General features: G+C 68.0%; 48 protein-coding genes and 1 riboswitch (2 of these 49 only partly in view). Of the genes, 22 read left to right on the forward strand and 26 right to left on the reverse strand.

Features of this window, described 5'->3' with window-relative positions:
* On the forward strand, positions 1-282 hold the 3' portion of the coding sequence (locus AB0O71_RS05410; RefSeq protein ID WP_363742965.1) for a DUF1206 domain-containing protein. The gene continues 525 nt to the left of window position 1, outside the view; 282 of the gene's 807 nt are visible here — the last part of the coding sequence; its start codon lies off the left edge, out of view; its stop codon occupies positions 280-282.
* Here the strand turns inward: AB0O71_RS05410 and AB0O71_RS05415 are convergent.
* Both AB0O71_RS05415 and AB0O71_RS05420 read right to left on the reverse strand, forming a co-directional pair.
* The gene (locus AB0O71_RS05415; RefSeq protein WP_363742967.1) at positions 279-1,463 is read right to left on the reverse strand and encodes an alcohol dehydrogenase catalytic domain-containing protein; all 1,185 of its coding nucleotides are present in this window, start codon (positions 1,461-1,463) and stop codon (positions 279-281) included. The two genes, AB0O71_RS05410 and AB0O71_RS05415, sit on opposite strands and share 4 nt — an antisense overlap.
* A 72-nt stretch (positions 1,464-1,535) precedes the next feature.
* On the reverse strand, positions 1,536-2,027 hold the full coding sequence (locus AB0O71_RS05420; RefSeq protein WP_363742969.1) for a CinA family protein: 492 nt from the start codon (positions 2,025-2,027) through the stop codon (positions 1,536-1,538).
* A gap of 185 nt (positions 2,028-2,212) precedes the next feature.
* On the opposite strand from AB0O71_RS05420, the gene AB0O71_RS05425 reads away from it, so the two are divergent.
* Complete coding sequence (locus tag AB0O71_RS05425; RefSeq protein WP_363742973.1) at positions 2,213-4,201, forward strand: NAD-dependent epimerase/dehydratase family protein; 1,989 nt, start codon at positions 2,213-2,215, stop codon at positions 4,199-4,201.
* 199 nt (positions 4,202-4,400) lie between these two features.
* Here AB0O71_RS05425 and AB0O71_RS05430 read toward each other — a convergent pair whose 3' ends face one another.
* Complete coding sequence (locus tag AB0O71_RS05430; RefSeq protein ID WP_363742975.1) at positions 4,401-5,738, reverse strand: MFS transporter; 1,338 nt, start codon at positions 5,736-5,738, stop codon at positions 4,401-4,403.
* Positions 5,739-5,883: 145 nt separating this feature from the next.
* On the opposite strand from AB0O71_RS05430, the gene AB0O71_RS05435 reads away from it, so the two are divergent.
* From AB0O71_RS05435 to AB0O71_RS05445, 3 genes are read left to right on the forward strand one after another with little or no spacing between them, the layout of a single operon-like run.
* Positions 5,884-6,534: a response regulator transcription factor gene (locus AB0O71_RS05435; protein ID WP_363742977.1), complete on the forward strand. Its 651-nt coding sequence runs from the start codon at positions 5,884-5,886 to the stop codon at positions 6,532-6,534.
* Between the two features lie 11 nt (positions 6,535-6,545).
* The gene (locus AB0O71_RS05440) at positions 6,546-7,985 is read left to right on the forward strand and encodes a HAMP domain-containing sensor histidine kinase (protein WP_363742979.1); all 1,440 of its coding nucleotides are present in this window, start codon (positions 6,546-6,548) and stop codon (positions 7,983-7,985) included.
* Positions 7,982-8,932, forward strand: a complete 951-nt coding sequence (locus tag AB0O71_RS05445) for a TAXI family TRAP transporter solute-binding subunit (protein ID WP_363742981.1) — start codon at positions 7,982-7,984, stop codon at positions 8,930-8,932. The genes AB0O71_RS05440 and AB0O71_RS05445 overlap by 4 nt, the downstream gene beginning before the upstream one ends.
* A 7-nt stretch (positions 8,933-8,939) precedes the next feature.
* On the opposite strand, the gene AB0O71_RS05450 is transcribed toward AB0O71_RS05445, so the two are convergent.
* The 7 genes from AB0O71_RS05450 to AB0O71_RS05480 form a co-directional block, all read right to left on the reverse strand.
* A complete protein-coding gene (locus AB0O71_RS05450) occupies positions 8,940-10,310 on the reverse strand; it encodes an MFS transporter (protein WP_363742983.1) in 1,371 nt (456 codons plus the stop codon).
* Positions 10,307-11,662 (reverse strand): DUF222 domain-containing protein, encoded by a 1,356-nt coding sequence (locus tag AB0O71_RS05455; protein WP_363742985.1) that lies wholly within the window; start codon positions 11,660-11,662, stop codon positions 10,307-10,309. The genes AB0O71_RS05450 and AB0O71_RS05455 overlap by 4 nt, the downstream gene beginning before the upstream one ends.
* A gap of 160 nt (positions 11,663-11,822) precedes the next feature.
* Positions 11,823-13,274, reverse strand: coding sequence for an L-serine ammonia-lyase (locus AB0O71_RS05460; protein WP_363742987.1), 1,452 nt, complete (start codon positions 13,272-13,274; stop codon positions 11,823-11,825).
* Between the two features lie 20 nt (positions 13,275-13,294).
* A complete protein-coding gene (gcvH, locus tag AB0O71_RS05465) occupies positions 13,295-13,681 on the reverse strand; it encodes a glycine cleavage system protein GcvH (RefSeq protein ID WP_363742990.1) in 387 nt (128 codons plus the stop codon).
* 90 nt (positions 13,682-13,771) lie between these two features.
* Positions 13,772-14,884 carry a glycine cleavage system aminomethyltransferase GcvT gene (gcvT, locus tag AB0O71_RS05470; protein ID WP_363742992.1) on the reverse strand — a complete coding sequence of 371 codons (1,113 nt, stop codon included), beginning with the start codon at positions 14,882-14,884 and terminating at the stop codon, positions 13,772-13,774.
* 11 nt (positions 14,885-14,895) lie between these two features.
* Entirely contained in the window at positions 14,896-17,778 is a 2,883-nt protein-coding gene (gene gcvP, locus AB0O71_RS05475; RefSeq protein ID WP_363742994.1) for an aminomethyl-transferring glycine dehydrogenase, read from the reverse strand.
* A gap of 151 nt (positions 17,779-17,929) precedes the next feature.
* Positions 17,930-18,031, reverse strand: a riboswitch (glycine riboswitch).
* A 129-nt stretch (positions 18,032-18,160) separates the two neighbouring features.
* Positions 18,161-19,711, reverse strand: coding sequence for an amino acid permease (locus AB0O71_RS05480; protein WP_363742996.1), 1,551 nt, complete (start codon positions 19,709-19,711; stop codon positions 18,161-18,163).
* A 274-nt stretch (positions 19,712-19,985) separates the two neighbouring features.
* Here AB0O71_RS05480 and AB0O71_RS05485 point away from each other — a divergent pair, with 274 nt between their 5' ends.
* From AB0O71_RS05485 to AB0O71_RS05505, 5 genes are all read left to right on the forward strand, one after another.
* Positions 19,986-21,356, forward strand: a complete 1,371-nt coding sequence (locus tag AB0O71_RS05485) for a glutamine synthetase family protein (protein ID WP_363742998.1) — start codon at positions 19,986-19,988, stop codon at positions 21,354-21,356.
* Positions 21,337-22,146, forward strand: a complete 810-nt coding sequence (locus AB0O71_RS05490; RefSeq protein ID WP_363743000.1) for a gamma-glutamyl-gamma-aminobutyrate hydrolase family protein — start codon at positions 21,337-21,339, stop codon at positions 22,144-22,146. The genes AB0O71_RS05485 and AB0O71_RS05490 overlap by 20 nt, the downstream gene beginning before the upstream one ends.
* Entirely contained in the window at positions 22,143-23,498 is a 1,356-nt protein-coding gene (locus tag AB0O71_RS05495; RefSeq protein ID WP_363743002.1) for an aldehyde dehydrogenase family protein, read from the forward strand. Before AB0O71_RS05490 ends, AB0O71_RS05495 begins: the two co-directional genes overlap by 4 nt.
* A gap of 64 nt (positions 23,499-23,562) precedes the next feature.
* Positions 23,563-24,354, forward strand: coding sequence for a 3-oxoacyl-ACP reductase (locus tag AB0O71_RS05500; protein ID WP_363743004.1), 792 nt, complete (start codon positions 23,563-23,565; stop codon positions 24,352-24,354).
* 10 nt (positions 24,355-24,364) lie between these two features.
* Positions 24,365-25,093 (forward strand): FCD domain-containing protein, encoded by a 729-nt coding sequence (locus AB0O71_RS05505; RefSeq protein WP_363743006.1) that lies wholly within the window; start codon positions 24,365-24,367, stop codon positions 25,091-25,093.
* 25 nt (positions 25,094-25,118) lie between these two features.
* Here AB0O71_RS05505 and AB0O71_RS05510 read toward each other — a convergent pair whose 3' ends face one another.
* A complete protein-coding gene (locus AB0O71_RS05510; protein WP_363743008.1) occupies positions 25,119-26,078 on the reverse strand; it encodes a nitronate monooxygenase in 960 nt (319 codons plus the stop codon).
* 10 nt (positions 26,079-26,088) lie between these two features.
* Positions 26,089-26,841, reverse strand: coding sequence for a tRNA (guanosine(46)-N7)-methyltransferase TrmB (trmB, locus tag AB0O71_RS05515; RefSeq protein WP_363743010.1), 753 nt, complete (start codon positions 26,839-26,841; stop codon positions 26,089-26,091).
* A gap of 164 nt (positions 26,842-27,005) precedes the next feature.
* On the opposite strand from trmB, the gene aroQ reads away from it, so the two are divergent.
* Complete coding sequence (aroQ, locus tag AB0O71_RS05520) at positions 27,006-27,446, forward strand: type II 3-dehydroquinate dehydratase (RefSeq protein WP_090150624.1); 441 nt, start codon at positions 27,006-27,008, stop codon at positions 27,444-27,446.
* 22 nt (positions 27,447-27,468) lie between these two features.
* Here the strand turns inward: aroQ and AB0O71_RS05525 are convergent, their stop codons facing one another.
* Complete coding sequence (locus AB0O71_RS05525) at positions 27,469-28,359, reverse strand: CPBP family intramembrane glutamic endopeptidase (RefSeq protein ID WP_363743121.1); 891 nt, start codon at positions 28,357-28,359, stop codon at positions 27,469-27,471.
* A gap of 32 nt (positions 28,360-28,391) precedes the next feature.
* Positions 28,392-28,778 (reverse strand): hypothetical protein, encoded by a 387-nt coding sequence (locus tag AB0O71_RS05530; RefSeq protein ID WP_363743013.1) that lies wholly within the window; start codon positions 28,776-28,778, stop codon positions 28,392-28,394.
* Between the two features lie 67 nt (positions 28,779-28,845).
* Between AB0O71_RS05530 and AB0O71_RS05535 the strand changes: the two genes are divergently transcribed.
* Complete coding sequence (locus AB0O71_RS05535; protein WP_363743015.1) at positions 28,846-31,200, forward strand: excinuclease ABC subunit UvrA; 2,355 nt, start codon at positions 28,846-28,848, stop codon at positions 31,198-31,200.
* 26 nt (positions 31,201-31,226) lie between these two features.
* On the opposite strand, the gene AB0O71_RS05540 is transcribed toward AB0O71_RS05535, so the two are convergent.
* On the reverse strand, positions 31,227-32,237 hold the full coding sequence (locus AB0O71_RS05540) for a TIGR00730 family Rossman fold protein (protein WP_363743123.1): 1,011 nt from the start codon (positions 32,235-32,237) through the stop codon (positions 31,227-31,229).
* Between the two features lie 86 nt (positions 32,238-32,323).
* On the opposite strand from AB0O71_RS05540, the gene AB0O71_RS05545 reads away from it, so the two are divergent.
* Positions 32,324-33,781 (forward strand): RNB domain-containing ribonuclease, encoded by a 1,458-nt coding sequence (locus AB0O71_RS05545; protein ID WP_363743017.1) that lies wholly within the window; start codon positions 32,324-32,326, stop codon positions 33,779-33,781.
* A gap of 3 nt (positions 33,782-33,784) precedes the next feature.
* On the opposite strand, the gene ispG is transcribed toward AB0O71_RS05545, so the two are convergent.
* The 5 genes from ispG to rsmI form a co-directional block, all read right to left on the reverse strand.
* Positions 33,785-34,915, reverse strand: coding sequence for a flavodoxin-dependent (E)-4-hydroxy-3-methylbut-2-enyl-diphosphate synthase (gene ispG / locus AB0O71_RS05550; protein ID WP_363743125.1), 1,131 nt, complete (start codon positions 34,913-34,915; stop codon positions 33,785-33,787).
* A 98-nt stretch (positions 34,916-35,013) separates the two neighbouring features.
* Positions 35,014-36,408, reverse strand: a complete 1,395-nt coding sequence (locus tag AB0O71_RS05555; RefSeq protein WP_363743019.1) for a site-2 protease family protein — start codon at positions 36,406-36,408, stop codon at positions 35,014-35,016.
* A gap of 97 nt (positions 36,409-36,505) precedes the next feature.
* Positions 36,506-37,594 (reverse strand): 1-deoxy-D-xylulose-5-phosphate reductoisomerase, encoded by a 1,089-nt coding sequence (gene dxr, locus AB0O71_RS05560; protein WP_363743021.1) that lies wholly within the window; start codon positions 37,592-37,594, stop codon positions 36,506-36,508.
* 9 nt (positions 37,595-37,603) lie between these two features.
* Positions 37,604-38,647, reverse strand: coding sequence for an FKBP-type peptidyl-prolyl cis-trans isomerase (locus AB0O71_RS05565; RefSeq protein WP_363743023.1), 1,044 nt, complete (start codon positions 38,645-38,647; stop codon positions 37,604-37,606).
* 149 nt (positions 38,648-38,796) lie between these two features.
* A complete protein-coding gene (gene rsmI / locus AB0O71_RS05570) occupies positions 38,797-39,615 on the reverse strand; it encodes a 16S rRNA (cytidine(1402)-2'-O)-methyltransferase (protein ID WP_363743025.1) in 819 nt (272 codons plus the stop codon).
* Positions 39,616-39,717: 102 nt separating this feature from the next.
* Here rsmI and AB0O71_RS05575 point away from each other — a divergent pair, with 102 nt between their 5' ends.
* The 4 genes from AB0O71_RS05575 to sufU are packed head-to-tail and all read left to right on the forward strand — an operon-like array spanning position 39,718 to position 43,961.
* A complete protein-coding gene (locus AB0O71_RS05575) occupies positions 39,718-40,800 on the forward strand; it encodes a thioredoxin domain-containing protein (protein WP_363743027.1) in 1,083 nt (360 codons plus the stop codon).
* 23 nt (positions 40,801-40,823) lie between these two features.
* Positions 40,824-42,116 carry an MFS transporter gene (locus AB0O71_RS05580; protein ID WP_363743029.1) on the forward strand — a complete coding sequence of 431 codons (1,293 nt, stop codon included), beginning with the start codon at positions 40,824-40,826 and terminating at the stop codon, positions 42,114-42,116.
* A gap of 58 nt (positions 42,117-42,174) precedes the next feature.
* Positions 42,175-43,494: a SufS family cysteine desulfurase gene (locus AB0O71_RS05585; RefSeq protein ID WP_363743031.1), complete on the forward strand. Its 1,320-nt coding sequence runs from the start codon at positions 42,175-42,177 to the stop codon at positions 43,492-43,494.
* Complete coding sequence (gene sufU / locus AB0O71_RS05590; protein ID WP_363743033.1) at positions 43,491-43,961, forward strand: Fe-S cluster assembly sulfur transfer protein SufU; 471 nt, start codon at positions 43,491-43,493, stop codon at positions 43,959-43,961. Before AB0O71_RS05585 ends, sufU begins: the two co-directional genes overlap by 4 nt.
* Positions 43,962-43,985: 24 nt before the next feature.
* Here sufU and AB0O71_RS05595 read toward each other — a convergent pair whose 3' ends face one another.
* Complete coding sequence (locus AB0O71_RS05595) at positions 43,986-44,954, reverse strand: LysR substrate-binding domain-containing protein (RefSeq protein ID WP_363743035.1); 969 nt, start codon at positions 44,952-44,954, stop codon at positions 43,986-43,988.
* 77 nt (positions 44,955-45,031) lie between these two features.
* On the opposite strand from AB0O71_RS05595, the gene AB0O71_RS05600 reads away from it, so the two are divergent.
* Positions 45,032-46,822 carry an FAD-binding protein gene (locus tag AB0O71_RS05600; protein WP_363743037.1) on the forward strand — a complete coding sequence of 597 codons (1,791 nt, stop codon included), beginning with the start codon at positions 45,032-45,034 and terminating at the stop codon, positions 46,820-46,822.
* A 150-nt stretch (positions 46,823-46,972) separates the two neighbouring features.
* A complete protein-coding gene (locus tag AB0O71_RS05605) occupies positions 46,973-48,250 on the forward strand; it encodes a DUF4192 family protein (RefSeq protein ID WP_363743039.1) in 1,278 nt (425 codons plus the stop codon).
* Here AB0O71_RS05605 and AB0O71_RS05610 read toward each other — a convergent pair.
* Genes AB0O71_RS05610 through AB0O71_RS05630 form a run of 5 tightly spaced genes read right to left on the reverse strand, consistent with a single transcriptional unit; the run spans position 48,180 to position 54,371 of the window.
* Positions 48,180-49,457 carry a cysteine desulfurase family protein gene (locus AB0O71_RS05610; protein WP_363743041.1) on the reverse strand — a complete coding sequence of 426 codons (1,278 nt, stop codon included), beginning with the start codon at positions 49,455-49,457 and terminating at the stop codon, positions 48,180-48,182. The genes AB0O71_RS05605 and AB0O71_RS05610 overlap by 71 nt on opposite strands.
* A gap of 9 nt (positions 49,458-49,466) precedes the next feature.
* Positions 49,467-50,315 carry a carboxylating nicotinate-nucleotide diphosphorylase gene (nadC, locus tag AB0O71_RS05615; protein ID WP_363743043.1) on the reverse strand — a complete coding sequence of 283 codons (849 nt, stop codon included), beginning with the start codon at positions 50,313-50,315 and terminating at the stop codon, positions 49,467-49,469.
* Complete coding sequence (locus AB0O71_RS05620; protein ID WP_363743045.1) at positions 50,309-52,099, reverse strand: FAD-binding protein; 1,791 nt, start codon at positions 52,097-52,099, stop codon at positions 50,309-50,311. Before AB0O71_RS05620 ends, nadC begins: the two co-directional genes overlap by 7 nt.
* A complete protein-coding gene (nadA, locus tag AB0O71_RS05625) occupies positions 52,096-53,442 on the reverse strand; it encodes a quinolinate synthase NadA (protein ID WP_363743048.1) in 1,347 nt (448 codons plus the stop codon). Before nadA ends, AB0O71_RS05620 begins: the two co-directional genes overlap by 4 nt.
* The gene (locus AB0O71_RS05630) at positions 53,439-54,371 is read right to left on the reverse strand and encodes a hypothetical protein (protein ID WP_363743050.1); all 933 of its coding nucleotides are present in this window, start codon (positions 54,369-54,371) and stop codon (positions 53,439-53,441) included. Before AB0O71_RS05630 ends, nadA begins: the two co-directional genes overlap by 4 nt.
* Before the next feature lie 320 nt (positions 54,372-54,691).
* Here AB0O71_RS05630 and AB0O71_RS05635 point away from each other — a divergent pair, with 320 nt between their 5' ends.
* The 3 genes from AB0O71_RS05635 to AB0O71_RS05645 all read left to right on the forward strand — a co-directional run.
* The gene (locus tag AB0O71_RS05635) at positions 54,692-54,895 is read left to right on the forward strand and encodes a cold-shock protein (RefSeq protein WP_090150682.1); all 204 of its coding nucleotides are present in this window, start codon (positions 54,692-54,694) and stop codon (positions 54,893-54,895) included.
* 130 nt (positions 54,896-55,025) lie between these two features.
* Positions 55,026-57,053, forward strand: coding sequence for an NADPH-dependent 2,4-dienoyl-CoA reductase (locus AB0O71_RS05640; protein ID WP_363743053.1), 2,028 nt, complete (start codon positions 55,026-55,028; stop codon positions 57,051-57,053).
* Positions 57,054-57,062: 9 nt separating this feature from the next.
* Positions 57,063-57,671: the beginning of a M20/M25/M40 family metallo-hydrolase gene (locus tag AB0O71_RS05645; RefSeq protein WP_363743055.1), read on the forward strand. Its footprint extends 735 nt past the window's final position; only the first 609 of its 1,344 coding nucleotides appear in the window; the start codon lies at positions 57,063-57,065; the stop codon falls past the right edge of the window.

Genomic DNA, 57,671 nt, shown 5'->3' on the forward strand with positions numbered 1-57,671 from the left:
TTCCGCAAGCAGATGAAGATTCCCTCGGGAAACGGAGGTCACGCGATCGCCGTGCTGGGTGCGACGGGGTTCATCGCCAAGGGAGGCGCGCTCCTCGTCGTCGCCGTGCTGCTCGCCGCCGCAGGGGTCCAGGGCGACTCGAGCTCTGCGGGCGCTCTCGACTCGGCGATCACCTCGCTCTACGATCTGCCCGGAGGTCCGGTCTGGATCGTACTCATCGGGGCGGGATTCCTCGCCTACGGGCTGTTCTGCCTCTTTCGCGCGCGGTTCGCCAAGCTCTAATGGCTCGCGGCGGGATCGAGGACCACCTTGATGCAGCCGTCCTCCTTCTTCTGGAAGATCTCGTACATGTCGGGAGCGCTCGCGAGCGGAACGCGATGCGTCGTGAGGTCGGCGGTGCCGAGCGGATCGTCGTCGTGCTCCACGAGAGGCATGAGGTCATCGATCCACCGCTTCACGTTGCACTGACCCATCTTGAGCGTGATCTGCTTGTCGAACAGCGTCTTCATCGGCAATGCGTCGGCGTTCCCGACGTACACGCCGCTGATTGACAACGTGCCCCCGCGGCGCACGAGGTCGATGCCCTGCAACAGCGCAGCAGTGCGATCGATGCCGGCATGCTCCATCATCGGTTTTGCGAGCGCGTCGGGCAGCGCGCCGATCGCCGTATGCGCCGCGTGCGCACCGGGGCTGCCGTGGGCCTCCATCCCGACGGCGTCGATCACCGCGTCGGGCCCCCGCCCGTCCGAGAAGCTCTCCGACGCTTCGACGACGTCACCGGGCTCGCATACCGCGATGCCGTGACGCGCCGCCATCTCGCGACGCTCCAGCACGGGGTCGACCGCGAGCACTCGTGCGCCGCGATGCGCCGCCAGACGCGCGGCGAACTGGCCGACCGGCCCGAGACCGAGCACGAGCACGGTGTCGCCTCGGCCCACCCCCGCGTAAGCGACCCCCTGCGCGGCCGTCGGAAGAATATCGCTGAGAAAGAGGTAGCGCTCATCTGCGAGCGCTTCCCCGACCGGGATCGTGTTGTACTCCGCGATCGGCACCCGGAGCAGCTCCGCCTGGCCGCCCGGCACCTGACCGTACAGCTTCGTGTACCCGAAGAGCGCTGCCCCCGAACCATATTCCGTCACTTGGGTGCGTTCGCACTGCGACTGCAGCCCGCGCGTGCACATCCAGCACTCGCCGCACGAGATGTTGAAGGGGATCACCACGCGCTGCCCCACCCGCAGCGACGTCACGCCCGGACCCACCTCCTCGACGATCCCCATCGTCTCATGACCCAGGATGTCGCCCGCATCGAGAAACGGCCCGAAGAGTTCGTACAGATGCAGGTCCGAGCCGCAGATCGCGGTCGACGTCACGCGCACGATCGCGTCCCCCGGTTCCTGGATCACCGGATCGGCGACCTCGTCGACAGAAATCTTCCGCTTGCCCTGCCACGTCACTGCGCGCATGCTGCGCTCCTCTCTCGTGTGTACTGCGTTGGTTACGTCGGATCGGTTGCGGTCGGCGTTGGTCGACCACAGTCAGCTGGCCGGGGGAAGCCGTTCGAGCACGGCTTCGAGCGCAGCCTCGACTGTTTGCTGCATGACCTCGATGGGATCGCCCGAGCACGCGAGGTGCTCGACCTTCGTGGGCCGGTCTCCGCCCGTGATCGCGAGGACCACCGTGCCGGCCGGCTTGCCTTCGTCGGGGTCAGGGCCTCCCACGCCGGTGACCGCTACCGCGATGTCGGCGAGCAGCAGTCGCGCCGCTGACTCCGCCATCGCCACCGCGGTCGGCTCGGTCACCACGGGACCTCTCGGGGCTTTCAGCAGCGTGTACTTCACCTCCGGGTGGTACGCCGTGATCCCCCCGCGAAACCAGGTGCCGGAATCGGGAGCTGCCGCGAGCGCAGCACCGAGCTGCCCTCCCGTCAGCGATTCGGCGACGGCGATCGATCGCCCTGATTGCTCCGCTCGCTCTGCGATGAGCTGCACGAGGCGATCGACGCGACCTTCCAGCGCGGATTCAACCATGGACGACCCTCTCTTCTCTGGTTCAACAGTCGCGGTGGCAGAAGCACCTTCGATGTCGCCGACACTACGGAAGCTCCTCAGGTCGCGCAGGGGCCTTGACGCCTCGTCGCACGACACGCAACCCCCTGGGCGCCGTCGAAGCTACACGGCACTGTAGAGGTACGCGCGATTCGAGGAGGACAGCAATGCCCGAACGACCCCAGTCTCAGAACCCAGTTGCCGACGATGCGACGCTGCGAGTCGCGGTGGTCGGAGCCACCGGGAACGCCGGCACTGCGCTGCTTCGCGCGCTCGCGGCAGTGCCGGAGGTCGGATCGGTGCTCGGCGTTGCTCGCCGCATGCCCGATCTCACGGTCGATCCGTATGCCTCGTGCGAGTGGGTGTCGATCGACATCGCGGCGGCGTCATCAGAGGATGCGGCCGGCCAGGCACTCCGAGAGGCCTTTGCCGGCGTCGACACGGTCGTCCACCTCGCCTGGCTCATCCAGCCGATCGCCGAGCGCGAGCTCTTGCGACGTGTGAACGTCGAGGGCACGCGTCGCGTGTTGCGAGCGGCTGCCGAGGCCGGTGTCGGCCACGTCGTCGTGGCGTCGTCTGTCGGCGTGTACGCAGCCGACCCGTCGCAGGCCCTTCGCAGCGAGGACTGGGAGCGCGGGGGGATCGAGTCGTCGCAGTACAGCGTGGACAAGGCGGCGCAGGAGGACGCGCTCGACGAGTTCGAGCGCGAGAATCCCGCAATCACGGTGACGCGGATGCGCCCAGCGCTCACGTTCCAGGGCGACGCGGCATCGTCGATCCAGCGCTACTTTCTCGGGAGCGCGGTTCCGGTGCAGGCTCTCGGTCGCGCAACGCCACCAGCACTACCGCTGCCGAAGGGGCTGCGCGGCGTCCAGGCTGTGCACGCCGATGATGCGGCCGAAGCGTACGTCTCCGCCATCGTCAAGCGGGCTTCCGGGGCGTTCAATCTCTGCGCCGACGATGTGCTCGGAGCGCAGCAGCTCGCCGACATCGTCGACCATGGCCGGTTCTTCGAGCTGCCGACGGCCGTCGTGCGCGGATTTGTCACCGCCGCGCACCGCACCGGAATCGTATCGGTCGACGCCGGCTGGTTCGATCTCGCCCTCGGGGCGCCGCACATGGACAACGCGCGTGCCAAGCGCGACCTCGGTTGGACGCCGAAGCACTCGGCTGCAGACGCCCTGCGTGAGCTGCTGCAGGGAATGATCGACGGCAGAGGAACGGCTTCGTTGCCGCTTCGACCCCGCGACGTCGATGACGCACGCCTCACCGCGCTCGACGGTCGGATCGGCGACGGCGCGGATGCGGCTGCGGATACGGCAGAGGGCAGTGGTCCGTCGGCGACAGCGGAGAATCCCTCCGCCGGCGTGGACCCCGGTACCGGAGAACTCGACTGGGAGCTCTTCGGCCTGTACCTCTCCGACCACCTCACCGGCGCCACCGCGGGGGCCGAACGGATGGAGCGCATGTCGGCTTCGTACATCGATACACCGGTGTACGCCGGACTCTCAGAGCTCGCTGAAGAGCTGCGCCTCGAACGCGCCTTCCTCGCGAATCTGATCGATGATCTCGAGGTGCGGCGCCGGGTCTATCGTCAGGCCGCGTCGTGGGTCGGCGAGCGCGTCGGCAGGCTGAAGCTCAACGGACGCACGTTCTCGCGTTCGCCGCTCTCCCTGATTCTCGAGCTCGAGCTGCTGCGCAGCGCGGTCATCGGCAAACTCGGGCTGTGGCAGGTGCTCAGCGAGCACGCCGCAGATCTCGAACTCGACGCTGCGGTGTTCGATGAGCTCGGCGAGCGGGCGCTCGCCCAGGCGGAAATGCTCGGGGCGGCGCACGCCTTCGCCCGCAGCCGAGCGTTCCGGGAGGATCGCGATGTCTTCGGCTCGGCCAGCGACTCCGTGGCGGCGATCCCTTCCGGTGCGCAGCCGCTCGGTGCCGACGCCGACGCCGACACCGTGGACGAGACACCGGCTATACCAGCTGATCCTGATGCTGCTGCGGAAAACGACACGGCGACCCCGCAGACTGCCTCGCAAGCTACCCCGCAGCAGTCCTCGAATGCCGCACGCCGGGCGCGCGATGAGCACGACGACGCACTCGCCGACGAGTGGGGCGAGGAGTCGTTCCCGGGCAGCGATCCGCCCGCGAACTACTGAGCTGAGCGGGGTCAGCGGGCGAAGGATCAGTGCGTGAAGGATCAGCGGGTGAAGGTGAGGTGCGTGACAACGAGGTCTCTCCCAGGTGGAGCGGGGGCCGAGGGGTGTGCGTCGGTACGAACACCGGCGAGTGGAACGGCGGCTCGTCGCCCCACCAGCCCTGCCAGGCGCGATCCTGCTGCCAGCCCGGCGGCCCAGTTTACGCGCGCGAGCGCATGCCGGCCTCGTCATCGAGCCAGTTCGCGCTCTTGTTCTTCAGCACGAAGATGTACACGAGCAGCGACACGGCGATCACCGCGGTGACGTAGACGATGAACCAGGTGACTCGATCCGTCTCGCCCGCCGCCTGGTAGAGCAGCGGTGCGGTGCCGCCGAATGCGGAGTTCGCAAGCGCGTATCCGAAACCGACGCCGAGGGCGCGAATGTGGGTCGGAAAGAGCTCGGCCTTGACCACGGCGTTGATCGAGGTGTATCCCGTCAGAATGACGAAGCCGATGACAAGAATCGTGAAGGCGATGATCGGGTTCTGCTGCTGCGGCAGCTGAGTGAGGAGCACCCAGGTGTACAGCACACCGCCGATACCGAAGAACACGAGCAGCGACTTGCGACCGACGCGGTCTGAGAGCCATCCGCCGAGCGGCTGGAGCAGCATGAGGATCGTGAGAGCGATGAGATTGATCACGGTGCCGGCCAGTACGTCGCTGCCGGCGAATGCGCCCTTCACGATCGACGGGCCCGTGACGGAGTACGTGTAGAACGCGACTGTTCCGCCCGCAGTCACGAGGAAGCACGTGAGCAGCGGACGCCACTGGCGCACGAGCAGTTCGCGCATGGAGCCGGATTCGCGGGATTCTCCGGAACGCACGGCCTCGAGCGTCGCGGTTTCGAGCGTCTCGTCCATGGTGCGACGCAGCCAGATGACCACGAGCGCTCCGGCACCGCCGATCAGGAAGGCGACGCGCCAACCCCACGACGAGATCGCCTCGTCGGGCAACGTCAGCACCATGATCATGAGCGTGAACTGCGCGAGCACGTGACCGCCCACCAGCGTGACGTAGTGGAAGGACGAGAGGAAGCCTCGATGGCCTGAGATTGCCGTCTCCGACATGTAGGTGGCGCTCGTGCCGTATTCGCCACCGGTCGCGAACCCCTGCAGCAGGCGCGCGAAGACGAGGATCACGACAGCGCCGACACCGATCGACTCCGCCGTGGGCGAGAGCGCGATGAGGATCGAGCACGCGGCCATCAGCGAGACGGACACAGTGAGCGACAGGCGGCGCCCGTGCCGGTCGGCGAACCTGCCGAAGAACCACGAGCCGATCGGTCGCATGAGGAAGGTGACCGCGAAGATCGCCCAGATGTAGATGGACGAGTTCTTCTCGTCGGCCGCGAAGAACTGCGACTCGAAGTAGGTGGCGAACACCGAGTAGACGTAGACGTCGTACCACTCGACGAGGTTGCCCGCCGAGCCTTTGAGAGTGTTCGAAATCGACCTGCGCAGGGTCGGTGAGGTCGCCGTCGACGTTGACATTGACATTGACTGTCCAATCATCATGGGTGGAATCGGGGAGGCTCGGATCGAGCAGCAGACCCATTCTGCGATCGCTCGCGTCTCAGCGAGTGAATTCCTTAACACTGCCTTAACACTCGCGACGCACGTCGGCAGCGGCATACTGGAGAGCATGCGCGTATTGGTGACCGAAGACGATGCATCGGTCTCCGCTGCACTCGCCGGCGCGCTGACGCGGGCAGGGCACACGTGCGACCGCGTGGCGAGCGGAGGTGCACTGCTGCAGCAGCATCAAGGCGCCGACATCGTGCTGCTCGATCTCGGCCTCGAAGACATGGACGGCCTCACGGCACTCGAACAGCTCCGCGAGGTGAGCGAGATTCCCGTGATCGTGGTCACTGCGCGCGGTGACGAGCGGTCGACGGTGCACGCGCTCAGACTCGGCGCCGACGATTATCTCGTGAAACCGGTCCGGCTCCACGAACTCCTTGCGCGACTCGCGGCCGTTGCACGTCGGTACGCCGGATTGGTCACGCATCGCATCGAGACCGGCGACCTCGTTGTCGACGAGACTGAACGGCGAGTGACGCACCGGGGCATGGCCGTCGCAGTCACCCCGACCGAGTGCGCCCTGCTCGCGGTACTCGCCCGACACGCCGGAACGGTGGTCAGCCGTCAACAGCTGCTCGACGCGGTGTGGGGCGACGCCTACTCGTCGACGTCGCGGGCATTCGATGTGCACCTCGCGGGCCTGCGTCAGAAACTTCCGATGGTGCGCATCACGACGATCCGGGGTCGCGGGTTCCGCCTCGAGAGGCCCTGATGAGATTTCGCGTGCTCCTCCCCCTCTTTCTCTTCGGAGTGCTCGCCGTCACCGCGATACTCATTCCCGTCGGCGCCTCAATCGCACAGTCGCGCACTCAAGAGCTGCAACTCCAACGCGGCGCGGCACTGCAGCAGATCGTGCAGCTCGCATCCTCGGCATTCGAGCTGGAAGACTCACGCGAGCTGGAGCATTACCTCGACCGGTTCTCTGCGACGTTCGGCGAGGCGGTCATCGTGGTAGACGGCACCGGTGAGCCGGTGACCGCGTCAGGATCGTTCGCAGACGAACACGACGTCTCCGATTTGATCTCCGGAGCGCTTCGCGGCGTGCCCCAGCGCGACCTCGCGACCGTCACACCCTGGAGCCCTCGGTCTGCATTCATCGCAGCACCGGTCACCCTCGATGGGCGCACCCCAGAGGGCGCCGTCGCTCTCCGCGTCGATCAGCAGGCTGCACAGCGCGACGTCGCAGCCGGGTGGGCGACGATCGTGGCGATCGGGGCGGCGCTGCTCTTCGCGGTGCTGCTCGCCTCGGTGTTCTGGACGCGCTGGGTGCTGCGCCCCGTCTCCGCCCTCGACGCCGCTGCGAACGCGCTCGCGGAGAATCGCGGCTACGCACTCGACGCCGATGCGGGGCCTCCCGAGCTGCGCCGGCTCGCCCGCTCGTTCACGAGAATGGCGCGAAGCGTCGAGCTCACACTCGACCAGCAGCACGGTCTCGTCGCCGATGCGTCGCACCAGCTCCGCAATCCGCTCGCCGCGATCCGGTTGCGCATCGACGGATTCGCCCATGGCTTGTCGCACGGTATGACGCACGGTGTCTCGCACGGATCAGACGAAGCGGACGAGGGCCGTGATGCCGAGATCGCGGCGATCGAGCGCGACCTCGACCGTCTTGAGCACACGGTCGCGCGCATGCTCATGTTGGCGAATGCCGAGCACCGTGCGACCGCCGCCGGCAGCGGTCACGGCGCAGCGGCGAGTGAGGCGTCCCCCTTGCCCACCGCCGACGGGCTGATCACCGTGTCGGCCGCACACCTCATTGCGCCCCACAGTGAGCTCCTCGCCGACGCCCGGATCACGGTGCTCGCCGCCGAGGAGACGCACCCGATCCGCTTTCGCCGCAGCGACCTCGAAGAGGTCGTGGAGTTGGTCGCTGATAACGCGGCGAAGTACGCTCCGGGCTCGACGTTTCGGGTTGAGCTCGCCCGGCGGGACGACCGGCGCACCGCGCTCATCATGAGCGACTCGGGGCCGGGTCTCGCCACCGCCGAGATCGCGCTCGTCGGCCGACGATTCTGGCGGTCGGCTGCGCACGCACAGCTTCCGGGAAGCGGTCTGGGCCTCGCAATCGTCGAGCAACTCTCGCACGCGAATAACGCCCAGGTCATCATCGACCGGCCACCCGCGGGCGGGTTGCGCATCACCGTTACTGCGGAGGCGCGATGACGATGCGGCACAACTCAGGCGTGTCGCGCAGACAGCTGCTCGCCGGCGGCGCGGCCGCCTGGGCGCTGGCACTCGCCGGTTGCACGCCCCTGCGCGCCCGGGAGCTCGCGCTTGCCTGCGGTGAGCCAGGAGGTGCCTATGTGCAATTCGGGGATCTGCTCGGTGCCGCTCTCGAGCAGCGCTCGGGTATCGCGCTCGAGCTGCAGACGACGCACGGCAGTGCGGAGAATCTCGAAAAGCTGGCTGCCGGCGAGGTGGATCTCGCTCTCTCGCTCGCGGACACGGCGAACGAGCGAGCGGCCACCAACGGGTTCACTGCGGTCGGCCGTGTGTATCAGAACTACTTGCAGTGTCTCGTACGCGAGGCGAGCGACATCGAATCGCTCGACGACCTCGCCGCTCGCCGCGTGTCGATCGGCGCTTCGGGATCGGGAAGCTCCCGCACGACACGACGTCTGCTCGAAGCGACGAACCGGACATCGGGCAGCGACGCTCCGATCACCACCGAGCTCGAACTCTCCGTTGCGCTCGCCGCGCTCGCGTCGGGCGACATCGACGCGCTGTTCTGGTCGGGCGGCATCCCGACCCCCGACATCACCCGGGCCGCTGCCGACACCCCCCTGCGCTTGGTCGATCTCGAAGACGTCGTGGCTCCGCTGCAAACGGCGCATCCTCGGGAGTACCTCGGCACCCGCGTACCGTCCGGTGTCTACGGCACTGCCGGATCGACCGCAACCGTCGGCATCTCGAACCTGCTCATGGCGCGCGACGATCTCGACCGAGACGTGGCACGTGCGCTCGTCGACGTGCTCGTCGTCGACGCCTCGCGTCTCATTCCCGCCGGTGCAGCGGGCCTGCAGTACCTCACGCTGGATACACTCATCGATACCGGTGATGTTCCGCTCCACCGGGCCGCTGGTGAGCGCTACCGCGAACTCTACGGCTGACGGGCGATCATCGGTCGTCGAGCGCCGTTCCCTTGCGATCGACGAGCCCCCATGCAGCTCCGGCGGCCACGATGAAGAAGACGGCGAACACCGAGAACGTCAGGCCGGAGCCTCCCGCGACGAGCAGCACGGGAACGAGCAGCGGTGCAACGATGGAGGCGATCCTCCCCACACCGGCAGCCCAGCCGGCGCCCGTTGCGCGTAACGAGGTGGGGTAGATCTCGGGCGTCACGGCGTACAGCGCACCCCATGCTCCGAGGTTGAAGAACGAGAGTGCCATACCCGACGCGATGATGGCGGCCTCTGCGTGCACCGTGCCGAACACGATCGCCGAAACCGCCGAGCCGACGAGGAACACCGACAGTGTGAGACGGCGACCCCACACCTCGATGAGCCAGGCCGCGACCGCGTATCCGGGCAACTGGGCGAGCGTGATGATCAGGGTGAAGCCGAAGGAGCGCACCAGGCTGAAGCCCGCGTCGACGAGAATGCTCGGGATCCAGATGAAGGCGCCGTAGTAGGCGAAGTTGACGCAGAACCACACGACCCAGATCGACAGGGTTCGGCCGCGGAACTCCCGCGACCAGAGCGCGGCGAGGCGCCCTCCCGTGGAGGTGGCGATCGGCGCGGCAGTGGATGCGAACTCGGGAGCCGGCTCGGGCGAAGTGGTTCGGGCGCCTCGCGATCCGGCAGCGTTCTCGAACGACGCGACGATCGCTTCGGCCTGCTCCGTGCGCCCGCGACCCGCGAGCCACCGAGGAGACTCAGGAAGCCCCCACCGCACCACGAGCGCGTATATCGCCGGAATCGCACCGAGAGCGAACGCCCAACGCCACCCGTTGTCTGAGGCAGGCACGACGAAGTACCCGATGAGCGCGGATGCAGTCCAGCCGACCGCCCAGAACGCCTCGAGAATCACGATGATACGACCGCGGATGCGCGCTGGAGCGAACTCGCTCACGTACGTCGACGCGACGGGCAGCTCGGCGCCCAGCCCGAGGCCGACGAAGAACCGGAGCACGAGGAGCACACCGATGCCTCCGACCAGGGCGCTCGCTCCCGTGGCGACGCCGTAAATGAGCAGCGTGACGGCGAACACCTGCCGACGGCCGAAGCGGTCGGCGAGCAGACCGCCGAGAGTCGCGCCGATGGCCATACCCGCGAAGCCGATCGACGCGATGAGGCCGCTCTGGCCTTTATCGATACCCCACTGCTGCGCCAGTGCGGCGATGATGAAGGAGATGAGCCCGACGTCCATGGCGTCGAGCGCCCAACCGATACCGGACCCGCCGAGCACCTTGCCGTGCTTGCGTGTGAAGGGCAGCGCGTCAAGGCGCTGTGAGAACGAGCGCCGCTCGGCCGTCGAAGATCCAGTCATGGAATCATCGTAGGGGCAGGGCGCGCAAACCTCACGAGGCTCGGTGGCCGATCCACATGCTCCCGCCCACTCGGGCTCGTCCAGTGCAGGTCGCCGCCGCTTCGCTGACGCACCTGCCAATGGGAATGGTGCTTCAGCACGTGATGACCTCGGCACAAGTGGGCCAAATTCGAGGTCGAGGTTGGTCCGCCGAGCGCCGCGTCGACTGTGTGGTCGAGGTCGCAGCGCGAGATCGGCACGCGGCACCCCGGGAACCGACAGTGCTGATCACGCGCCGCAAGCTGCCGCTTCATCTCTTCGCTCGGGCGATACCGATCTACCGCGATCACTGCACCCGATTCGCCGTCGACCAGTACCTGTTCCCAGACCGGTGTCGTCCCGGCGATGCGCCGCGCAGAAGCGAGATCGATCGGGCCGGCACCGACCAGCTCCGCGACAGGACGATGGCCCTCATTCGCGCTCACCGGATCGAGCGCCGCTACCGGGACGATGACCTGCACCCGAGCACGCACCGCTTCGCTGCTCGGGCACGAGACGACTGTCGTCGGGTTCGATGCGAGGAGCGCATCGACGAACGCATCGGCCCGGAGTTCATCGCGCGAACGGCGCGCCGGCCGCTCCGCATCTTCTGGCGCAGCATCGGTTCCGTGCTGGGCTTCGCGCCTGCCACGTACCTCGACCCGCTCCACCTCTCGGGCGATCCGGGTCAACCGGTCATGAATCGCGTACGCCTCGACCGTGGGCAGATACGCCCAGAGGTCGGACATCCCGTCCTCGCGCTCCTGCACCACCACTCGGCGCTTGCGCGCTTCCTCGGTGTGCCGCTCATCGAGCGTCTCCACGGCATACTGCTCCGCGATCCTTCGCGCGATCGGGCGCAAACGATTCACCGACTCCTTGCGCGCGTGCTGCAGCACTTCCGACTCATAGGTCGCCCGACGAGCGACCACCTCGGGAGTCGACCCGCATCCGATGCGCGCCCCCGCATCGACGATGACGCGGGCATGCGCCACCGAGATCTCGCCCGCCGAGAGCACCTGGTGCGTCGTCGGGTAATCGTGCTGCAACGACCACGCCGCACCCAGCTGCGACTCGATGGTTCGCTCACTCGTGCCGAGCGTGGTTGCCAGCTCCGCCCGCAACGACCGATACGCGAGCTCATTCTCGCCTGAGCGCGACGACCCCGTCGCCATCTCTACCGCTGTCGACAACAGCTCGGTGCGGAATGCATCGAGCGCGCGCTGCCGATACTCAATCTGCTCGATCGCACTCACGACCCGGTCCAGCGAGAGATCGTCGCCAGACAGGGCGCTGAGCAATTCCGCAGCAGTGCCGGTCGAGATGGAGAACATGATCTCAGTCAATCAGGAGCCACCGACATTCATGCGCCGATGGGACCCGATGGAAACCGATGGGACCCGATGGAAACCGATGGGACCCGATGGAAACCGATGGGTCCCGGCGAGCGCCCAACGAGGCCGGATGCGCACCCGACTGCGCGAGGCGCCAGCCTCAGCACTCGATGACGTTGACCGCGAGCCCGCCCCTCGAGGTTTCCTTGTACTTGTCACTCATATCTCGACCGGTCTCGCGCATCGTCGCGATGACCTGGTCGAGGCTGACGTGGTGGTCGCCGTCGCCCATCAGCGCCATCTTCGCCGCGTTCACAGCCTTCGACGCCGCGATCGCGTTGCGTTCGATGCACGGAATCTGCACCAGCCCGCCGATCGGGTCGCACGTGAGGCCGAGGTTGTGCTCCATCGCAATCTCTGCGGCATTCTCCACCTGCTCGGGCGTTGCGCCGAGCACCTGGGCGAGCCCCGCTGCGGCCATCGACGAGGCTGAACCGACCTCTCCCTGGCACCCCACCTCAGCGCCCGAGATCGACGCCTGTTCCTTGTACAGCACACCCACCGCCCCGGCGGCGAGCAGGAAGTCGGCGACCGCGCGCTGGCGCCTCGCGCGCGACCATGTCTCGACATCTGGCGCGTAGTGCGTCGCGTAGAAGAGCACTGCCGGAATGATCCCCGCCGCGCCGTTGGTTGGCGCGGTGACCACACGCCCTCCCGTGGCGTTCTCCTCGTTGACGGCGAGCGCGACGAGGTTGATCCACTCCTGCCAGTAGACCGGGTCGCGATGCGGGTCGCGTTCCGAGAGCCGCCGATGCCATTCGGGCGCGCGGCGTCGCACGTTCAAGCCGCCCGGGAGCACCCCGGTGCGTTCGAGCGCCGAGTTCTTGCAGGCCTCCATCACCTCCCAGATGTTCTCGAGGCTCGAGAAGATCTCGGACTCGGATCGCTGCACCCGCTCATTCGCGAGCATCACCTCGGCGATGGTGAGGCCCGCGCGGTCGGCGTGCGCGAGCAACTCTTCCGCGGTGGTGAACGGGTATGGCTGCTGCGCCGCTCGATGCTCTCGGCGGTCGTGCAGCGATTCCTCGGCGCCCTCGCGCACGACAAATCCGCCGCCGACGGAGAAGTACGTCTCGTCAGCCGCAATCTCGCCCGTTTCGTCGGTCACTGCGAACCGCATGCCGTTCGTGTGCCTGGGCAGCAGGGTGAGCGGGTGCAGCACGATGTCGGCTACGGTGAAGCGCAGGATCGGGGGGGCTGCGCCCAACTGCTCGCCCATCCGCAGTTCGCCCGTGCGCTCGAGTCGTTCGAGCGCCGCGTCGACGTGCTCGGGAAGCACTGTTTCGGGATCGAATCCCTCGAGCCCGAGGAGCACAGCCGTGAACGTGCCGTGGCCGTGGCCCGTGGCGGCCAGTGAGCCGTACAGGTCGACGCGCAGCGTCGCGACGCGGCCGAGATCGCCAGGGCCGAGACGACCGAGGCTGCCGGTGTCACCGTCGCCGCATCCTGCAAGGCGAGCAACGAACTCCTTCGCCGCGCGCATCGGCCCCACGGTGTGCGAGCTCGACGGCCCGATGCCCACCGTGAAGAGGTCGAAGACGCTGACGGTCACGAGACGCCTCCGCGCAGCGCCTAAGCGCCCGTGACCTCTGCGTCGTTGTCGGCGGCGTACTGCTCGGCGTCGAGCAGCGGCCCTTCCTCCGTGACGGCGACCTTGAACAGCCACGCCGCACCGTAGGGATCAGCGTTCAGCTGCGCGGGGTCGGCGACGACGGCCTCATTGACCTCGACGACCTCACCGGCCACCGGGGAGAAGATCTCGGAGACCGACTTCGTCGATTCGACCTCGCCGACGACAGCGCCCACGGTGATCGAGGCGCCGACCTCGGGCAGTTCGACGTACACAATCTCGCCGAGCGCGTCGGCCGCGACCTCGGAAATGCCGACAACGGCCGGGCTGTCGCTCGTGACCCACTCGTGCTCTGCGGAGTACCGGAGTCCGGTCTTGACGTTGCTCATGATGCTGATGTCCTCACTGTTGGGAGTTCGGTGTGTTGGGAAGATGCGGAGTACGACGTCGAAAGGTGGCCGTGGAACACGCGCTGGGCACTACCGCTCGCGGCGGTAGAACGGCAGGTCCACGACCGTGAACGGCTCGGCTTTGCCGCGCAGATCGACCTGCAGGCGCGTGCCAACCGCGGTGTGCTCCGGTGCGACGTAGGCGAGGGCGACGGGGTATCCGAGCGTGGGGCTCGGCTGGCCGCTGGTCACGCGCCCGACCACGTCGTCACCAGCGAACACCGCGTACCCGGAGCGCGCCGCTCGGCGGCCGTCGCCGCGCAGACCGACGAGTTGCATCTCGGGGGTCTGCTCCCGGCGCGTCTCGAGCGCGGAGCGCCCGACGAACGCCTCGGGCTTGACGAACGAGACGACCGGGCCGAGACCGGCTTCGAAGGGCGTTACCTCGCGGCTGAGCTCATTGCCGTAGAGCGGCATGCCCGCTTCGAGGCGCAGCGAGTCGCGCGAGGCGAGACCTGCGGGGATCAGACCCTGCGGCTCCCCTGCCGTGAGCAGTGCGTTCCAGAGATCCGCCGCTTCAGCGTTGGGAAGGTAGAGCTCGAACCCGTCTTCCCCCGTGTACCCGGTGCGGGCCAGCAGCACTGGGTGATCTGCGACGACCGCCTGCTCGGCCGCATAGTACTTCATGTCGGTCACCAGCTCACGCTGATCTTCGGGCACGAGCGCGTGCAGGATCGCCGCGGCGTTCGGCCCCTGCACCGCGATCAGGCTCATATCGTCCGACTGATCCTCGATCTCGACGTCGAAGCCGTCGGCCCGTTCGGCGAAGGCCGCCGCAACGGCGCCGGCGTTGCCTGCGTTCGGCACCACGAGATACACGTCTTCTGCAAGTCGGTAGCTGATGAGATCGTCAATGATCCCGCCGTCAGCATCGCAAATCAGCGAGTACTTCGCTCGCCCGACCTTGACCGCGCCGAGGTTGCCGACGAGCGCGGTGTTCAAGAACGCGGCGGCGTCTGGCCCGGCGACGCGGATCTCCCCCATGTGAGAGAGGTCGAAGAGCCCGGCGGCGCTGCGCACGGCGCGGTGCTCGGCGAGTTCGGAGCCGTACTTGAGCGGCATGTCCCAACCGCCGAAATCGGTGAATGTCGCGCCGAGCTCGGCGTGCTCGGCGTGCAGGGCGGTCTGCTTCGGGGAGCTCATGGTCATCATCCTCAGTTCTCGAAGGCTTCGGGCGCGGGGCACGCGCAGATCAGGTTCCGATCGCCGTAGGCGCCGTCGATGCGCCCGACCGGCGGGAAGTACTTGTCGACGCGGAGCGCCTCGACCGGGTAGGCGCCCTGCTCCCGGCCGTAGGCGCGGTCCCATTCACCGGAGATCAGCGCTTCCGCGGTGTGCGGCGCCAGACGGAGCGGCGATTCGGCGACCGCGATCCTGCCTGCGATGACCGCGTCGATCTCCGCACGGATCGTCACCATCGCCTCGATGAATCGGTCGATCTCGGCGAGGTCCTCGGACTCGGTCGGTTCCACCATGAGTGTGCCGGGGACGGGGAACGCCAGCGTCGGGGCGTGGAACCCGAAGTCGATCAGTCGCTTCGCGACGTCCTCCGCCGTCACTCTAGACTCAGCGGTGAGCGCGCGCAGGTCCAGGATGCACTCGTGCGCCACGAGCCCGGTCGCCCCGGTGAAGAGCACCGGGAAATGCTCGGTGAGCCTCGCAGCGATGTAGTTGGCGCTGAGCAGCGCCGTCTTCGTCGCGAGGGTGAGCCCCTCAGCGCCCATCATCGAGATGTAGGCGTAGGAGATGGGGAGCACGCCGGCCGAGCCGAAGAGCGTTGCGACCACGGGAACACCGCCGCTCACCGAGTACGTGCCCGTAGGGTCGTTCGGTACGAACGGCAGCAAGTGCTCGGCCACCCCGATGGGCCCGACGCCGGGCCCGCCGCCGCCGTGCGGAATCGCGAAGGTCTTATGCAGATTCAGGTGAGACACGTCGCCCCCGAATCGCCCCGGCTGGGCCAGGCCGACGAGCGCGTTCATGTTGGCGCCGTCGATGTAGACCTGGCCGCCCGCCTCGTGCACCTGGTCGCAGACCTCGCGCACGTCGTCGTCGTACACGCCGTAGGTGGAGGGGTACGTGATCATGATGGCGGCGAGTTCGTCGCGGTGCGCCTCGATCATCGCCGAGAGGTCGGCGAGGTCGATGTGCCCCGTCTCGGTGTTCTGCACGACGACGACGCGCATCCCGGCAAGCACCGCTGAGGCAGCGTTCGTGCCGTGCGCCGAAGCGGGGATGAGGCACACCGTGCGCTGGTCGTCGCCGCGCGAGCGATGGTATCCGCGGATTGCGAGGAGACCCGCGTACTCGCCCTGTGCGCCCGAGTTCGGCTGCAACGATATGCCCGCGTAGCCGGTGATCTCGACGAGTCGCCCTTCGAGGTCGGCGATGAGCTCGCGCCAGCCGCGCGTCTGATCTTCGGGCGCGTACGGGTGGATTCCGGCGAACTCGGGCCAGGAGATCGCCTCCATCTCGGCGGTGGAGTTGAGCTTCATGGTGCACGAACCGAGCGGGATCATGGTGCGGTCGAGCGCGAGGTCACGGTCTGCGAGCCGGCGCAGGTAGCGCAGCATCTGGGTCTCGGAGTTGATGGTGGTGAAGATCGGGTGCGTCAGGAAGTCGCTCGTGCGGGTGAGCGCAGCGTCGAAGCTGAAGCCCGCCGAATCGGCATCGGAGGTGCCGGCACCGGCAGCAGGGCCGTCGACATCGACGATCTCGGCCCCGAACGCGCGCACCACGGCCGCGACATGCTCGGGAGTGGTCGTCTCATCGGTGGAGACGCTCACCGTATCTGCATCGACGCGACGCAGATTGACGCCGCTCTCCGCCGCCTTCGCGATGACTTCGTCGGCTCGCCCCGGCACACTCGCCCGCACCGTATCGAAGAAGGACTCCGCAGCGAGCGGAATCCCGGCTGCTGCGAGCGAGGAGGCGATCCGGCGAGCATGCGCATGCGCACGGGCGGCGATCGCGGTCAACCCGTCTGCACCGTGATAGACGGCGTACATCGAGGCGGTGATCGCGAGGAGCGCCTGAGCGGTGCAAATGTTGCTCGTGGCCTTCTCACGGCGGATGTGCTGCTCGCGGGTCTGCAAAGCGAGACGATACGCGGTGCGGCCGGCCGCGTCCTTCGACACGCCCACGAGCCGCCCCGGCAGCGACCGCTCGAGCCCTGAGCGCACCGCGAGATACGCTGCGTGCGGCCCGCCGTAGAAGAGCGGTACGCCGAAACGCTGCGTGTTGCCCACGGCAACGTCGGCTCCCTGCTCCCCGGGTGGAACGATGAGTGTGAGCGCGAGCAGGTCGGCGATCACCGTGACCATCGCGCCGCGTTCCTTCGCCGCTGCGATCACAGCGGCATGATCGACGACGGCACCGTCGTCGCCCGGCTGCTGCAGCACGATGCCGAAGATGTCGCCCTCGGGCAGCCCCTGCGACAGATCGGCGACTTCGATCTCGAAGTCGAGCGCTTCAGCGCGGCCGCGAATCACCGCGATGGTCTGCGGGAAGAGATTCGCGTCGATCACGGCGCGTGCGGCGGCAGGCGCGCGATTGGCGCGCCGCATCAGCAGCACGGCCTCGGCCGCAGCCGACGACTCGTCGAGCATGGAGGCGTTCGCGATCTCGAGAGCGGTGAGATCGGAGACCATCGTCTGGAAGTTCAGGAGGGCTTCGAGGCGCCCCTGCGAGATCTCGGGCTGGTACGGCGTGTAGGCGGTGTACCAGGCGGGGCTCTCGAGCACGTTGCGCCGGATCACGGGCGGGGTGTGGGTGCCTGAGAACCCCTGGCCGATCATCTGGGTCTTGACGACGTTCTTCGCGGCGAGCGCCCGGAGGTCGGCGAGAATCTCTTCTTCGCTGCGGCCCCGGGGCAGGTCGAGGGGTTCGGACTTGCGAATCGATGCCGGCACCGCATCGTCGACGAGTGCGTCGAGCGACTCGTAGCCGAGCTCGGCGAGCATCGTCGCGACATGCGCCGGGTCGGTGACCCCGATGTGTCGATCGGGGAAGGTGCGGGGTGCGGAAAGGGCTGTCACGAGGATCTCCGAGGGCTGTCGCGCGCGAACGCGCGGATGTACTGGGATCCTCCCCGCTCTGTATGTGACCTGAGAGATTCGGTCGCCGCGCGAGCGGGTCCCTTGCACCGTCGGTGAGCCGACGCACGCGTCAGCTGCTTTCCAGAGTTGCCGTGCTGTGGCGGTACGGGGGCCTGAGAGATTCCCGGGGAGGGATTGCTCCTACGGCGCCAGGGTCGAATCGTTCTGCCCTGAACTCTCCCGCCACAACTTGATGGCCGGTATTCACAATGTGTGCTCACTCTAGCATCGGGGCGGGATCGCGGCGCAGATGTTCCAGCGCCGAATCGCGGTCGCCGCCGGAGCGGCTCGGGGCGGGTGAGCGCCCGCCCCGAGCGGCGCATCAGCGATCCTCGTCTCGACCGTCCATCGCCAGCAGCTGCTCCTCGACCGTGCCGCCGTAGCCCTCGCTCTGCGGGTCGCCGTGGAGGCCGCCCGAGACCGCGTACTCCTCCTCTGGTGAGAGCACGAGCCGGTGGCGCGTATAGACGCCGAAGATGATCAAGCCGAGAACGTACACGACCACGATGGCGACGATCGCCGGGCGGAACGTCTCGTTGAGCAGGAAGCCGACGAAGATGAGCGCCGAGATGACGGCCGCGATAATGGCACCGGGTACGCCCCAGGGGCTCAGGTACGGGCGCTTCACGTTCGGGTACTTGCGTCGCAGAATGACGAACGAGAGCATCTGCATGAAGTACGCGAGCACCGCTCCCCAGACGGCGATGTTCAGCACGATCGCGCCGCCAACGCCGCTGTCTCCACCCGTGAGCTCGACGATGATCAGCGCGGCCAGACCGATCAGCGCGCCGGCGATCAGTGCCACCCACGGGGTCTGGCGCTTGCCGGTGAGCGACAGGAACCGCGGGTAGTACCCCGCGCGCGACAGGGAGTACATGTTGCGCCCGTAGGCGAACATGATGCCCTGCAGCGAGGCGAGGAGGCCGAAGAGCGCGAAGAGCGCGAGGAGGCCTGCGACCCAGGCGAGATCATCGCCGAGGATCGCGCGGAAGCCGTCGAGCAGCGGTTCGCCCGCAACGCCGGTCGTCTCGGAGCCCAGGACGCCCGTGTTGAGCACGAGCACCAGCAGACCGGTGACGATCAGCGTGCCGCGAGCCCACAGCCCTGCACGGGGAATGTCGCGCACAGGATTATGCGACTCCTCGGCTGCGAGCGGCAGTTCTTCGATGCCGAGGAAGAGCCACATGGCGAACGGCATGGCGAAGAGGATCGGCAGCACGCCGTGCGGCAAGAACACGCTCTGCCCGGGGTCGGGCTCGATGTTGAAGAGGCTTCCCCAGTCCATCGCACCGCTGGCGAGCGCCATCACCGCGAAGAGCACCAGCACGCCGATCGAGATGAACGAGACGATGATCGCGAACTTCAGGGAGATCGCCGCACCCGCGGTGTTCAGACCGACAAACGCTGCGTAGAGGATGATCCACCAGAGCCAGGTCGGCAGGCTGAAGCCCATGAGCCCCTCGGTGACGCCGTTCGCGTACCCCGCGGAGAAGTAGACGATCACCGCGGTCGTGGCGACGTACTCGATCGTCTCGGCCAGACCGGTGACGAACCCGCCCCACGGGCCCATCGCCGCGCGCCCGAACGAATAGGCGCCACCGGTGTGCGGCATCGCGGCCGCCATCTCGCCGATGGAGAAGATGAGGCCGTAGTACATCATCACGAGAATGGCGAAGGCGATGAGCATGCCGCCGAAGCCCGCGGCCTCGATACCGAAGTTCCAGCCAGAGAAGTTCCCCGAGATCACCGCACCGACGGCGAGACCCCACAGACCCCAGACGCCGGCTGCGCGCTTGAGCTTGCGTTTCTCGAAGTACCCCGACTCGGCGGTGGTGTACGTGGCACCTGAGACTTTCAGGGTGTCCTTGGCCATGTCGACCTCTTTCACTACGGTGTGATGGATACGAGATGCTGCGGTGCATGTCCCGACGCTGTGAGTCGGCTGAGCGGTCTGCCACTGCCGACTATAGCGAGCTATTGGTCGTTCGCAACAACCTTTATCAAATTGGTCGCGCGGGCGACTTGCGTTCTCACCTCGGCTTCGTGATGTAATGGTCTTGAAACCGACCTTTCCCCGCTGATGACGTGCGGGGCATCCATCGGTGGAGCACGCAATCTCATCTCGACGACGAGCACCAGGAGAGCACATGATTCCCGCCAGCGGCAACCTCACCCCCGAAGAACTCCGTGGAGCGGTCGCCGCAGGCGAGATCGACACCGTCATCGTCGCATTCACCGACATGCAGGGCCGCCTGGTAGGGAAACGGGTCTCGGCCAGGCTCTTCCTCGAAGACGTGATGGCGCACGGCGCCGAGTGCTGCAACTATCTGCTCGCGGTCGACGTCGAGCTCAATACGGTCGACGGCTACGCCCTCACCAGCTGGGAGAGCGGCTACGGCGACATGGCGATGATCCCCGACCTCGACACGCTGAGACGCATGCCGTGGCTGCCGGGCACGGCCCTCGTCATGGCCGATCTCACACTCGCCAGCGACCACTCCCCCATCTCCGTGTCTCCGCGCCAGATCTTGAAGCACCAGATCGACCGCCTCGCCGCACACGACCTCGTGCCCTTCATCGGCACCGAGCTCGAGTTTCTCGTCTTCGACGACGACTACCGCAGCGCCTGGCGCAACGGATACCGCGACCTCACACCGGCGAGCGACTACAACACGGACTACGCACTGCAGGGCTCCACCCGCATCGAGCCGCTGCTGCGCGACATCCGCAACTCGATGGACGCCGCTGGCATGTACTGCGAGGGCGTCAAGGGCGAGTGCAACCTCGGGCAGCAGGAGATCGCCTTTCGCTACACGCACGCACTGCCGACGTGCGACAACCACTCGATCTACAAGAGCGGATCGAAGGAGATCGCCGAGAAGCACGGCAAGAGCATCACGTTCATGGCGAAGTTCAACGAACGCGAGGGCAACAGCTGCCACGTGCACGCGAGCCTGCGCACCACGGCGGGCGACCCCGTCTTCGCCGACGACGACGCTCCCGATGGCATGTCGCAGACGTTCCGTCACTTCATAGCGGGGCAACTCGCGGCGATGCGCGAATTCACGCTGCTCTACGCGCCCAACATCAACTCGTACAAGCGGTACGTCGACGGCAGCTTCGCACCCACCGCTGTCGCGTGGGGCCACGACAACCGCACCTGCGCACTGCGGGTGGTGGGGCGCGGTCAGGGCATGCGCGTCGAGAACCGCGTGCCGGGCGGCGACGTGAATCAGTACCTGGCGGTCGCGGGCATGCTGGGATCAGGCCTCGCCGGCATCGAGCAGAAGCTCGAGCTCGGTGAACCGCTGCGAGGCAATGCCTACACCAGCGACGTCGACCGGGTCCCCACGACCCTGCACGAGGCGGCCGACCTCTTCGAGCAGTCGGCGCTCGCGCGCGAGATCTTCGGCGACGATGTGGTCGAGCACTACACCCACGCGGCCCGCGTGGAAGTGCGGGCGTACAACGCCGCCGTCACGGATTGGGAGCGGGTCCGTGGCTTCGAACGACTCTGACACGCCGGCTCCGCCGCTCATCGGCATCACGAGCTACCTCGAGCAGGCTCAAACGGGGGTCTGGGATGTCCCGGCCTCCTTTCTCCCGCAGGTGTATCTCGATGCCGTCACCGACGTGGGCGGCGTCGCACTCGTGCTGCCCCCGCAACCGGTCGCGCCTGGTGTCGCTCGGGGCATCGTCTCTCGGCTCGACGGGCTCATCCTCTCGGGCGGGGCCGACGTCGATCCCGCACGTTACCGGGCGGACCCCCACGAGCGCACCGGAGCTCCGCGCACCGATCGCGACGCCTTCGAGGCAGCATTGCTCGAAGCCGCGATCGACGCCGGGCTCCCCCTGCTCGGCATCTGCCGGGGAGCGCAGGTCATCAACGTCGAGCTCGGGGGCACCCTGATCCAGCACCTGCCCGACCTGGTGGGCGATGATCGGTACCAGGCGGGCCAGGGCGTCTTCACCGAGATCGACGTCGAGGTCGATGCGGAATCGCGTATCGGCGAGCTGCTCAGCGACGACCGCACCGCCCGCGCTCATCTGTATCACCACCAGGCCATCGACGCGCTCGCCGATGGCCTGACCGCTACGAGCCGCACCGACGACGGAATCATCGAATCGATCGAGATCGACGCCCTGCCGTTCGGAGTCGCGGTGCAGTGGCATCCCGAAGAGAACCGCGAGGATCGCCGACTCTTCGCCGGGCTCGTCGCCGCTGCGGCGCAGTATCGTGCGTCGCGCGACGGCGGTGCGCTCTCCCCCATTCCGCCGACCGAGCACGCACCGAAGGAGCAGCCGTGAGCTACACCGTCATCAATCCAGCAACCGGAGAAGCCGTCACCGAAGTCGCTCATCTCGACGTCGAGGCGACCGACACCGCGATCGCGGCCGCGGCCCGCGCGCAACGAGACTGGGCGACCGTTGCCCCGGCCGACCGCGCCCGCGTACTGCGCCGCTTCGCCGACGCAGTCGACGCCGACGTCGAGCACCTCGCTCAGCTCGAGACCACCAATTCCGGACACCCCATCACCCAGTCGCGGTGGGAGGCCGGGCACGTGCGCGACGTGCTCGAGTACTACTCGGGAGCGCCCGAGCGGCTCATCGGGCAGCAGATTCCGGTAGCGGGAGGAATGAACGTCACGTTTCACGAGCCGCTCGGCGTGGTGGGCGTCATCACGCCCTGGAACTTCCCGATGACCATCGCCTCGTGGGGCTTCGCCCCCGCGCTCGCCGCCGGCAACGCGGTGGTGCTGAAGCCGGCCGAGTGGACTCCGCTCACGAGCCTGCGGCTCGGCGAGCTCGCGCTCGAAGCGGGGCTGCCCGAGGGCCTCTTCCAGGTGCTGGCCGGGCGCGGTTCGGTCGTCGGCGAACGTTTCGTGACGAATCCGTCGGTGCGCAAGGTCGTCTTCACGGGGTCGACCGAGGTCGGCAAGCGCATCATGGCGGGGTGCGCCGATCAGGTGAAGCGGGTGACCCTCGAACTCGGCGGCAAGAGCGCCAACATCGTCTTCGCCGACGCCGACATCGAGCGCGCCGCGGCGACCGCCCCCTACTCCGTGTTCGACAACGCCGGTCAGGATTGCTGCGCCCGCAGCCGACTGCTCGTGCAGCGCAGCGTATACGACCGCTTCATGGAGCACTTCGAGCAGGCGGTGCGGGGCGTGCAGGTCGGCGATCCGACGCTCGAATCGACGGAGGTCGGTCCCCTCGTCACGCAGGCGCACCGCGAGAGCGTCGCCGGCTTCCTCACCGACGATGTGCCGGTCGCCTTCCGGGGATCCTGCCCCGACGGGCCGGGTGCGTGGTTCGCTCCCACGGTGGTCACTCCCGAGCGAAACTCGCGCATCGCCACCGAAGAGGTGTTCGGCCCGGTGGTGTCGGTACTTCCGTTCGACGACGAGGCCGACGCGCTGCACCTCGCGAACGATTCCGATTTCGGCCTGAGCGGTTCAATCTGGACCTCGGATCTCGGCCGGGGCATCCGTGTCGCCCGCGGCGTCGAGGGCGGCAACCTCTCGGTGAACTCGCACTCGTCCGTGCGGTACTCCACCCCCTTCGGCGGCTTCAAGCAGTCGGGTCTCGGGCGCGAGCTCGGACCGGACGCCGCTGAGCACTTCACCGAGACGAAGAACGTGTTCTTCGCGAGCGAGTGATCGCGGCGCCCGCCATCCCCTGCATCTCCCCTCTGTACCCCGCATTCCTCAGGAAGGAACCGCCATGAGCGACATCACCCCCATCGACCTCACGCAGCGCCTGGCCGGCAAGGTCGCCGTCATCACCGGCGGCGGCAGCGGCATCGGTCTCGCCACCGCGCGGCGCATGCGCGCCGAGGGAGCACGAATCGTCATCGGCGACATGGATGAGACGAGTGGCGAGGCGGCAGCAGCGGCAGTCGATGGGCTGTTCGTCAAGGTGAACGTGACCGACGAGGCTCAGGTCAATCACCTGTTCGACACCGCGGCCCGCGAGTACGGTTCGGTGGACATCGCGTTCAACAACGCCGGCATTTCGCCCGACGACGACGACTCGATCGAGATCACCGAACTGCCGGCGTGGGAGAAGGTGCAGGATGTGAACCTGAAGAGCGTCTACCTCTGCTCGCGGGCGGCGCTGCGACACATGACGGCTCAGGGATCCGGATCGATCATCAACACCGCCTCGTTCGTCGCGATCATGGGTTCGGCCACCTCTCAGATCTCGTACACCGCCTCGAAGGGCGGCGTGCTCGCGATGACGCGCGAGCTCGGCGTGCAGTTCGCCCGCCAGGGCATCCGAGTGAACGCGCTCTGCCCGGGGCCCGTGAACACGCCGCTGCTGCAGGAGCTCTTCGCGAAGGATCCGGAGCGCGCCGCCCGGCGCCTCGTGCACGTGCCCGTCGGCCGCTTCGCTCAGCCGGAGGAGCTCGCCGCATCCGTCGCCTTCCTGGCGAGCGACGACGCCTCGTTCATCACGGCATCGACGTTTTTGGTCGATGGCGGGCTTACCAGCGCCTACACCACCCCGCTCTAGGGGACGCGGCATGGCGGAGTCGACGGAAGGCATCGAACTGCTCATCAGAGCGGCAAGGCCCACCAACGCGTACGAGGAGACGATGCAGCGACTGCTCCAGTCGATTCGCCTCGGCATGATCGGCCCCGGCGAGCGGCTTCCGGCAGAGCGGGATCTCGCAACCATGCTCAAGGTGAGCCGCGACACCGTGCGCGAGGCCCTGGCGACGTTGGCGGAGGCGGGATACGTCGTCTCCCGTCGCGGCCGGTACGGCGGCACCTTCGTCGTCGAGCGAATACCCCAGGGCTCGGCGCTCGGCGGCTCAGCCACGATGCCGGGCGCCGCAGAAGTGGAAGACGTCACCACGCTGCGCCGGGTACTCGAGGTGGGCGCCGCGCGGGAGGCCGCCGGTCGCGATCTTTCGGCAGAGGAACGGGCCGCGCTTGCCCACACACTCGAGGAGTGCTCGGGCTCGAATGCGGCCGATCACCGGCGGCTCGACTCCCGCCTCCATCTGCTGATCGCCGAACTCTCCGGCTCCACGAGCCTCGTACCGCTCGTCGCCAACCTGCGCACGCGCGTCAATGCGCTGCTCGAAGCGATTCCGATGCTGCAGCCCAACATCGTGCACTCGAACGATCAGCACGAAGCGATCGTGTCGGCGATTCTCGCCGGGCGACCGCAGTCGGCGGCGGAGGCGATGCTCGAGCACGTCGAAGGCTCCTCCGCGCTGCTGCGCGGGTTCCTCACGAGGCACTGACGAGGACGGCCGCGTTCCACACCGCTCAGCGCAGGCTCGCGATGACTTCCGCCGCTGGTCGCACGCGCGTGAGATGCCCGACCCCTTCGCCGGCATCGACGGGAACGATCGAGTAATCGCCCGCCGCTGCGGCGGCCGCGAACGCGGAGCGCGCCTCGGCGTCGCTCGCGAGTTCGTCCTCGCGCCCATGCCACTGATCGATGAAGGGCGTGCGCAGCAGCCGCTCCGGAAAGCGCTCCGGCCAGGGCCGCTCGAGCGCCACATCGTAGACCCGGGTGACCAGCGTGTCGGCGGCGGCTCCCCGGAGCAGCGCGTCACGAGCCGGTGGCGGGGTCAGCGCCTCCTCGCACGCGGCGAATGCGGTGCCGACCCACACTCCCGCGGCGCCGGCATCGAGCATCCTGGCCACGTCGCTCGACGTGCTGATCGCCCCTGCTGCGAGCACCGGAGCGTCGACGGCGGCGATGATCTCCGCGAGCAGCGCATCCCGCGGGTGCTGATGATCGCCGTGACCGCCGCCCTCCCGGCCGCGGGCGACGATCGCATCCACGCCGGCGGCCGCGGCGCCCATCGCCTCGTCGACCGTCGCCGTCTGCGTCACGGCGATGGCACCGGAGGCGTGCACCCGTTCGACCCACGACGTGTCGGCGTGCGCGTCGCCCCATTCGCCGAAGCTCACGGAGACGAGCGCTGGCCCTGCGGCGAGCGCGCGCTCGAACAGCTCGGGATCCCGCGCGATGCCCCAGGCGACCAGCCCGATGCCGAACGGCGCTCCATCGGCGCCGATTCCGTCTCCGAGAGCCCCGAGCTCCCGTTCGAGTGCGGTGACGGAACCCGCACTGCCCATGCCGATCATCCCGAGCCCGCCTGCTCGCGACACGGCGGCGGCGAGTCGTCCGCCCGCGACGCCACCCATCGGGGCGCACACGATCGGGGCTGACAGCCCCTGGGAACGGGCCCAGCCGGTGAGTCTGCCGTTATTCATGCCGCCCAGGCTACCGCCCTGCGCGACGATACGTCAGGTCGCGGATCCGGCGATCCTTGTCGATGCCCTTCTCCTCGAACGCGGTGAGGATGCGCCCGTCGAAGCGATCGGCCCACTCCCCCGAGAAGTCGCGCTCGAAGCCCTCGGCGGCATCGAGCACCTGTCGCATGTGCTCGGCGTAGTTCTCCCAGTCCGTCGCGAGCCGCAGCACGCCGCCGGGCCGCAGCGCGCGACGGGCCACGCGCGCGAAGTCATCATTCACCAGACGCCGTTTGTGGTGTCGCACCTTCTTCCACGGGTCTGGGAAGAACACCCAGATCTCGTCGACCGAGCCTGCTGGCAGGTACTTCTCGAGCAGTTCCGGCGCGTTCACCTCTGCGAGGCGCAGGTTCTCGACGCCCGCCACCTCTGCCCGGATGATGGTGCGGGCCAGCCCTGCGCGGAACACCTCGATCGCGAGGAAGTTCGTGTCCGGCCGGGTCTGCGATGCGTGCAGGATCGCATGCCCCTGCCCGGACCCCACCTCCACGATGAGCGGCGCCGTCCGCCCGAAGATCTGCTCCGGGTCGCCGGTCTCCCCATCGGCGACGCTCGTGGCCGCCGGGCCGTGCGCGATGTCGAGCACGTACTTCTGATGGTGGTCGGCCCACGCGCGCTCCTGCGACGGGGTCATGCGGCCGCTCCGACGCACGAACGACACGGGCTTCTCCCGGAACGTCGTCGGGTCGAAGCTCTTGGGCGGAAGTGGCTGCTGCTCGGTCACCCCATAACGGTAGTCGCGGCTGCGGCCGGGGGCAAAGCGGGATGGCGCCGTCGCGAAGCGGGAGAGCCGGGAGCGGAGCAGGTTGGCCGGGAGCGGAGCAGGATCAGCCCGCCGCTAGCATGGAACCGACTGCATCGACCCGTGGCCGAGCGAAGGAGCGCAACATGACCGGACGAATCCTGCTGGTGAACGGACCGAACCTCAACCTGCTCGGAACGCGCGAGCCGGAGATCTACGGGTCGGCGACGCTCGCCGACGTCGAATCGCTGGTCACGCGGGCGGCGCGGGACTTCTCGCTGGAGGTGCGCGCGGTGCAGAGCAACCACGAGGGCGAGATCATCGACGCGATTCACGCGGCGCGCGAGGACTGCGCGGCGATCGTGATCAACCCCGGCGCCTTCACGCACACCTCGATCGCGATCCGCGACGCGATCTCGGGCGTCGCGCTGCCCACCGCCGAGGTGCACATCTCCAACGTGCACGCCCGCGAGGCCTTCCGTCAGCACTCCTACCTCTCCGACATCGCCGCATGCGTCATCGTGGGCTGCGGGGTGCAGGGGTACGAGTTCGCGGTGCGCAGGATCGCGTCACTGCTGGCCGAGTAACCGGGGCCCGGCCCTCGGGCGACTACGGAGCCGTGGGGAACCAATCGAAGACGGCCGGCTGGTGCGCGTGCACGAGCACGGCGAACACGACCGCGTCGAAGAGCAGGTGCACGGTCACCACGTATGACAGCGAACGGGTCCGCAGGTAGATGATGCCCTGGATCAGTGCGAACGGAATCGTGAGCAGCGGCCCCCACGAGCGGTACCCGAGCTCCCAGAGGAACGACACGAAGACGACCATCTGCAGCAGATTCGCCAGCCACACCGGGAAGTGCCGCAGCAGCACGGCGAACACTGTGCAGATGAAGAACAGCTCGTCCCAGATCCCGACGGCGCCCACGCCGACGAACAGGCGCGCTACCAGGTCAGGGGTGTCGACGACCGGCCAGTTCGCGTACACGCCGGAGGAGATGAAGTACCAGGGCAGAATCAACCAGGCGAGCACGATCACGGCCACCAGCCAGGCCCAGTGATACTTGCCCCAGCGCTCGCCTCGCGCGGATCCGGCTCCGCGCCAGGGAAAACTCGTAGCACGATCGCGGTAGACGAAGCGTGACACGACGTAGGGCACCGCGACCGCCCCGCCGAGCGCGAGCGTGAACTTCACCATCGACCAGTTGTCGAGGTGGGCTGCGAGCGGGATCAGACGGACGACCGCGAGCCCCATGACGATGAGCGAGAGGTCGCGCAGCAGGGACGGCGGTCGGCGCGACTGGTGCGGCTCGAAGCGCAGGTTCATGCGCGCGGGTGGTGCAGCTTGCCCCTGCCGCGCACGACCCGCGAGCGCGGCCAGCGCAAGCCCGATGACGCCGAGGGCGATCCCCGCCCAGATCCAATGGAGTACGAACCACGTCGGCGCCATCGCGCAGACGCAGACGGCTGCCGCGATCGCGAGGGCGGTCGGGCGCGGCATCGCGACGCGCTGCGCGGTTTCTGGAGCTGGCATCAGAGGAAACGGCTGCGCACGGGACCGGGGGCCTCGGTCAACGGCACGAGCCGATCGTCGATGGGAAACGGCACGCGGAACGAAGCGACAGCGGCCCCGATATCGCCGAAGTCGTCTTCCTTCACCCCGATGCCGGCAGGTGACACCTCCACGATCCGCGCGCGGATCCAGCTCCCGTCATCGGTGCGCAACGCGTAGATGTCGGCGAGATACCCGATTCCGAGCTCGTCGAGCAGTTCCTCGGCCGCGAGCCAGTCGACGGGCTGCGGCGTTCGCGGGCGGCCCAGGAGGTCATAGGGCACGAATCCGTCGCTTTCCGGTTCGATCCAGCCCACGAGCTCGCGGTCCTCTCGGCGGTGAGCGATCCAGCTCTCGGGGAGGGTCATACCGCGAGCCTAGCAATCGATCGGTGAACGAGCAGCGGATGTCGGCGGCTCGCACTACTCTGACTGCATGACCCCCACGCACATCGCAGATTCGCACGACCGCATCCGCGTGCAGGGCGCGCGCGAGCACAATCTCAAGAACGTCAGCGTCGATCTGCCGAAGCGACGGCTCACCGCGTTCACGGGCGTATCGGGATCGGGCAAGAGCTCGCTGGTCTTCGGAACCATCGCTGCAGAGTCGCAGCGCTTGATCAACGAGACCTACAGCGCATTCGTGCAGGGGTTCATGCCATCGCAGAGCCGACCGGACGTCGACGTGCTCGAGGGGCTCACCACGGCGATCATCGTCGATCAGGAGCGCATGGGGGCCAACCCGCGCTCGACCGTCGGTACCGCGACCGACGTGAACGCGATGCTCCGCATCATCTTCTCTCGTCTCGGCAGCCCGCATATCGGATCACCGAATGCGTTCTCGTTCAACGTCGCCTCGATCAGCGGCGCTGGGGCGGTCACCATGGAGAAGGGCGGCAAGCAGGTGAAGGAGCGGCGCAGCTTCGAGATCCTGGGGGGCATGTGCCCCACCTGCGAGGGGCGCGGCTCCGTGAGCGATTTCGCCCTCGACGAGCTCTACGACGCCGAGCTCTCGCTCGCAGCGGGGTCGCTCAAGGTTCCGGGGTTCAGCATGGACGGCTGGTACGGGCGCATCTTCGCGGCGCTGCTTCCGATGGATACGCCGATCCGAGATTTCACGGCCGAGCAGATCCACCTGCTGCTCCACGAAGAGCCGCGCAAGATCAAGGCCGACGGCGTGAACGTCACCTACGAGGGGCTCATTCCCCGCATTCAGAAGTCGATGCTCTCGAAGGACCGCGAGGCGATGCAGCCGCACATCCGGGCATTCGTGGATCGCGCGATCGTCTTCCGTGCCTGTCCCGACTGCGCGGGCACGCGGTTGAATGCCACCGCGCGCTCCTCGAAGATCTCGGGGAAGTCGATCGCCGACGTCTGCGCGATGCAGATCACCGATCTCGCGGAGTGGGTGCGCGGCATCGAAGACTCGGGCATCGCTCCGCTCGTGGAGAAGCTCGTCGAGACCCTCGATTCGTTCGTGCAGATCGGGCTCGGCTATCTGAGTCTCGACCGCCCGACCGGCACGCTCTCGGGAGGCGAGTCGCAGCGCACGAAGATGATTCGCCACCTCGGCTCCCCCATCACCGACGCGACCTACGTGTTTGACGAGCCGTCGATCGGCCTGCATCCCCACGATATTCAGCGCATGAATCAGCTGCTGCTCAAGCTGCGCGACAAGGGCAACACGGTACTCGTCGTCGAGCACAAGCCCGAGATGATCGCGATTGCCGACCACGTGGTCGATCTCGGTCCCCGGGCGGGTATCGACGGGGGCGAGATCTGCTTCGAGGGCACGGTCGAGGCGCTGCGGGCATCCGGAACGCTGACGGGCACGCACCTCGATGACCGAGCGAGACTCAAGGGTTCCGTGCGCGCTGCACGCGGTGCGCTCGAGATCAGAAGCGCCGATCGCCACAACCTGCGCAGCATCAACGTCGATGTGCCGCTCGGCGTGCTGTGCGCGGTGACCGGCGTCGCGGGGTCAGGCAAGAGCACGCTCATCGGCAACTACATCGCGAATCGTGACGACGTCGTCGCAGTAGACCAGGGGGCGATCAAGGGATCGCGGCGCTCGAATCCGGCGACCTACACCGGCCTGCTCGACCCGGTGCGCACCGCGTTCGCGAAGGCGAACGGCGTAAAACCGGCGCTCTTCAGCGCGAACTCGGAGGGCGCCTGCCCCGAGTGCAAGGGCGCCGGGATCATCTTCACCGATCTGGGCATGATGGCGACGATGGAAAGCGTGTGCGAAGTGTGCGAGGGCAGACGCTTCGCGGCGGCCGTCCTGGAGTACACGTTCGGCGGCAAGAACATCGCCGAGGTGCTCGAACTGTCGATTGCGCAAGCGCAACAGTTCTTCTCAGCTGCGGAGACGAAGATCCCCAAGGCCTCCAAGATTCTGGACCGCCTGGTCGACGTCGGCATCGGGTACATCAAGCTCGGTCAGCCGCTCTCCACCCTTTCCGGCGGCGAGCGCCAGCGACTCAAACTCGCCATTCGCATGTTCGAAGACGCCGACGTCTACGTGCTCGACGAACCCACCACCGGATTGCACCTTGCCGACGTCGAGCAATTGCTCGCCCTGCTCGACCGGCTCGTCGACGCGGGCAAGAGCGTCATCGTCATCGAACACCACCAGGCGGTGATGGCGCACGCCGACTGGATCATCGATCTCGGGCCGGGCGCCGGCCTGCAGGGTGGCACGGTTGTATTCGAGGGGACGCCGACCGATCTCGTCGAAGGCCGCACCACGCTCACGGGCGAGCACCTCGCGGCATACGTCGGCGCGTAGCCCCGCGCCCGGCGCCCTGCGCGCGGCTACCGCGGTGCAGACTCCAATTCGTTCAGGGCGCGGATCAACCGGTACAGGTCGCCCACGGCGCGCCGCCTGGGTGTGAGCACCAGTCGCGGCAGGTCGAGCACGTCGTCATCTTCGAACTCCACGGCGAGCGGCTCCGTGCGGGTGATCTCGCCAACCTCGCAGAGCCCGGAGAATCGCTCGTTGATATCCGCCAGCTCCGCATCGCTCGGCTCGGAACGCACGCGCAGCACGAGCTGTTCTCTCTGCCACCTCAACGAGTCGTAGTTGCGCCAGAACCCGGTCACTTCGGCAATCGCCGCCTCCGGCGAATCGGTGACGAGCACGCGATCGAGGTCGTCGACCGCGATGAGCCCGGCGCCCGCGAGCTCCTCAGTGACGAACCGGGCGAATCCCTGCCAGTACGTGCCACCGGCGCGATCGAGCAGCACGATGGGCATGGGCTCCATCTTGCCGGTCTGCTGCAGCGTCAAGAGTTCGAACGTCTCATCCATGGTGCCGAAGCCGCCAGGAAGGCAGATGAACCCTCGCGATTCCTTCACCAGCATGAGCTTGCGCGTGAAGAAGTACTTCATTGCAATGCGGTGCCCGTCATCGGCGGCGACATCGAGTGGTGTCTCCTCGAACGGCAGTTGGATCGAGATGCCGAGTGAACGCTCAGGCCCCGCCCCCGTCGCTGCCGCCTCCATGATTCCCGGCCCCGCCCCGGTCACCACCATCCAGCCGAGCTCGGCAAGACCGCGCGCCGCAGCCTCGGCGCCGACCCACAGGGGGTCATGAGACTGGGTACGCGCCGATCCGAAGATCGTGACCTTGGGCACGCCCCTGAAGGGCGCGAACAGACGAAACGCGGCGCGCATCTCTTCGATCGCCGTCGCCGAGATCTTCAGGTCCAGTCGCACGGCGCCGTCCTGACCCAGCCCGACACCGGTCTCGAGAATGCGGCGAATCAGGCCGCGCTGACCGGTGATGCCGGCCTCGGAGATCACCGCGTCGAGTCGCTCGCGCATCGCTGCGGCCTGCGTATCATCTGAGTGTTGCTGCTTCGCGGTCGTCACGCTCACAGTCTACGAGCGCAGCGCACTAGGCTGGCCGCATGCCGAATCGGCGCGCCCACCTCTCCCCGCAGACCGCTCACGGACAGCTCGCGGCGGCGCTCGCCGAGCTTCGAACAGCGAACGAGCTCCCCCACGATTTCCCCGCGGATGCGCTGGCGGAGGCCGCATCCGCTGACACGACCGTCCCCGACAGCGACCTGCGGCATCTCCCGTTCGTGACGCTCGATCCGCCGGGGTCGAAGGACCTCGACCAGGCCTTCCACATCGAGCGCGCCGGGGACGGATACCTGGTGCGGTATGCGATCGCCGACCTGCCGGGATTCGTGCGGCCGGGCGGCGCGCTCGATCGCGAGGCGCGACGGCGCGGCCAGACCCTGTATCTGCCCGACGGACGCATTCCACTGCACCCCGCTGCGCTCAGCGAGGGGCGTGCCTCGCTGCTCCCGGGCGTCGATCGTGTCGCCTACGTGTGGTCGCTCGGGCTGGATGCGAGCGGGGCGGCCACCCACGCGAGCGTCGAGCGCGCACGCGTCTGCTCCCGAGCACAGCTCGAGTATCCGTCGGCGCAGGCCGCCGTCGACGCGGGTACCGCCGATGGCCTGCTCGAACTTCTCCGCACCGTCGGAGTGCTTCGCGCGGAGCAGGAACGCTTGCGCGGGGGTGCGAGTCTGAATATGCCCGACGAGGAGATCGTGCGCGAACCCGACGGGTATCGCATCGTGCGGAGTTTTGCGCTCCCCATCGAGGAGTGGAACGCCCAGCTCTCGCTCCTCACCGGTATGGCCGCCGGGCGCATGATGCTCGACGCCCGCGTCGGCATTCTGCGCACGATGCCCGCGCCCGACGCCGGCGCGCTCGCGGCGTTCCGAGCACGTGTTGCCGCACTGGGGCACCCCTGGCCCGATGCGACGAGCTACGGCGAATACTTGCAGCACCTCGACCACGCGTCGCCCACGACTCCCGGTGTGCTGCAGGCAGCGGCATCGCTCTTTCGGGGGGCCGACTACACGCCCTTCGATGGGGAGATACCGCAGCAGACGCTGCAGGCTGCGATCGCCGCGCCGTACGCGCACGTCACCGCTCCGCTGCGCCGCCTGGTGGATCGCTGGGGGCTCGTGATCTGCGCCGCGATCTGCGCCGACGAGCCGATCCCGGGGTGGACTCGCGATTCGCTCCACGAGCTGCCGGCACTCATGCGCACCTCGAACCAGCGCGCGGGCCAACTCGGATCGCAGGCGCTCGACCGCGTCGAGGCCGCGCTGCTGCGCGACCGCGTGGGCGAGGTGTTCCCTGCGATCGTGGTCGAGGTGCGCGGCGAACGCGCTCGGGTGCAACTCGACGATCCGGCGGTCACCGCGCAGGTCGCCGCAGCCGGATACACCGCTGGAACGCGCGTGGACGTGCGGGTCGTCGCGGCAGACGTCGCAAGCGGCACCATCGAGCTCGCACCGATCACCGACGATGCCGGAGAACCCGCCGCGATCACCGCTGCGTGAGCGCTACGCCGTCACGACCTCAAGAGTGCCCGAACCCTCGGAGGCGGGCATCTCGGCCGCGAGCCGATTCGCCTCCTCGATGAGCGTCGCGACGATTTCGTGCTCCGGGACGGTCTTGATGACTTCGCCCTTGACGAAGATCTGCCCTTTGCCGTTTCCCGAGGCGACACCGAGATCGGCTTCGCGCGCCTCGCCGGGGCCGTTCACCACGCACCCCATGACGGCGACGCGCAGCGGCACGCTCATGCCCTCGAGACCCTTCGTGACCTCTTCGGCGAGCGTGTAGACATCGACTTGCGCTCGCCCGCACGAGGGGCACGAGACGATCTCGAGTTTGCGCTCTCGCAGGTTCAGCGACTGCAGAATCTGCAGGCCCACCTTCACCTCTTCGACGGGCGGGGCCGACAGGGACACGCGGATCGTGTCACCGATGCCTTCGGAGAGCAGGATGCCGAACGCGGTGGCGCTCTTGATCGTGCCCTGGAACGCCGGGCCGGCCTCGGTCACGCCCAGATGGAGAGGCCAGTCGCCCCGCTCGGCGAGCTGGCGATACGCCTTGACCATCACGATCGGGTCGTTGTGCTTCACGGAGATCTTGAAGTCGTGGAAGTCGTGCTCCTCGAAGAGCGACGCTTCCCACACCGCACTCTCGACGAGAGCCTCGGGTGTCGCCTTCCCGTACTTCTCGAGCAGTCGCGGGTCGAGCGATCCGGCGTTCACGCCGATGCGCAGCGAGACTCCCGCAGCCTTCGCGCGGCGGGCGATCTCGCCGACCTGGTCGTCGAATTTGCGGATGTTGCCGGGGTTCACGCGCACAGCTGCGCAGCCCGCATCGATGGCGGCGTACACGTAGTTCGGCTGGAAATGGATGTCGGCGATGACCGGGATCTGGCTCTTCATCGCGATGATGGGGAGCGCCTCGGCGTCATCACGGCTGGGACACGCGACGCGCACGATATCGCAGCCGGATGCCGTGAGTTCGGCGATCTGCTGCAGGGTCGCGTTGATGTCGGTGGTGGGCGTCGTGGTCATCGACTGCACCGACACGGGAGCAGTGCCCCCGACGGTGACCGAACCCACCTTGATGGCGCGGGACTTGCGCCGCGGCGCGAGCACTTCGACGGTCTGCGGCATTCCCAAGTTGACTGCTGGCACGAATCGAGTCTACTCGCGCCGCCTGCGAGCGAGACGCGAGCACGCCAGCGCTCACCCACGGAGCTCGCGCAGTCGCGCTATCCGAACAACGAGACCGGCTTCACGATGTCGGCGTACACGAGCAGCACGGTCATCGCGCCGAGCACGATGGCCACCGCCATGGTCACCGGCACCATCTTGGCCGTATCGATCGGGCCCGGATCGGGCTTGCGGCGCAGCTTTGCGAGGCCCCGCTTCAGCCATTCATACACCGCGCCGACCACGTGGCCGCCGTCGAGCGGGAGGAGCGGCACCAGGTTGAAGACGAACAGCGCGACATTCAGCGAGCCGAGCAGACCGATCATCGTCTGCGCACGGGCGGCCACCGGGGCATCGTCGAGACTGACGATCTCACCGGCCATGCGACCGACACCCACGACGCTGATCGGCCCGTTCGGGTCACGAGCCTCGCTCCCGAACGCGGCGTTCCACACGTCGACCATGCGCTCGGGCATGCGGATGACGATGCCCGCTACGCGCTGCACGTTCTCCCCGACGAATGCGGGCACCGCCGTGATCGGCTGCGCCACGTTCTCCGTCGCCGGAACCGCGCCGATCATGCCGACCGATTCCGTCTGCACGGCGCCGTCGGCATCGGTCACGGCGTTCCCATCGGCGTCGGTCACCGTGCGTGCGTTGACCACCGGTTCCAGGGTCAGGGTCCGCTGCGCGCCGCCGCGCTCGATCTCGACGGTGAGCGCCTCGCCCGGCGATTCCCCGATGATGGTGCGGAACTGGTTCCAGCTGGTGATCTGAGTTTCGTCGACGGAGATGACGCGGTCTCCGGGGCGCAGACCGGCCGCGGCTGCCGGCGCCGCCGGGTCGCCGCTGCCGCAGGCGGTCGCATTGCTCTCCGCGGGCACGAGGCACTCGTTGACCTGGCCCAGGGTCGTGCTGTTCTGCGGCGTTCCGAAGCCGACGAGCACGATCGCGAAGAACACGAATGCCAGCACGAGGTTCATCACCGGCCCGCCCAGCATGATGATGATCTTCTTCCAGGGCGGGAGCCGATAGAACGTGCGGTGATCCTCCCCCGCCCCGATCGTCTCGGCGCTCGCGAGCCGCGCATCTTCGACCACCGCGGCCATCCCGCGCTTCGGTTCGGCGTCGGTCGCGCCGAACGACGTGCCCTCCTGCACGACCGAATTCAGAAACCCGGTCGTCGACGCCCGCGCCGGGGCTCCCGGCTTCTCCGGCGGGTACATTCCCGTCATCGCGACGTAGCCGCCCAGCGGGATCAGCTTCACGCCGTATTCGGTCTCGCCCTTGCGCTTCGACCAGATCGTGCGCCCGAACCCCAGCATGTACTGCGTCACCTTGACGCCGAAGAGCTTGGCGGGAACCAAGTGCCCGATTTCGTGCAGGCCGATGGAGACGGCAAGACCGACCACGAAGATCAGAATGCCGAGCACGTAGAGCAATACCTCAGTCACTTGCTCAGGCTACTGCGCACCGCTGGGGAGTTTCGGGGAGGCGCCGATGCCGCGGCCATCGAGAGTGAACGATGAGGATCGCCCCGAGCACCCCGGGTCAGCGTTCCCGGGCAGTGATTGCCTGCTGCGCCCGTTCGCGAGCCCAGCGCTCGGCCTCGGCAAGGGACTCGAGCGTCAACTGCGCCGGAGTCTCGTGCGCCTCGACCACCTGCCGTACGATATCGACGATGTCGAGGAAGCCGATGCGCCCGGCATGGAACGCATCGACCGCCTCCTCATTCACGGCGTTGTAGACGGCCGGGTACGTGAGCCGGGCGCGCCCGACCTCCTTGGCCAGGTCGACGGCCGGAAAGGCGGCGGAGTCGAGAGGCTCGAATTCCCACGACGTCGCCGACCGCCAGTCGAGCGGCACGCCGACGTTGCCCATGCGATCCGGCCACGAGAGCCCGAGTGCGATCGGCAGACGCATGTCGGGCGGTGAAGCCTGAGCGATGGTCGAGCCGTCGATGAACTCCACCATCGAGTGCACCACGGACTGCGGGTGCACGACCACCTCGATGTCGCCGTAGGAGACGCCGAAGAGCAGGTGCGCCTCGATCACCTCGAGGCCCTTGTTCACGAGTGTCGCCGAGTTCGTGGTGACCACGCGGCCCATGTTCCACGTCGGATGGGTCATCGCCTCGGCGGGCGTCACATCGCGCAACTGCTCCCGCGTGCGGCCGCGAAACGGACCGCCCGACGCGGTGAGAATCAACCGGCGCACCTCATCGCGGCTGCCCGACCGCAGTGCCTGCGCGATCGCGGAGTGCTCGGAGTCGACGGGAACGATCTGCCCAGGGGCGGCGAGCCCGGTCACGAGATCGCCGCCGACGATGAGGGACTCCTTGTTCGCGAGCGCGAGGGTGCGCCCCGCTTCGAGTGCCGCGACGGTCGGGCCGAGCCCCACCGAACCCGTGATGCCGTTGAGCACGAGGTCGGCCTGCACGTCGTGGATCAACTGCACCGCGGCATCGGCACCGAGCGCCGTGTGCTCGACGTTGAACTCGTCAGCTTGCTCGCGCACGCGATCCGCCTGGCTCCCGGCGACCAGACCTGACACCTGGTACTTGGCCGGATGCTTGCGGATCACGTCGAGCGCCTGCTCCCCGATCGATCCGGTGGAGCCGAGGATGATGACGCGCTTCATCGCTCCAGGCTACTCGGCGGGCGCGTCCGCGTGCACGGTTCCGAGGATGTCGAGCACGAATACCATGACGTCATCGCCCTCGTGGCCCTGCTGTTTGAGCGTCGCGGCGCCGTAGCCGCCGTCTTCGGCCGGCACGACGGAGATGACCTGCGAGCCGACCTTCTGGCCCTCGAGCGCCTCTTGGAAGCCGCCGATGACCTGTGTCGTGAGGAAGTCGGTGGGCTCGCCGCGGCTCCAGCTCGAGTCGAACTCCTCGCCGGTGCGCCAGATGACGCCACGGTAGTTCACGTACACGCGATCGCCGGGCTGCACTTCTTCGCCGTCGCCCTCGATAAGAGTGGCAATCTCAAGGCTGTCGGGCGCTTCGAGGCCCTCGGGGATCGTGATCGTCGGCTCGCCGTTCTCGGCGAGCTTGACCGTCGGGAATCCTTCGGGCGCGTCGACCTTCGTGCCCTCCGCCTTCGCGAGCAGTTCGTCGCTCTCCAGCGTTCCGGGCTCGCCCGTCGCGGCGGCTGCATCGCCCGCGTCGGTGATCTCGCCGAACTCCATCACGATGACGAGCGAGTCGTCGGCGGTGACGTTCTCGAACCCGGTCTGCTCGGGAGGCGTCTCGCCGAAGACGTCGGCGTACGGCGCCGTGAGGGCGATCTGCTCGCCCGCAGTCGCGCAGCGGAGCCCGTCGTAGGCCCACTCCGCGAGCCCCGCCTGCTCGACCGGGATCGCGCTCGCGGGCAGCTGCTGGAGCGCTGAGCCGTCGGCGCCGCTGAAGAGCGTCATGGAGGTGAGTACCGACTGCCCCTCCTCGACGACGTCGCCCTCGCCCTCCTGCAGCACCGAGCGCTGCATCTCATCGGCCGTCACCGGCGTATCCGACGTGAGCTCGAGGTCTTCACCGACCGAACCCGATACCGTGACGTTCTCGCTGGCGGAGCCGGAAGCGAGGCAGTCGGTGCCAGAGGCGTCGGCGTCCGCTGATCCACCGCCGTTCGAGCAGCCGACGAGGAGCAGTGCGCCTACGAGGGCGGCGGGGGCGATGGCGCGCGTCAGTTTCACAGTGATTGGAGTCCTTCAAGTCGCGAGGAGCCGCGCCCGTTTCAATCCGCAGCGGAGTACGACGGGTGCGCGGCCATGAATGCCATTCGAGTATGGCGCATTGCACTGCCCAGCGGCTGGGAAGGCTCCGACCTTCCGCTGTACGACGGTCACCCGCGATCGGCGAGTGCAGCGGCGTACAGTTCGCGAGACGACAGGCCGGTGGCTTCGGCAACGGCGCGCGTCGCATCTTTCAGACGCTCACCCCCGCGCACGCGATCCTGCACCTCCGCGAGCGCCGACGCGGGCGATACGGCTTCCTCGACCGCGCCGCTGACGACGACGACGATCTCGCCCCGCACGCCATCAGCCGCCCACTCGGCGAGATCGCGCAACCCGCCTCGGCGCACCTCCTCGTGCAGCTTCGTGAGTTCGCGGCACACGGCTGCCTTCCGGTCGTCGCCGAACGCGTCGGCCAGATCGCCGAGCGACGCTGCCAGCCGTGTGGGAGCTTCGAAGAAGACCAGCGTTCGCTGCTCGGCGGCGAGCGCCCGAACGGCTCGCGACCGCTCCCCCGATTTGCGGGGCAAGAACCCTTCGAATGCGAAGCGATCGGTCGGCAGGCCTGCGACGGCGAGCGCGGTGATGACCGCGCTCGGGCCGGGAATCGCGCTCACCGCAACGCCGCGTTCGGCGGCGAGCTGCACGACGCGGAACCCCGGATCCGAGACCGTCGGCATGCCGGCATCGCTGACCAGCACGACGTCTTCAGTCGCTGCGCGATCGACCAGCGCCGCCGCGCGCTCGTGCTCGTTGTGGTCGTGCAGCGCGATGAGCTCGGGCCGATTCTCGATGCCGAGCAGTCTGAGCAGCTGGGCGGTGTGGCGCGTATCCTCCGCAGCCACCACGGTCGCCTCCTCGAAGGTGCTGCGCAGGCGCGCAGAAGCGTCACCGAGATTTCCGATCGGAGTCGCCGCGAGAAGGATCATGCGTCAATCGTAGGCGGATGGCCACCGCCCGCATGCCACGACCCCGGTGGCCGTGCTCGTGACGCACGAGCGTACGTTGACGCCTGCTGCCAGAATGAACCCATGACCGATCCGCAGCAGCCAGCGCCCGCTCCGCCCCACCCGTACGCGACCGGAGGAACATCGGCAGTGCAGCCGCGAGGAGGCGGCGGGCTTTCGACGGCGGCGATGGCGCTCGGTCTCGCGGGGCTGGTCACCGTGATCATCTCGGCGCTCTACTGGGGACTCGGCGCGATACTCGGCGGGCTGCTCGGCATCACCGCTGTCGCGCTCGGCATCTTCGGCGTGATCTCCCGGAGGCGACGGGTTCCGGCGATCGTGGGAATCGCTTCCGGCGCGCTCGCGCTCGGAGTCGCTCTGGTGCTCGGCGTGGTCTCCGCGGTGACATTCGCGGGCTCCCTCACCGATCCCTCTGGCGCCGCGGCGGGCGCGCCGAGCGCGCACGACGAGGCGCAGGGCTCGGAGGAGGCGATGCCGTGGCCCGAGAACATGGCAACCGGCGGCATCGTGTTCGATCGCGACGGCATCGTTCGCTCGCAGGTGCCGGCTTCCGGCACTCCCGGGACCGCTGCCGGCGGCGGCGCGGCGCATTCGCTTCGCGTGTACGTCGATTACCGCTGCCCCTCGTGCGCCGTGTTCGAAGCGGCTAACGGCGAGCTCCTCGAGCAACTGATCGAGAGCGGTCAGGCCACTGTGGAGATCACTCCGCTCACGTTCCTCGATCGCATCTCCCCCGACCAATACTCGTCTCGCGCCTCGGCGACCATGGCGTGCGTCGCGGACGCGCAGCCCGAGGCGGCGTGGCAGGTGCACCGCCACCTGTTCGATCCCTCGGTGCAGCCAGCGGAGACGGCGGGCGGGATCGACAATGGCGCCCTCATCGATGCGGTCGACGAGGCGGCGGACGGCGCGAACGACGAGGTGCGATCCTGCATCGAATCCGAGAGGTTCGTTCCCTTCGCCCAGGCGCTCAACGGCTGGGTCTTCGACACCCCCGTCCCCGGCGCGGAGGATCCGCAGCTCACCGTGACCGGCACGCCCTTCGTCGTCGTCGACGGCGTCCCCTTCACCGGTTCTCCCGACGACGCCCCGGCGTTCGCCGACTTCCTCGCGGAGCAGGGTCTCGCCGTCGGCTCAGTCTCATGACCCGCTGCTAGACTCGGTCGGCTATGCATCAGACGAGCGAGCACCCGGTTCCCCAGACGTCACCCCGCGGGGCGACGCTCCTGAGCCGAACGGGCAAACTGTACTTCCCGCTCGCGCTCGTCTCGCGCCTGCCATTCGCGATGATGGTGATCGGCGTGCTCACGCTCGTCGTCTCGGCGCGCGGCTCGGTCGAACTCGGCGGACTGAACTCCGCGATGGTCGGCTTGGGCGTCGCCTGCTTCGGCCCGCTCATCGGCGCCGCCGCCGACCGCTACGGGCAGCGCCCCACCCTGCTCGTCGCAGCCATCGCGAACAGCGCGCTGCTCGGCGCGCTCGCCTGGATCGCGTTCAGCCCGCTGCCGACATGGGTGCTGTTCGTCGGCTCGTTCCTCGCAGGCGCCACGGTGCCCCAGACGTCGCCCATGTCTCGATCGCGCCTGGTCGCGATCGTCGCGCACGATCTGCCCGCGCAGCGTCGGCCCCGGGTACTGTCGAACGTGCTCGCCTACGAATCGGCCGCAGACGAGGTCATTTTCGTCTTCGGGCCGGTGATCGTGGGCGTGCTCGCGACCACGATCGGCGCCTGGGCGCCGATCGCCGGTGCTGCGGTGCTCACGCTGCTCTTCGTCACCGCATTCGCGCTGCACCGCACGAGCGCCCCGGCGCAATCTGCGGAACAGCGCGCGGCCGGGCTGTCCCCGGCATCCGAGCTCGCGCGCCCCGCGCTCCTCGTGACCGTATTCGGCATCGTGACCGTCGGGCTCTTCTTCGGTTCGATGCTCACCTCGCTCACGTCCTTCATGCAGGATCGGGGCGACCCAGAGAGCGCCGGGCTCATCTACGGGGCAATGGGCGTCGGATCCGCGATCTTCGCGATCGGTGTCGCGGCGCTTCCGCCGCGCTTCTCGCTCCGCGCCCGCTGGCCGGTGTTCGCCGTGTGCATCGTGGCGGGCACCGTACTGCTGCAGTGGGCCCACGACGTACCGTCGATGCTGCTGAGCCTCGCGATCATGGGCATCGGAGTCGGGCCACTGCTGGTCACGCTCTATAGTTTCGGCGCCGCTCGCAGCCCGATCGGTCGATCCGCGACGGTCATGACCATGCTGGGATCCGGCCTCATGGTGGGTCAATCTGCAGCGGCAGCGCTGACCGGTGTCATCGCCACTGATTTCGGAACGCGCGCCGCCCTCGCGCTGCCGCTCGCGGCGGCCGCGCTGGCGCTCGGAGCCGGGGCGATCAACTGGTGGTTGAGCGGCGCCGGCGATCGCGCGGGGCGCGGCCCGAACACGGCTCCAGTGACGCTCGGCGCGGAATAGCGTACCCCTCACCGGCGTTGCACTGAAGGCCGGTATTGCCACCTGAAGGGGTGGAAGAATGGAGAACATGCCAGACCTCGCGATGCACACCGCGCTCACCCCCGCAGACGTCGCACTGCTGCGCGCGGAGTTTCCGTACTTCGCAGCGCAGGATGCGCTCGAGTCAGCGCCCGCGTACCTCGACGCAGCCGCGACCTCGCAGCGCCCCACTCGCGTGCTGGACGCAGAACGACGATTCATCGAGTCGTCGAACGCTGCTGTGCATCGTGGCACGAGCGGTGCCGTCGGTTCGGCCACGGCAGCATTCGAGGGCGCGCGATCCGCTGTCGCGACGTTTGTCGGCGCAGAGACTCCCGAGCAGATCGTCTGGGCCGAGAACGCCACGGACGCACTCAATCTCGTTGCGCTCGGCATCGGTGAGGCGAATGCGGGGCTCGGCGTGCCGGGCAGCGAACGTTTCCGTCTCGAATCCGGCGACGAGATCCTCATCACCGAAGCCGAGCACCACGCCAATCTCATTCCCTGGCAGCGGCTCGCGACGCGCACCGGTGCGAGCCTCAGGTTCATTCCCGTGCGCGCCAACGGCACGTGGACGCTCGATGATGCGCGCGCGGCGGTGAATGAACGCACCCGAGTCTTCGCGTTCGCGCACGTCTCGAATGTCACGGGCTTCGTCGCACCGGTCGCCGAACTCGTCGAACTCGCGCGCGCGGTGGGCGCGGTGACCGTGCTCGACGCCTGCCAATCGGTGCCGCACATCCCCGTGGACTTCACCGCCCTCGGCGTCGATTTCGCGGCGTTCTCCGGTCACAAGATGCTGGGCCCGAACGGAATCGGCGTGCTCTACGGACGCGCTGAAATGCTCGACGCGCTGCCCCCGGCTCGCACCGGCGGGTCGGCCATCACGAAGGTCACGATGGAGTCGGCGCAGTTCATGCCCCCGCCATATCGCTTCGAGCCTGGCACGCAGCCGGTGTCGCAGGCCGTCGGCATGGGTGCCGCTGTCTCATTCCTGGAGACGATCGGCATGAGCCGAGCCGCCGCGCGGGAGCACGAACTCGTGGAGCGCCTGGTCGCCGGCATCGTCGAGACGCCCGGTCTGCATCTGCTCGGACCTGCGGACGCCTCGCAGCGCGTGGCACTGGCGGCGGTGTCGGTCGACGGCGTGCACGCACACGACGTCGGGCAGTATCTCGACGAACAGGGGGTTTTGGTGCGCGTCGGGCATCATTGCGCGCAGCCGCTGCACCGCGCACTCGGCATCACGTCGAGCACACGCGCGAGCGTGCACGTCACTACGACCGAAGACGAGGTCGATCGATTCGTCGACGCGCTCCGCGGCGCTCAGCGGTACTTCGGAGCGGAGGTTTCGGCATGAGTGCACTCGACGGGCTGTACCAAGAGGTGATCCTCGATCATTCGAAGCGCCCCATCGGTAAGGGCGAGCTCGAGGCCGCAGAGTCTGCGGTGACGGCCTCGCATCACGAGTTCAATCCGAGCTGCGGAGACGAGATCGACTTGTCGATCTCCGTCGATCCTGAAACGCGCCGTATCCAGCAGGTGGCGTGGGAGGGCCAGGGCTGCTCGATCTCGATGGCCTCGGCCTCGATCCTGTCGCAGCTCGTTCGCGATGACGAGCTCACCATCGATGAGGCCCGGGTGCGCATCGACGCATTCCGCGAGATGATCCAGGCCAGGGGCGAGGGCGAACCCGACGAGGAGCTGCTCGGCGATGCCGTGGCTCTGCAGGGCGTGTCGAAGTTCGTCATGCGCGTCAAGTGCGCGATGCTCGGCTGGGTGGCGCTGGAAGCCGACCTCAAGCAGGTCGAGGCGCAGCGCCCCTGACTCGGCCAGCTGCAGCGATCCGGGTCATTCGACGCGTGTCACGAGACTCGAGAGTTCGGCACCGGGCGCCGTGACGCGGTCGGCGGTCTCACGAATGACCGCTTGCAGCGCTGCACCGGCTCGCGTCGGCGCCATGTCGGCGCGCCGAGCGATGCTCACGGTGCGCGCCAGCGCCGGGTCGGCGAGGGGAGCCGTGCGCAACGTCGGGTGATCCGCCGCGACCATCGCGGGAACGACTGCGACGCCGATGCCCCGCCCCGCAAAGCTGAGCGCCGCGTCCATCTCGGCACCCTCGACGGCGACGAGCGGCGCGAGCCCGCGCGCGCGGAACGCGGCATCGACGGTGACCCGAAGATCATAGTTCTCTGGAAAGACCACTTGGGGCACCCGCGCGAGCTCCTCGAGTTCGATCGGGTCGGATCGCGTCTGGGAACCAGGAATCTCACGACCGAACGGGTCGGGTCGGGTCGGATCAGACACGACGACGAGGCGCTCGCTCAGGATCTGCTCGCGTTCGAGCACGGCGCGCGCCGCCCCCGACGACACGCTCGTCACGATCAGGGCGAAATCCAGCCCTCCCTCCATGAGCGCGGTGATGAGGCTGCGCGATCCGCGCTCCAGTATCTCGATCTCAATGCCCGGATAGCGCGCTCGAAACGCGGCCAGCACGTCGGCGACGAGACTCGTGCAGAGTGTGGGCGTCGCTCCGAGGCGTATCCGCCCGCGTCGAAGCTCGGCGAGATCCGACATCTCATGCCGTGCCGTGTCTGCGTCCGCAAGCATTCGCCGCGCAATCGGCAGGAGCCGCTCCCCCGCCGGCGTCAGGGCGACATTGCCGCGCACTCGATGCACGAGTTCGACACCGAGGTCTGCCTCCAGTGTCGAGAGCTGACGGCTCAACGACGGTTGCGCCAGGTGCAAGCGCTCTGCTGCGCGAGTGAAGTGACCGATCTGCGCGATCTCCACGAATCCGCGGAGTTGCTCGAGGTTCATTTCAATAGCATAAACGCATCTTGATGATCAGCTCTATTCATTGGAGTAATCGTTCGATGGCTCGTAGCGTGGGGTGCATGAACAGCTTCGCACCCACCATCGACGCACCGGGCACCGCCCGCTCCGAGCGCCTGCTCTCCACTTCCGTGCTCGTCATCGGCACCGGGGGCGCGGGACTGCGCGCTTCCATCGAGCTCGTAGAACGCGGCGTGCAGGTGCTCGCCGTCGGCAAGCGGCGCACCCACGACGCGCACACCACACTCGCCGCCGGCGGCATCAACGCGGCGCTCGGCACCATGGATACCGAAGACAGCTGGGAGCAGCACGCCGCCGATACACTGCGGGAATCGTACTTTCTCGCCGATCCCGCAATCGTCGAGACGGTGACCCGGAATGCGGCGCGCGGCATCGAGGATCTCGAGCGCTGGGGCATGCCCTTCGCGCGCGAGGCCGATGGCCGCATCAGCCAGCGCTTCTTCGGTGCGCACAAGTACCGCCGCACGGCCTATGCCGGCGACTACACCGGCCTGGAGATTCAGCGCACGCTCATGCGGCGCGCGGCTGAACTGCGCGTATCCATCGTCGACACCGTGTACATCACCCGCCTGCTCGTCGCTGACGGCCGCATCTTCGGCGCGTACGGCTTCGACATCGTCGACGGCTCTCCCGTGGTCATCCACGCCGACGCCGTGATCCTGGCAGCCGGCGGGCACACCCGCATCTGGCGCAACACCTCATCCCGTCGCGACGAGAACACGGGGGATTCCTTCCGCCTCGCCGCGCTCGCCGGAGGCAAGATCCGCGACGCCGAACTCGTGCAGTTCCACCCATCGGGCATCCTCGAACCGGCGGACGCGGCGGGAACGCTCGTCTCCGAAGCCGCTCGCGGTGAAGGCGGTATCTTGCGCAACGCACTCGGCGAGCGCTTCATGGAGCGCTACGACCCCGAGCGCATGGAGCTCTCCACGAGGGATCGCGTCGCCCTGGCGAGCTACACCGAGATCTCGGAGGGGCGCGGCACCACCAACGGCGGCGTCTTCCTCGACGTGTCGCACCTGCCGCGCGAGCAGATCCTCTCGAAGCTGCCCCGCGTCTATCGCACGCTCATCGACCTGCAGATGCTCGACATCACCGAAGAGCCGATCGAGATCGCGCCGACCGCTCACTACTCGATGGGCGGCGTGTGGGTCACGCCCGACTCGCACAGCACAGGCGTCGAAGGCCTGTATGCGATCGGCGAGGCCTCGAGCGGCCTGCACGGCGCGAACCGCCTCGGCGGCAATTCGCTCATCGAGCTGCTCGTGTATGGCCGCATCACCGGCGCCGACGCAGCCGAATACGTGACCGGCCTCACCGAAGTGCGCCGTGACCCGGCGGCCGTTGCCGAGGCCCGTGCCGAGATGCAGCACCTGCTGGAGGGTGAGGGGACGCCCGAGAAGAGCACGGAGAGCCCGCGTCGTCTCCAGCGCGCGCTGCGCGACATCATGACCGAGCACGTCGGCGTCGTACGCAGCGAGGCCGGCCTGACCACGGCGCTCGGCAAGCTCGAGGCTTTGCAGGAGCGGGTGGCGCGGGTGACGGCGCATCCCGACATCGCCGGCTTCGACGATCTCGCGCACGCCTTCGACCTCTACGGGTCGATGCTCGCTGCTCGGGCGACGATCGAGTGCGCGCGCGAACGGCGCGAAACCCGCGGTTGCCACAACCGCTCCGACTTCACCGAGCAGGATCCGTCGCTGCGGGGGAATTTCGTCTGGACGCCCACTGGCGGAGCGGTCTTCGAGCCGCTCTCCGAGGCTCCCGAGTCGTTCCGCGACCTCGCTCAGGCCGCTGCCGACGACTCGGTGCAGGGCAAGCTCGTCGAGTAGCGCACGGTCCGCTCTGCGCAGCACCCGTGAGGCCGTGCGCACGTGGCGGAAATCCGCTCACACCACCGCATCTCGAGGTCTGCCAGGCGAACGACTCGAAGTTCTGTGCATAAGCCGCGGCCGCACCCATCGCGGGCGCAGGATCGGGGTATGACCGAACACGAACTCGACTCTCGCCCCGTCGTCCGCTGCCGAGGCGCCGCAGACTTCCTCGCCGCCTTACCGCACCTCACCGGCTTCACCGCCACCGACAGCATGTTCGTCATCAGCTTCGTCGGTGCACGATCGGGGCCGGCGGTGCGCATCGATCTGCCTGAAAGCGAGGATCCCGGAGAAACGCTGTCGCTTCTCGATTTCGTGAGCAACTTGGCTCTCGACCTCGCGTCGCAGCAGGGTCGCGCTGTCGCGGTAGCCATCGTCATCACCAGCAGCGCGTCGTTCTCCGCCGACGACGGCCCCCCGTGGCACAGACTTGCCCGTCGCGTTGAGCGCAGGATGCGGCGCGACGGCATCGAGGTACGCGAACTCTGCATCGTCGCTGCAGACGGATGGGTGAGCCTGTTCGAGCCAGGCGCGCCCCGCACGGGTCGAGCCCTGAGCGAGATCACCGAAAGCCCGGTAGCTCGCGGCGCCTTACGACACGCCGAACCGCCGGTCGATCTCTCCAGACTCGGCGAGATTCCTGATGCGAGCCTCGCTCGCGCGGCGGCTGTCGCCCGTTCGCTCGAGCAGCATGCTCCCCTCCACTTCCCGGATTCGGAGCGCGTCCCCCCGCAATGCTCCGAGTTCGGGAACACCTCAGACGAGTATCTCGCATGGATCGCCGAGGCCGGAGCGATGGCCCGCGAGCTCCGCGGGTCTGCACCGATCACTGCCGATGCCTCGGCGCTGCTCATTCGGAACGCCGCTCACTCCGACCGCTGGTTGGTCATCGCGCTCGGCCTCCTCACCAGACCTGAGTTTCCCGCCGAGCTCGCCGCCGAGCTGCCCGTCGGCAAGTTCAGCCGCGTCCCCATCGATTTCCCCGCCGACCAGGCGTTCCCCGCCGGGCAATCGACCGCCAGTCCACCCCGTTCTCAGCTCGGGTGGTCCATGTATCGGATTCTCAACAGTGTCTGTCCCGAGTTCGCTGAGCAGGGAAGGCTCCGCGGCGTATGCGATCGTCTGATCGAGACCATTGCGGCGACCCCCGAACCGCTTCGCCCGGGCCTGCTCTGTCTCAGCGCCTGGGTCTGGTGGCTGTATGGCAACCAGACGGTGGCTCGACGCCACGTGCACGAAGCCCTGGCCATCGATGAGTCGCATGAACTCGCCCGCATGGTGCACCGTCTCACCTCGAAACCGCTCTATCACCGACTCACGTCGGGGTCGGCCCCGCGCCGCGACGCTGCGCCGCAGACGCGGTCTCGGCGCGCAGCACCGCGATGATCCGGTCGATCGCTGCGGCGGTCAGCGGGCGCGGGAGGGAGAAGCGTATCCCGGTCTGCGCGAGCGCGGCGGTGAGGCCCAATTCGAGGAGCACCGGTGACGGTTCGTCCGATCCCGCAGCGCACGCCGACCCCGACGACACCGCGAAGCCGGCCGCGTCGAGCGCGACGAGCATCGACTCGCCGCTCACGCCTGCCACCACGAAGGACGCGTGCCCCGGCAAGCGCTCGACGGGGTGCCCGGTGAGTTGCGCTCCCGGCACTTCGGCGAGCACCCGTGAAATGAGCGCATCACGCGAGTCGATCAAGGCCTCCCCCTGCACGCCCACCTCAGCATCCGCAGCGCGCACTGCGGCTGCGAACCCCGCAATCGCTGCGGTGTTCTCAGTACCCGATCGGCGCCCGCGTTCCTGCCCGCCGCCGTGGAGCAGAGGCTGCACTGCGATACCTGACCGCAGCAGCAGCGCACCCGTACCGTGGGGCCCGCCGAATTTGTGCCCGGCAATCGTCATCGCATCGATACCCGGTCCCGGCCAGCCGAGTGCCGCATCCCTGCTCGCCTCGGTCGCGAATCGCACCGGAAGACTGGCCGCGGCCTGCACTGCGTCGGTGTGCATGATCGCCCCACGTGGTCGCACGATCTCGGCGAGACTCGGCAGATCTTGCACCGTACCCACCTCGGCATTTGCGAGGCCCACCGATACGAGTGCTGTGTCGGGGCGCACAAGCGCACGGATCGAGGCCGGAATCACCTGCCCTCGAGCATCGACCTCCGCGAAGTCGAGCGCGAACCCGAAGACGCGCTCGAGATACCGACAGCTCTCGAGAATCGACGGGTGCTCGATCGGCGTGGTCACGAGGTGCCGCCCTCGAGGGTTGGCGAGTGCGAGGCCGATGATCGCGAGATTGTTGGCCTCGGTGCCTCCCGAGGTGAAGATCACCTCCGCCGGGCGTGCAGCGAACACCGCGGCGATCTCCGCGCGCGACGCGTCGACCAGGGAGCGGGCCCGATGCCCGGCCTGATGCACACTCGAAGCGTTGGCCGTGCCGCTGTCGAGCGCACCGATCATCGCGTCCCGTGCCTCGCGGCGCAGCGGGGCCGTGGCCGCGGCGTCGAGATAGCCGCTGTTCTGCTCGCGATCGTTCTGCTCGCGAACGTGCGGTTCGTGCTCGTTCTGCTCGCGAACGTGCGGTTCGTGCTCACTCATGCGCGGCGCTCACTCCGCATCCAGGCCGAGGTCCAACGAGCAGACGCCGTGCGTCAGCCGACCGACGGAGATCACGTCGACGCCGGTCTCCGCGATGGCTGCAACGGTCTCAAGCGCGACGCCGCCGCTCGCCTCGACGACCACTTCGCCCGCGATGCGCTGCACTGCACTGGTCATATCGGCGAGGCTGAAGTTGTCGAGCAGCACGCCGGTGACGTCGGCTGCGAGTACCGCATCGAGTTGATCAAGTCTGTCGATCTCAACGATGATCGACGTCGTGTGACCCGCGCGATCTCTCAGCTGCTGCAGTGCGCTGGTGGTCGAAGCCGAGTCCATCGCGCCGAGCGCGGCAAGGTGATTGTCCTTGATCATGATGGCGTCGGAGAGCCCGAACCGGTGGTTGGTGCCACCCCCGGCCCGCACGGCGTGCTTCTCGAGCGCGCGCAGCCCCGGCGTCGTCTTGCGGGTATCGGCAATGCGCGCCGAGGTGTGCGCAACCGCGGAGACGAACCGCGATGTCAGGGTCGCCACACCGCTGAGCCGTTGGGCGAAGTTCAGCGCGACGCGTTCACCGGTCAACACGCCGCGAGCCGGACCGACGACACGGGCGAGCACGTCTCCCGCCGCAAAGGCCGTGCCATCACCCACCACATCACTGAGTTCCACGCGCTCGTCGACCTGGCGGAAGGCCTCGCGCACCAGCGCACCGCCTGCGAAGACACCGGGCTCTCTGGCCACGATACGCGTAGCAGTATTGAGATCGGCCGGGATTGCGAGTTCGACCGTGAGGTCGCCCCACGGGGCGTCTTCGGCGAGCGCGGCCCGAACCGCGGCCTCGACGATCGGACGGGTCAACATGCTGAGGCACTCCTCTGTTCGGTCTCTCGGTCGAAAATCGGGAGCGGGTACTCCCGCGGCACGAATGCCACAGTGGCTGGCCCATCGACTGGCCCGGCGACCGGCTGCAGTGAGCTCCCACCCTCGGCGAATGACACTCGGTACCCGAGTCGCCGTGCGAAGGACGGGTCGGATGCAGGGAAGTCGGACCGCACATGCGCGCCGCGCGATTCGGTGCGGGTCGTCGCCGCGATGCAGATCACTGTCGCAAGATGCGCAGCCTGACTCGTACTCCGGCCGAATACCGATGCGGCGTTCGCGAGGCCGTCCGCGGTTCGCTCGATGCCGAGGTGCGCGCCGATGCTCATCGCGACTTCCCGATCGCCGGCCGGTGGCCTCGCGTCTCGGCCGACCCTGTTGTCGCCGCCGGGGCCGACGCCGACTTCGAAATCGCAACGAACCGACTCGCGAACCAGTCGCGCCATTGCCGTGCGGGCTCCGATCCACTCGTTGCTGCGTGCCCGGTGGCCCGCCGCAGCGGCACCAGCGCGCGCCCCGAACACCAGCCCTTCGAGCAACGAGTTCGAAGCGAGTCGGTTCGCCCCGTGCACCCCCGTCGAGGCGGCCTCGCCCGCGACGAACAATGCGGGCACGCTGCTCCGTCCCGACGTATCGGTGGCGACACCGCCCATTGTGTAGTGCGCGGCCGGTGCAACCGGCACGGGATCGCGCGTCCAATCCAGTCCCCGCGCTGCGAGCGACCGCGAAATCGCGGGAAACCTGCGCCGCAGGGCCCCCCTCCCTTCGACGCGCTCGATCGGCGTCGCGTCGAGCCACACTGCAGCAGCATCCCCCCGCTGCATCGCGCGGTGCGCCTCGAGCGACACGATGTCGCGCGGAGCCAGCTCTGCGCCGGGGTGCCGACCGACCATGAACCGTTCGCCGCCGACGTCGCGCAGCACAGCGCCCGCTCCCCGCACGGCCTCGGAGATCAGCAGCCCCTGCCCCGTCGGTCGAAGAAGTTCGGCAGCGCTGACTCCCCCGGCTTCGACCAGCACGGTGGGATGGAACTGGACGAACTCCAGGTCGGCGACGACCGCTCCGGCGCGAGCCGCGAGCACGATTCCCGCTCCGCGCGCATCGGGGTGATTCGAGCTCATCGGGTAGAGCGACGCGTACCCGCCGGTCGCAAGCACGACGGCATCGGCGCGCAAGTCGAAGCACCGGCCCCGCTCATCCCGCATCAGCGCACCCGCCGCAGCTCCGGAATCCGTGAGCAGACGCTCGACGACCAGTCGCTCACGCACCTCGAGTGTTCCGCCATGAGCACGGGCAGGGTCACCCGAGGCAGCCGCCCGCACACGATCCACCAGGTGGGCGTGGAGCACGGCACCGGTGCGGTCGCCTCCCGCGTGCACGATACGGTCTCGGCTGTGGGCCGCCTCGAGCCCGAGAGCCACGCCCCCGGAGGCGTCGCGATCGGCCGCGAATCCGGCAGCGAGCAGATCCCGCACCAGGCGCGCCCCGTCGCCGACGAGTATCTCTGCCGCGACGCGGTCGCTCAGACCGGCGCCGGCTAGCAGGGTGTCGGCCAGATGATCCGATGCGCGATCCGTCGCTCCGATCGCCGCCGCGATGCCGCCCTGAGCCAGGGCCGTGTTCCCCAGCGCCCGGGGATCGGTGTCGAGCGCCCCGGCACCGCCGCCGAGATCACCGGCCGTCACGAGCACCACGTCGGCTCCCGCTTGCACGGCCGAGAGTGCTGCGGAGAGGCCGGCGACGCCCGACCCGATGACGAGAATCACGGTTTCGAGGCGAGCATGCGTTCGAGCGCAACGCGCGAGTCGTCGGCCACGCCCGCGGGCACGCTGATCCGGTTCGGAGTCTCGCCGGCGAGCAACGACTCGAGGGTCCATGCCAGGTAGGCGGGATGAATGCGGTACATGGTCGAGCAGGGGCATACGACCGGATCGAGGCAGAAGATCGTCAGATCGGGGTGCTGCTGCTGCAGCCGGTTGACGAGATTGATCTCGGTTCCCACCGCGATGACGCTTCCGGGTGCCGCTCCCTCGATCTCGCGGCGAATGTACTCCGTCGACCCCGCGCCGTCGGCGGCCTCGACCACTGCGGCCGGGCATTCGGGGTGCACGATGACCCGCACGCCCGGGTACTCAGCGCGAGCCCGTTCGATCTGAGCAACGGTGAAGCGCTTGTGCACGGAGCAGAACCCGTTCCAGAGGATCACGCGAGCCTCGCGGAGCTGCTGCTCGGTGTTGCCGCCCAACGGCAGGTGGGGCCGCCAGAGGGGCATGGCAGGCTCGTCGATGCCCATGGCCTTCGCCGTGTTGCGGCCGAGATGCTGATCCGGGAAGAACACGACCCGCTGACCCCGTTCGAATGCCCACTCGAGCACGGAGCGCGCGTTCGACGACGTGCAGACAATGCCGCCGTTGCGACCGCAAAACGCCTTGATGGCCGCGGAGGAGTTCATGTACGTCACGGGGATGACCGTCTGACGCCCATCGCCCGCCGTCTCGCCGAGCGTGGCGATGAGCTCCCGCCAACAGTCTTCGACCTGATCGATCGTCGCCATGTCTGCCATCGAGCAGCCCGCTGCGAGGTTGGGCAGGATCACCGCCTGCTCGCGACCCGACAGGATGTCTGCGGTCTCGGCCATGAAGTGCACCCCGCAGAAGACGAACGCTTCCGCTTCGGGGCTCGCCTTCGCGGCCTGGGCGAGCATGAACGAGTCGCCTACGAAATCGGCGTATTGCACGATCTCGTCGCGCTGATAGAAGTGCCCGAGGATCTGCACGCGCGATCCGAGCGCCTCACGGGCTGCGACGATCCACGCCGCCAGCTGCTCGTCGCTCGCCGACGTGTACCGCTCGGGAAGCGGGCCCTGACGCGGGGCGTCGTCGGGGGCGCGGTCGACGGTCGAGGCCCCCGGGCCGTACCCGGGCTCGCAGTCGATCTGCCAGGGATCCTGAGAGAGCCCCGAGTCGCAGCTCGAGACTCCCGTCGCGCGAAGCGCGATGGGCCGGCGATGGGAGCGAGCAGGAGCGGGCCGGCTCTGCGACGCCGCTGCCGTTCGCGCTTCGCGTTCGCGCAGTGCGGCAGTGCTGATGAGTTCGTGCACGCTGGTCATGCTGACCTCCGGGGTTGCGGGCGAGCATCGGGAAACTCCGGTGCTGCCTCGTTCGAGAATCGATAGAGTCTGGCGGGGCGATGCGGTGTACCCGTTTCGCGCTCGCCCGTGTCGATGAGCGTGCCCTGGGCGAGGATCTGTCGTCTGAAGTTCGCCGGATCGACCGCATACCCCAGCACCGCCTCGTGCACCGCGCGCAACTGTCCGATCGTGAAAACGGAGCCGAGAAACCGGTGCGCGACTGCCGCGTACTCCGTCTTGCTGCGCAGGCGGGCGAGGGCGTAGTCAGTAATCGCCGCGTGATCGAAGGCGAGTTCCGGGAGTCGATCCGCCGAGCACCACGCGACGTTGGCGACGTTGGCATCGTTCGAATCGGGAACCGGCGGCCCAACCGTGTCGTCGCTCGCGATGGCTCTCGCCACGGCGACGTCGGGATCATCCCATCTGCGCACTGCCCCGGGCCCAGTGAGCGGGGGCGCAGGCGGATCGCCGTGGTGGTCATCAGTGCGCACGTCTGCAAGCGGCTCGGCGGCCAGGTCGTCATCGCCGAGCATCGCCCAGTACGCGATGGTGACGAGGCGCTGCGCATCCGCCGATCGCTCGATGCTGCCGAAGGCGTACAACTGTTCGAGGTAGCCCGGGGTGCGCAGCGCCGCGGCGCGAATGGATCTCAAGGCGGTGTCGTTGAGGGTCTCGTTCCAGCGCGTCGGGCCACCCGGCAGAGCCCATCGACCGCGAAACGGCTCACGCGTGCGGCGCACCAGCGGGATCCAGAGTGTGACGGGCGCATCTGCCATCTGATCGATCGGCGACTCGCCGATCAGCGTGAACGCGCCCGAGGGCGGCCGAAGCGCGAAAGCGACCGTCGACACCGCTACGGCGGGCGGCAGGTACGGCCGTTCGCTCGCACTGGCAGCTGCAAACTCCACGTCGACGCCCTTCTCCCCTATACCCTGGGCCAGACCACCTTAAAGTCAATCTGACCTTAAGTAGGATACGCGCCGCGATGCGGGTGTCAAGGCAGAGGTAAACATCCTTCGCCGAAAGTAACGATTACGTGACCGGGCCTCGCGCCTTGTCGCACTGTGGGATAAGCTCAACGGGTAAGACCAGTAATGCCGAACGTAGGGATTCTCCAGCACGTTTTATTTGCCGCTGAAATGCAGCACGCTACCAGTCTCCACGTCGGCGCCGTCGCCGTGGCACCCCGGCCGCTCTTGCGGCCAGCAACACAAGAAGGAAATACAGTATGGCCACCGGCACCGTGAAATGGTTCAACTCGGAAAAGGGCTTCGGCTTCATTACCCCCGACGACGGAGCATCCGACGTCTTCGCGCACTTCAGCGCAATCTCGGGTAACGGCCGTCGCGACCTGTTCGAAGAGCAGCGCGTCGAGTTCGACGTCGAGCAGGGCCCCAAGGGCCTGCAGGCAAGCAACATCCGCGCACTCTAAGTCGCGCGACTGAACGAGGTGCAGGGCTACGCCCTGCACCTCGTTTTTTGTATGTTCTGCACACCGGCCTCGACTTGCCGCGAGAGCGTCGCTACATTCGGATCACCCTGAACCCCGACACGGGAGCTGCATGTCGACGCTGACGTACCCGAACCTGTTCACACCCCTCGAGCTGGGGCCGATCACGCTTCCGAACCGCATCATGATGGGATCGATGCACATCGGCCTCGAAGAGCTCCCCGGAGGCTTCGAGCGACTCGCGGCCTTCTATCGCGAGCGTGTCGCCGGCGGTGCAGCACTCATCGTCACCGGCGGCGTCTCCCCCAACGACGAGGGCCGCCTCACCGCAGGAGCAGCGACGCTCTCGACAGCCGACGACCTGGCGGGTCACCGCATCATCACCGACGCGGTGCACGAGGGCGGCGGCCGCATCCTGCTGCAGATTCTGCACGCCGGCCGATACGGCGCGCACCCCGACATCGTCGCCCCCAGCCCGATTCAAGCCCCCATCTCCCCGATCACGCCCCGCGAGCTCGACGAAGCCGACATCGAACGCACCATCTCAGATTTCGCACGCACCGCCTCCCTGGCTCGGGAGGCGGGGTACGACGGTGTCGAGATCATGGGTTCGGAGGGGTACCTCATCAACGAATTTGCGGCGCCACACACGAACCATCGCACCGATCACTGGGGCGGTGACGCGGAACGCCGCACGCGCTTCCCCGTCGAGATCGTGCGCCGGGTTCGGCAGGCACTCGGCGAGAGCGGCATCCTCGTCTACCGCCTTTCAATGCTCGACCTCGTACCCGACGGCTCAACGCTCGACGAGGTCATCGACCTCGCGCTCCGCGTCGAAGCGGCCGGTGCGTCACTCATCAACACCGGAATCGGCTGGCACGAGGCGCGCATTCCCACGATCGCGAGTTCGGTGCCGCGAGCGGCCTTCTCGTGGGTGACGCACCGTCTCATGGGGGCCGTCTCGATCCCGCTCATCGCGACGAACCGGATCAACACTCCCGAGAGCGCCGAGGCCGTACTGGCCGATGGATGCGCCGACATGGTGTCGCTCGCGCGGCCATTTCTCGCCGATCCCGCGTTCGTCGCGAAAGCCGCCGCAGGCACCCCGCAACGCATCAACACCTGCATCGGGTGCAACCAGGCGTGCCTCGACCACACCTTCGCGGGCAAAGTCGCCTCCTGCCTGGTGAACCCCCGCGCCGGCCACGAAACAGACTTCGTCATCGCGCCGACGACCGCCCGCCGACGCATCGCGGTGGTCGGGTCGGGGCCAGCCGGTCTGGCGTGCGCGACGACCGCAGCCTCCCGGGGCCACGATGTGACGCTCTATGAGGCCGATGATCGCATCGGCGGTCAGCTCAATGTCGCGCTCCAGGTGCCCGGCAAGAGCGAGTTCCGCGAGACGCTGCGCTACTTCGGGGTGCGTCTCGCGGAAACCGGAGTCGCGCTGCGACTCGGCGAGCGGGTCGATGCGGCGATGCTCGCCGCGGAGGGGTTCGACGAGATCGTTCTCGCGACGGGCGTGCTGCCGAGACGCCCCGTGATCGACGGGCTCGACCACCCGAGTGTGGTCGGGTATCTCGATGTGCTGCGTGAGCGCGTCCCAGTAGGTCAACGCGTCGCGATCCTCGGTGCCGGCGGCATCGGTTTCGACGTGGCCGAGTTTCTCACGGCGGAGGACGAAGAGGATCCCGCAGACGTCGCCGCGTTCCTCTCTCACTGGGGCGTCGACGCCGAGTACCGCCGCCCCGGCGGCGTCACCGTCGCCGTCGCGGAACCCGCGAAGCGCTCCGTCGTCATGCTGCAGCGCAGCGCCGGCAAGGTCGGCGGCAAGCTCGGCAAGACGACCGGCTGGATACATCGCACTGAACTGGCGCGCCGGGGGGTGCGCATGGTGCCGGGGGCCGAGTATCGCGGCATCGACGACGGCGGGCTGCACGTCGGGCTCGACGGAGCACACGTGACGCTCGAAGTCGACACTATTGTGCTCTGCACCGGGCAGGATCCGTCGCGCGCACTGCACGACGAACTCGCAGAGCTCGGCATCGGCGCTCATCTGATCGGCGGCGCAGATGTCGCAGCGGAGCTCGATGCGAAGCGGGCAATTGATCAGGGGACCCGCCTCGCGGCGAGATTGTGAGATGCACGCATGACGAGTCTGCACGGCGCCGCGGAGCGCCTGTCGCGCATGATCCAGGTCGCCACGGTCTCAGCTGAGATCGCGGAGCGCGGCCTCGCCCCTTTCGAGGAATTCGTGGAGCTGCTCGAAGAGCTGTATCCGAACGTGCACCGTCGACTCGACCGCGAACGCATCACGGAGCTCGGGCTGCTGTTCCACTGGCGAGGCGCCGATGACACGCTCGATCCGGTTGTGCTCATGGCCCACTACGACGTGGTGCCCGTCGATGCCACCGATGCGTGGACGCATCCGCCCTTCGACGGGCGGGTCGCAGACGGGTTCGTGTACGGCCGCGGCGCCCTCGATGACAAGGGTCCGCTGCTCGTGATTCTCGAGGCCGTCGAATCGCTGCTGACCGAGGGCTTCGTGCCTGCGCGCGATGTCTACCTCTCGTTCGGCGGAAACGAGGAGACCTTCGGTGATGCAGCGCGCACTATCGCCGAGACCTTTTCGGCGCGGGGCATCACTCCGTGGCTCGTGCTCGACGAGGGCGGCGCGGTCGTCGACGCCCCGTTGCCGTTCGTACGAGGCGAGGCGGCGATGGTCGGCGTCGCTGAGAAAGGGCCGATGACCCTGCAG

This window comes from Leucobacter sp. NPDC077196 (assembly GCF_040687075.1).
Taxonomy (GTDB): domain Bacteria; phylum Actinomycetota; class Actinomycetes; order Actinomycetales; family Microbacteriaceae; genus Leucobacter.

What these genes read in the sequence shown, in the direction of transcription:
- AB0O71_RS05415 (WP_363742967.1), bottom strand. Translation starts at nt 1,463, where the DNA reads ATGCGCGCAGTGACGTGGCAGGGCAAGCGGAAGATTTCTGTCGACGAG.
- AB0O71_RS05420 (WP_363742969.1), bottom strand. Translation starts at nt 2,027, where the DNA reads ATGGTTGAATCCGCGCTGGAAGGTCGCGTCGATCGCCTCGTGCAGCTC.
- AB0O71_RS05425 (WP_363742973.1), top strand. Translation starts at nt 2,213, where the DNA reads ATGCCCGAACGACCCCAGTCTCAGAACCCAGTTGCCGACGATGCGACG.
- AB0O71_RS05430 (WP_363742975.1), bottom strand. Translation starts at nt 5,738, where the DNA reads ATGTCAATGTCAACGTCGACGGCGACCTCACCGACCCTGCGCAGGTCG.
- AB0O71_RS05435 (WP_363742977.1), top strand. Translation starts at nt 5,884, where the DNA reads ATGCGCGTATTGGTGACCGAAGACGATGCATCGGTCTCCGCTGCACTC.
- AB0O71_RS05445 (WP_363742981.1), top strand. Translation starts at nt 7,982, where the DNA reads ATGACGATGCGGCACAACTCAGGCGTGTCGCGCAGACAGCTGCTCGCC.
- AB0O71_RS05450 (WP_363742983.1), bottom strand. Translation starts at nt 10,310, where the DNA reads ATGACTGGATCTTCGACGGCCGAGCGGCGCTCGTTCTCACAGCGCCTT.
- AB0O71_RS05455 (WP_363742985.1), bottom strand. Translation starts at nt 11,662, where the DNA reads ATGTTCTCCATCTCGACCGGCACTGCTGCGGAATTGCTCAGCGCCCTG.
- gcvH (WP_363742990.1), bottom strand. Translation starts at nt 13,681, where the DNA reads ATGAGCAACGTCAAGACCGGACTCCGGTACTCCGCAGAGCACGAGTGG.
- gcvT (WP_363742992.1), bottom strand. Translation starts at nt 14,884, where the DNA reads ATGAGCTCCCCGAAGCAGACCGCCCTGCACGCCGAGCACGCCGAGCTC.
- AB0O71_RS05480 (WP_363742996.1), bottom strand. Translation starts at nt 19,711, where the DNA reads ATGGCCAAGGACACCCTGAAAGTCTCAGGTGCCACGTACACCACCGCC.
- AB0O71_RS05485 (WP_363742998.1), top strand. Translation starts at nt 19,986, where the DNA reads ATGATTCCCGCCAGCGGCAACCTCACCCCCGAAGAACTCCGTGGAGCG.
- AB0O71_RS05500 (WP_363743004.1), top strand. Translation starts at nt 23,563, where the DNA reads ATGAGCGACATCACCCCCATCGACCTCACGCAGCGCCTGGCCGGCAAG.
- AB0O71_RS05505 (WP_363743006.1), top strand. Translation starts at nt 24,365, where the DNA reads ATGGCGGAGTCGACGGAAGGCATCGAACTGCTCATCAGAGCGGCAAGG.
- AB0O71_RS05510 (WP_363743008.1), bottom strand. Translation starts at nt 26,078, where the DNA reads ATGAATAACGGCAGACTCACCGGCTGGGCCCGTTCCCAGGGGCTGTCA.
- aroQ (WP_090150624.1), top strand. Translation starts at nt 27,006, where the DNA reads ATGACCGGACGAATCCTGCTGGTGAACGGACCGAACCTCAACCTGCTC.
- AB0O71_RS05525 (WP_363743121.1), bottom strand. Translation starts at nt 28,359, where the DNA reads ATGCCGCGCCCGACCGCCCTCGCGATCGCGGCAGCCGTCTGCGTCTGC.
- AB0O71_RS05530 (WP_363743013.1), bottom strand. Translation starts at nt 28,778, where the DNA reads ATGACCCTCCCCGAGAGCTGGATCGCTCACCGCCGAGAGGACCGCGAG.
- AB0O71_RS05535 (WP_363743015.1), top strand. Translation starts at nt 28,846, where the DNA reads ATGACCCCCACGCACATCGCAGATTCGCACGACCGCATCCGCGTGCAG.
- AB0O71_RS05540 (WP_363743123.1), bottom strand. Translation starts at nt 32,237, where the DNA reads ATGCGCGAGCGACTCGACGCGGTGATCTCCGAGGCCGGCATCACCGGT.
- AB0O71_RS05545 (WP_363743017.1), top strand. Translation starts at nt 32,324, where the DNA reads ATGCCGAATCGGCGCGCCCACCTCTCCCCGCAGACCGCTCACGGACAG.
- ispG (WP_363743125.1), bottom strand. Translation starts at nt 34,915, where the DNA reads ATGCCGCAGACCGTCGAAGTGCTCGCGCCGCGGCGCAAGTCCCGCGCC.
- dxr (WP_363743021.1), bottom strand. Translation starts at nt 37,594, where the DNA reads ATGAAGCGCGTCATCATCCTCGGCTCCACCGGATCGATCGGGGAGCAG.
- rsmI (WP_363743025.1), bottom strand. Translation starts at nt 39,615, where the DNA reads ATGATCCTTCTCGCGGCGACTCCGATCGGAAATCTCGGTGACGCTTCT.
- AB0O71_RS05575 (WP_363743027.1), top strand. Translation starts at nt 39,718, where the DNA reads ATGACCGATCCGCAGCAGCCAGCGCCCGCTCCGCCCCACCCGTACGCG.
- AB0O71_RS05580 (WP_363743029.1), top strand. Translation starts at nt 40,824, where the DNA reads ATGCATCAGACGAGCGAGCACCCGGTTCCCCAGACGTCACCCCGCGGG.
- AB0O71_RS05585 (WP_363743031.1), top strand. Translation starts at nt 42,175, where the DNA reads ATGGAGAACATGCCAGACCTCGCGATGCACACCGCGCTCACCCCCGCA.
- sufU (WP_363743033.1), top strand. Translation starts at nt 43,491, where the DNA reads ATGAGTGCACTCGACGGGCTGTACCAAGAGGTGATCCTCGATCATTCG.
- AB0O71_RS05595 (WP_363743035.1), bottom strand. Translation starts at nt 44,954, where the DNA reads ATGAACCTCGAGCAACTCCGCGGATTCGTGGAGATCGCGCAGATCGGT.
- AB0O71_RS05600 (WP_363743037.1), top strand. Translation starts at nt 45,032, where the DNA reads ATGAACAGCTTCGCACCCACCATCGACGCACCGGGCACCGCCCGCTCC.
- AB0O71_RS05605 (WP_363743039.1), top strand. Translation starts at nt 46,973, where the DNA reads ATGACCGAACACGAACTCGACTCTCGCCCCGTCGTCCGCTGCCGAGGC.
- AB0O71_RS05610 (WP_363743041.1), bottom strand. Translation starts at nt 49,457, where the DNA reads ATGAGTGAGCACGAACCGCACGTTCGCGAGCAGAACGAGCACGAACCG.
- nadC (WP_363743043.1), bottom strand. Translation starts at nt 50,315, where the DNA reads ATGTTGACCCGTCCGATCGTCGAGGCCGCGGTTCGGGCCGCGCTCGCC.
- nadA (WP_363743048.1), bottom strand. Translation starts at nt 53,442, where the DNA reads ATGACCAGCGTGCACGAACTCATCAGCACTGCCGCACTGCGCGAACGC.
- AB0O71_RS05635 (WP_090150682.1), top strand. Translation starts at nt 54,692, where the DNA reads ATGGCCACCGGCACCGTGAAATGGTTCAACTCGGAAAAGGGCTTCGGC.
- AB0O71_RS05640 (WP_363743053.1), top strand. Translation starts at nt 55,026, where the DNA reads ATGTCGACGCTGACGTACCCGAACCTGTTCACACCCCTCGAGCTGGGG.